53 protein-coding genes (1 of these 53 only partly in view) are annotated in these 55,566 nt (G+C 71.7%); 20 read left to right on the top strand and 33 right to left on the bottom strand.

Annotated elements, in window-relative coordinates; all coding sequences use genetic code 11:
• The 5 genes in view from ACYSUO_RS30535 to ACYSUO_RS30515 are tightly spaced (at most 21 nt apart) and all read left to right on the top strand, a layout consistent with a single transcriptional unit that may run on beyond the window.
• Nucleotides 1–3,492 carry the 3' portion of a nitrate reductase subunit alpha gene (locus ACYSUO_RS30535; RefSeq protein WP_461779442.1) on the top strand. 195 nt of this gene lie to the left of the window's left edge, so only the last 3,492 of its 3,687 coding nucleotides appear in the window; its start codon lies beyond the left edge, outside the window; the stop codon is at nt 3,490–3,492.
• A gap of 3 nt (nt 3,493–3,495) precedes the next feature.
• On the top strand, nt 3,496–5,121 hold the full coding sequence (narH, locus tag ACYSUO_RS30530; RefSeq protein WP_461779441.1) for a nitrate reductase subunit beta: 1,626 nt from the start codon (nt 3,496–3,498) through the stop codon (nt 5,119–5,121).
• Nucleotides 5,118–5,705 carry a nitrate reductase molybdenum cofactor assembly chaperone gene (gene narJ, locus ACYSUO_RS30525; protein WP_327660716.1) on the top strand — a complete coding sequence of 196 codons (588 nt, stop codon included), beginning with the start codon at nt 5,118–5,120 and terminating at the stop codon, nt 5,703–5,705. The genes narH and narJ overlap by 4 nt, the downstream gene beginning before the upstream one ends.
• Nucleotides 5,702–6,424, top strand: coding sequence for a respiratory nitrate reductase subunit gamma (narI, locus tag ACYSUO_RS30520; protein ID WP_461779440.1), 723 nt, complete (start codon nt 5,702–5,704; stop codon nt 6,422–6,424). The genes narJ and narI overlap by 4 nt, the downstream gene beginning before the upstream one ends.
• A 21-nt stretch (nt 6,425–6,445) precedes the next feature.
• Complete coding sequence (locus ACYSUO_RS30515) at nt 6,446–7,309, top strand: helix-turn-helix domain-containing protein (protein WP_461779439.1); 864 nt, start codon at nt 6,446–6,448, stop codon at nt 7,307–7,309.
• A 35-nt stretch (nt 7,310–7,344) separates the two neighbouring features.
• Here the strand turns inward: ACYSUO_RS30515 and dnaK are convergent, their stop codons facing one another.
• Both dnaK and ACYSUO_RS30505 read right to left on the bottom strand, forming a co-directional pair.
• Complete coding sequence (gene dnaK / locus ACYSUO_RS30510) at nt 7,345–9,228, bottom strand: molecular chaperone DnaK (RefSeq protein ID WP_461779438.1); 1,884 nt, start codon at nt 9,226–9,228, stop codon at nt 7,345–7,347.
• A gap of 91 nt (nt 9,229–9,319) precedes the next feature.
• Nucleotides 9,320–9,748, bottom strand: coding sequence for an OsmC family protein (locus ACYSUO_RS30505; RefSeq protein ID WP_399239590.1), 429 nt, complete (start codon nt 9,746–9,748; stop codon nt 9,320–9,322).
• 158 nt (nt 9,749–9,906) lie between these two features.
• Here ACYSUO_RS30505 and ACYSUO_RS30500 point away from each other — a divergent pair, with 158 nt between their 5' ends.
• Nucleotides 9,907–11,535 carry a DUF6345 domain-containing protein gene (locus tag ACYSUO_RS30500; protein ID WP_461779437.1) on the top strand — a complete coding sequence of 543 codons (1,629 nt, stop codon included), beginning with the start codon at nt 9,907–9,909 and terminating at the stop codon, nt 11,533–11,535.
• A gap of 8 nt (nt 11,536–11,543) precedes the next feature.
• On the opposite strand, the gene ACYSUO_RS30495 is transcribed toward ACYSUO_RS30500, so the two are convergent.
• From ACYSUO_RS30495 to ACYSUO_RS30485, 3 genes are all read right to left on the bottom strand, one after another.
• The gene (locus ACYSUO_RS30495) at nt 11,544–12,929 is read right to left on the bottom strand and encodes an amino acid permease (protein WP_461779436.1); all 1,386 of its coding nucleotides are present in this window, start codon (nt 12,927–12,929) and stop codon (nt 11,544–11,546) included.
• Nucleotides 12,930–13,019: 90 nt separating this feature from the next.
• Complete coding sequence (locus tag ACYSUO_RS30490; RefSeq protein ID WP_461779483.1) at nt 13,020–15,107, bottom strand: alkaline phosphatase family protein; 2,088 nt, start codon at nt 15,105–15,107, stop codon at nt 13,020–13,022.
• Nucleotides 15,108–15,369: 262 nt separating this feature from the next.
• A complete protein-coding gene (locus ACYSUO_RS30485; RefSeq protein WP_426899142.1) occupies nt 15,370–15,795 on the bottom strand; it encodes a hypothetical protein in 426 nt (141 codons plus the stop codon).
• Nucleotides 15,796–15,884: 89 nt separating this feature from the next.
• Between ACYSUO_RS30485 and ACYSUO_RS30480 the strand changes: the two genes are divergently transcribed.
• Complete coding sequence (locus ACYSUO_RS30480) at nt 15,885–16,658, top strand: MBL fold metallo-hydrolase (RefSeq protein WP_461779435.1); 774 nt, start codon at nt 15,885–15,887, stop codon at nt 16,656–16,658.
• A 67-nt stretch (nt 16,659–16,725) separates the two neighbouring features.
• A complete protein-coding gene (locus ACYSUO_RS30475) occupies nt 16,726–17,355 on the top strand; it encodes a DedA family protein (RefSeq protein WP_461779434.1) in 630 nt (209 codons plus the stop codon).
• On the opposite strand, the gene ACYSUO_RS30470 is transcribed toward ACYSUO_RS30475, so the two are convergent.
• The 3 genes from ACYSUO_RS30470 to ACYSUO_RS30460 form a co-directional block, all read right to left on the bottom strand.
• A complete protein-coding gene (locus ACYSUO_RS30470; protein ID WP_461779433.1) occupies nt 17,335–18,390 on the bottom strand; it encodes an MBL fold metallo-hydrolase in 1,056 nt (351 codons plus the stop codon). The two genes, ACYSUO_RS30475 and ACYSUO_RS30470, sit on opposite strands and share 21 nt — an antisense overlap.
• Nucleotides 18,387–19,685 carry an aminotransferase class I/II-fold pyridoxal phosphate-dependent enzyme gene (locus ACYSUO_RS30465; protein ID WP_461779432.1) on the bottom strand — a complete coding sequence of 433 codons (1,299 nt, stop codon included), beginning with the start codon at nt 19,683–19,685 and terminating at the stop codon, nt 18,387–18,389. The genes ACYSUO_RS30470 and ACYSUO_RS30465 overlap by 4 nt, the downstream gene beginning before the upstream one ends.
• A gap of 273 nt (nt 19,686–19,958) precedes the next feature.
• On the bottom strand, nt 19,959–20,723 hold the full coding sequence (locus ACYSUO_RS30460) for an ANTAR domain-containing response regulator (RefSeq protein ID WP_461779431.1): 765 nt from the start codon (nt 20,721–20,723) through the stop codon (nt 19,959–19,961).
• Between the two features lie 74 nt (nt 20,724–20,797).
• Here ACYSUO_RS30460 and ACYSUO_RS30455 point away from each other — a divergent pair, with 74 nt between their 5' ends.
• A complete protein-coding gene (locus tag ACYSUO_RS30455; protein WP_461779430.1) occupies nt 20,798–21,922 on the top strand; it encodes a PAS domain-containing protein in 1,125 nt (374 codons plus the stop codon).
• A 22-nt stretch (nt 21,923–21,944) separates the two neighbouring features.
• Here the strand turns inward: ACYSUO_RS30455 and ACYSUO_RS30450 are convergent, their stop codons facing one another.
• Both ACYSUO_RS30450 and ACYSUO_RS30445 read right to left on the bottom strand, forming a co-directional pair.
• The gene (locus ACYSUO_RS30450; protein WP_461779429.1) at nt 21,945–22,763 is read right to left on the bottom strand and encodes an RNA polymerase sigma factor SigF; all 819 of its coding nucleotides are present in this window, start codon (nt 22,761–22,763) and stop codon (nt 21,945–21,947) included.
• A gap of 213 nt (nt 22,764–22,976) precedes the next feature.
• The gene (locus ACYSUO_RS30445) at nt 22,977–23,153 is read right to left on the bottom strand and encodes a hypothetical protein (protein WP_461779428.1); all 177 of its coding nucleotides are present in this window, start codon (nt 23,151–23,153) and stop codon (nt 22,977–22,979) included.
• Between the two features lie 91 nt (nt 23,154–23,244).
• On the opposite strand from ACYSUO_RS30445, the gene ACYSUO_RS30440 reads away from it, so the two are divergent.
• The 4 genes from ACYSUO_RS30440 (at nt 23,245) to ACYSUO_RS30425 (ending at nt 25,878) form a co-directional block, all read left to right on the top strand.
• Nucleotides 23,245–23,625, top strand: coding sequence for a DUF2795 domain-containing protein (locus tag ACYSUO_RS30440; RefSeq protein WP_461779427.1), 381 nt, complete (start codon nt 23,245–23,247; stop codon nt 23,623–23,625).
• A gap of 67 nt (nt 23,626–23,692) precedes the next feature.
• Nucleotides 23,693–24,133, top strand: a complete 441-nt coding sequence (locus ACYSUO_RS30435; protein WP_461779426.1) for a CBS domain-containing protein — start codon at nt 23,693–23,695, stop codon at nt 24,131–24,133.
• Nucleotides 24,134–24,185: 52 nt separating this feature from the next.
• On the top strand, nt 24,186–24,728 hold the full coding sequence (locus tag ACYSUO_RS30430; protein ID WP_461779425.1) for a type 1 glutamine amidotransferase domain-containing protein: 543 nt from the start codon (nt 24,186–24,188) through the stop codon (nt 24,726–24,728).
• A gap of 52 nt (nt 24,729–24,780) precedes the next feature.
• Nucleotides 24,781–25,878: a baeRF2 domain-containing protein gene (locus ACYSUO_RS30425; RefSeq protein ID WP_461779424.1), complete on the top strand. Its 1,098-nt coding sequence runs from the start codon at nt 24,781–24,783 to the stop codon at nt 25,876–25,878.
• Between the two features lie 136 nt (nt 25,879–26,014).
• Here ACYSUO_RS30425 and ACYSUO_RS30420 read toward each other — a convergent pair whose 3' ends face one another.
• Nucleotides 26,015–27,637, bottom strand: coding sequence for an ABC-F family ATP-binding cassette domain-containing protein (locus ACYSUO_RS30420; protein WP_461779423.1), 1,623 nt, complete (start codon nt 27,635–27,637; stop codon nt 26,015–26,017).
• Between the two features lie 93 nt (nt 27,638–27,730).
• Between ACYSUO_RS30420 and ACYSUO_RS30415 the strand changes: the two genes are divergently transcribed.
• Together ACYSUO_RS30415 and ACYSUO_RS30410 are read left to right on the top strand one after the other, a co-directional pair.
• Nucleotides 27,731–29,260, top strand: coding sequence for a phosphatase PAP2 family protein (locus ACYSUO_RS30415; RefSeq protein WP_461779422.1), 1,530 nt, complete (start codon nt 27,731–27,733; stop codon nt 29,258–29,260).
• Nucleotides 29,261–29,391: 131 nt separating this feature from the next.
• The gene (locus ACYSUO_RS30410; protein WP_461779421.1) at nt 29,392–30,213 is read left to right on the top strand and encodes a class I SAM-dependent methyltransferase; all 822 of its coding nucleotides are present in this window, start codon (nt 29,392–29,394) and stop codon (nt 30,211–30,213) included.
• Nucleotides 30,214–30,243: 30 nt separating this feature from the next.
• Here ACYSUO_RS30410 and ACYSUO_RS30405 read toward each other — a convergent pair whose 3' ends face one another.
• The 14 genes from ACYSUO_RS30405 to ACYSUO_RS30340 form a co-directional block, all read right to left on the bottom strand.
• A complete protein-coding gene (locus ACYSUO_RS30405; RefSeq protein WP_461779420.1) occupies nt 30,244–30,525 on the bottom strand; it encodes a gas vesicle protein K in 282 nt (93 codons plus the stop codon).
• Nucleotides 30,518–30,715: a gas vesicle protein gene (locus ACYSUO_RS30400; RefSeq protein ID WP_327672422.1), complete on the bottom strand. Its 198-nt coding sequence runs from the start codon at nt 30,713–30,715 to the stop codon at nt 30,518–30,520. Before ACYSUO_RS30400 ends, ACYSUO_RS30405 begins: the two co-directional genes overlap by 8 nt.
• Nucleotides 30,712–31,497: a GvpL/GvpF family gas vesicle protein gene (locus ACYSUO_RS30395; RefSeq protein WP_461779419.1), complete on the bottom strand. Its 786-nt coding sequence runs from the start codon at nt 31,495–31,497 to the stop codon at nt 30,712–30,714. The genes ACYSUO_RS30400 and ACYSUO_RS30395 overlap by 4 nt, the downstream gene beginning before the upstream one ends.
• The gene (locus tag ACYSUO_RS30390; protein WP_461779418.1) at nt 31,494–31,964 is read right to left on the bottom strand and encodes a gas vesicle protein; all 471 of its coding nucleotides are present in this window, start codon (nt 31,962–31,964) and stop codon (nt 31,494–31,496) included. The genes ACYSUO_RS30395 and ACYSUO_RS30390 overlap by 4 nt, the downstream gene beginning before the upstream one ends.
• The gene (locus ACYSUO_RS30385; protein WP_461779417.1) at nt 31,961–33,112 is read right to left on the bottom strand and encodes an SRPBCC family protein; all 1,152 of its coding nucleotides are present in this window, start codon (nt 33,110–33,112) and stop codon (nt 31,961–31,963) included. Before ACYSUO_RS30385 ends, ACYSUO_RS30390 begins: the two co-directional genes overlap by 4 nt.
• Nucleotides 33,105–33,929, bottom strand: a complete 825-nt coding sequence (locus tag ACYSUO_RS30380; protein WP_461779416.1) for a DNA primase — start codon at nt 33,927–33,929, stop codon at nt 33,105–33,107. The genes ACYSUO_RS30385 and ACYSUO_RS30380 overlap by 8 nt, the downstream gene beginning before the upstream one ends.
• Complete coding sequence (locus ACYSUO_RS30375) at nt 33,926–34,150, bottom strand: gas vesicle protein GvpG (RefSeq protein WP_461779415.1); 225 nt, start codon at nt 34,148–34,150, stop codon at nt 33,926–33,928. Before ACYSUO_RS30375 ends, ACYSUO_RS30380 begins: the two co-directional genes overlap by 4 nt.
• A gap of 4 nt (nt 34,151–34,154) precedes the next feature.
• Nucleotides 34,155–34,904 carry a GvpL/GvpF family gas vesicle protein gene (locus ACYSUO_RS30370; RefSeq protein ID WP_461779414.1) on the bottom strand — a complete coding sequence of 250 codons (750 nt, stop codon included), beginning with the start codon at nt 34,902–34,904 and terminating at the stop codon, nt 34,155–34,157.
• Nucleotides 34,901–35,335, bottom strand: a complete 435-nt coding sequence (locus ACYSUO_RS30365) for a gas vesicle structural protein GvpA (RefSeq protein WP_461779413.1) — start codon at nt 35,333–35,335, stop codon at nt 34,901–34,903. The genes ACYSUO_RS30370 and ACYSUO_RS30365 overlap by 4 nt, the downstream gene beginning before the upstream one ends.
• Before the next feature lie 73 nt (nt 35,336–35,408).
• The gene (locus ACYSUO_RS30360; protein WP_461779412.1) at nt 35,409–35,750 is read right to left on the bottom strand and encodes a gas vesicle protein GvpO; all 342 of its coding nucleotides are present in this window, start codon (nt 35,748–35,750) and stop codon (nt 35,409–35,411) included.
• 44 nt (nt 35,751–35,794) lie between these two features.
• Nucleotides 35,795–36,688: a non-homologous end-joining DNA ligase gene (gene ligD, locus ACYSUO_RS30355; protein ID WP_461779411.1), complete on the bottom strand. Its 894-nt coding sequence runs from the start codon at nt 36,686–36,688 to the stop codon at nt 35,795–35,797.
• A 162-nt stretch (nt 36,689–36,850) separates the two neighbouring features.
• The gene (locus ACYSUO_RS30350) at nt 36,851–38,710 is read right to left on the bottom strand and encodes a transketolase (RefSeq protein ID WP_461779410.1); all 1,860 of its coding nucleotides are present in this window, start codon (nt 38,708–38,710) and stop codon (nt 36,851–36,853) included.
• Nucleotides 38,707–40,095, bottom strand: coding sequence for an NAD(P)/FAD-dependent oxidoreductase (locus ACYSUO_RS30345; protein WP_461779409.1), 1,389 nt, complete (start codon nt 40,093–40,095; stop codon nt 38,707–38,709). The genes ACYSUO_RS30350 and ACYSUO_RS30345 overlap by 4 nt, the downstream gene beginning before the upstream one ends.
• 5 nt (nt 40,096–40,100) lie before the next feature.
• A complete protein-coding gene (locus tag ACYSUO_RS30340) occupies nt 40,101–40,457 on the bottom strand; it encodes a phage holin family protein (protein WP_461779408.1) in 357 nt (118 codons plus the stop codon).
• Nucleotides 40,458–40,559: 102 nt separating this feature from the next.
• Between ACYSUO_RS30340 and ACYSUO_RS30335 the strand changes: the two genes are divergently transcribed.
• The 4 genes from ACYSUO_RS30335 to ACYSUO_RS30320 all read left to right on the top strand — a co-directional run bounded on the left by ACYSUO_RS30335 (nt 40,560) and on the right by ACYSUO_RS30320 (nt 44,535).
• Nucleotides 40,560–40,943, top strand: coding sequence for a VOC family protein (locus tag ACYSUO_RS30335; RefSeq protein ID WP_461779407.1), 384 nt, complete (start codon nt 40,560–40,562; stop codon nt 40,941–40,943).
• Nucleotides 40,944–40,998: 55 nt separating this feature from the next.
• Nucleotides 40,999–41,691, top strand: coding sequence for a GntR family transcriptional regulator (locus ACYSUO_RS30330; RefSeq protein WP_403720195.1), 693 nt, complete (start codon nt 40,999–41,001; stop codon nt 41,689–41,691).
• Nucleotides 41,692–41,831: 140 nt separating this feature from the next.
• Nucleotides 41,832–43,112, top strand: coding sequence for an amidohydrolase family protein (locus ACYSUO_RS30325; protein WP_461779406.1), 1,281 nt, complete (start codon nt 41,832–41,834; stop codon nt 43,110–43,112).
• A 115-nt stretch (nt 43,113–43,227) separates the two neighbouring features.
• On the top strand, nt 43,228–44,535 hold the full coding sequence (locus ACYSUO_RS30320) for an amidohydrolase (RefSeq protein ID WP_461779405.1): 1,308 nt from the start codon (nt 43,228–43,230) through the stop codon (nt 44,533–44,535).
• A gap of 58 nt (nt 44,536–44,593) precedes the next feature.
• Here ACYSUO_RS30320 and ACYSUO_RS30315 read toward each other — a convergent pair whose 3' ends face one another.
• On the bottom strand, nt 44,594–46,573 hold the full coding sequence (locus ACYSUO_RS30315; RefSeq protein ID WP_461779404.1) for a DUF5107 domain-containing protein: 1,980 nt from the start codon (nt 46,571–46,573) through the stop codon (nt 44,594–44,596).
• A gap of 316 nt (nt 46,574–46,889) precedes the next feature.
• Here ACYSUO_RS30315 and ACYSUO_RS30310 point away from each other — a divergent pair, with 316 nt between their 5' ends.
• On the top strand, nt 46,890–47,231 hold the full coding sequence (locus tag ACYSUO_RS30310; protein WP_461779403.1) for a DUF6204 family protein: 342 nt from the start codon (nt 46,890–46,892) through the stop codon (nt 47,229–47,231).
• On the opposite strand, the gene ACYSUO_RS30305 is transcribed toward ACYSUO_RS30310, so the two are convergent.
• From ACYSUO_RS30305 to ACYSUO_RS30275, 7 genes are all read right to left on the bottom strand, one after another.
• Nucleotides 47,209–47,781: a GNAT family N-acetyltransferase gene (locus ACYSUO_RS30305; protein ID WP_461779402.1), complete on the bottom strand. Its 573-nt coding sequence runs from the start codon at nt 47,779–47,781 to the stop codon at nt 47,209–47,211. The genes ACYSUO_RS30310 and ACYSUO_RS30305 overlap by 23 nt on opposite strands.
• Nucleotides 47,782–47,857: 76 nt before the next feature.
• Nucleotides 47,858–48,100, bottom strand: a complete 243-nt coding sequence (locus ACYSUO_RS30300) for a LapA family protein (RefSeq protein ID WP_461779401.1) — start codon at nt 48,098–48,100, stop codon at nt 47,858–47,860.
• 117 nt (nt 48,101–48,217) lie between these two features.
• A complete protein-coding gene (locus ACYSUO_RS30295; RefSeq protein WP_461779400.1) occupies nt 48,218–49,993 on the bottom strand; it encodes a CocE/NonD family hydrolase in 1,776 nt (591 codons plus the stop codon).
• Between the two features lie 320 nt (nt 49,994–50,313).
• Nucleotides 50,314–51,234: a S66 peptidase family protein gene (locus ACYSUO_RS30290; protein ID WP_461779399.1), complete on the bottom strand. Its 921-nt coding sequence runs from the start codon at nt 51,232–51,234 to the stop codon at nt 50,314–50,316.
• Nucleotides 51,231–53,273 carry a prolyl oligopeptidase family serine peptidase gene (locus ACYSUO_RS30285; RefSeq protein ID WP_461779482.1) on the bottom strand — a complete coding sequence of 681 codons (2,043 nt, stop codon included), beginning with the start codon at nt 53,271–53,273 and terminating at the stop codon, nt 51,231–51,233. Before ACYSUO_RS30285 ends, ACYSUO_RS30290 begins: the two co-directional genes overlap by 4 nt.
• Before the next feature lie 107 nt (nt 53,274–53,380).
• Nucleotides 53,381–54,739: a M20/M25/M40 family metallo-hydrolase gene (locus ACYSUO_RS30280; RefSeq protein ID WP_461779398.1), complete on the bottom strand. Its 1,359-nt coding sequence runs from the start codon at nt 54,737–54,739 to the stop codon at nt 53,381–53,383.
• Nucleotides 54,732–55,565, bottom strand: a complete 834-nt coding sequence (locus ACYSUO_RS30275) for a M55 family metallopeptidase (protein WP_327672406.1) — start codon at nt 55,563–55,565, stop codon at nt 54,732–54,734. The genes ACYSUO_RS30280 and ACYSUO_RS30275 overlap by 8 nt, the downstream gene beginning before the upstream one ends.
• Nucleotide 55,566 lies beyond the last annotated feature (1 nt).

Here is a 55,566-nt window from a genome sequence, read left to right as displayed (position 1 = left end):
GGCTCGTGCCGGTGGAAGGTGTACGTCAAGGACGGCATCATCACCTGGGAGACCCAGCAGACGGACTACCCGAGCGTGGGCGCCGACCGTCCGGAGTACGAGCCACGCGGCTGCCCACGCGGCGCCGCGTTCTCCTGGTACACGTACTCGCCGACCCGTGTGCGCTACCCGTACATCCGGGGCGTGCTCGTGGAGATGTACCGGGAGGCGAAGGCGCGGCTGCACGACCCGGTGCTCGCGTGGGCCGACATCCAGGCCGATCCCGAGCGGCGCCGGAGGTACCAGCAGGCCCGCGGCAAGGGCGGCCTGGTGCGTGCCACCTGGGACGAGGCCGTCGAGATCGTCGCCGCGGCGCACGTGCACACCATCAAGACGTACGGGCCCGACCGGATCGCCGGCTTCTCCCCCATTCCCGCCATGTCGATGGTGTCGCACGCGGCGGGCGCCCGGTTCCACTCGCTGATCGGCGCCCCGATGCTGTCGTTCTACGACTGGTACGCCGACCTGCCGGTGGCCTCGCCGCAGGTGTTCGGCGACCAGACCGACGTCCCCGAGTCGGGTGACTGGTGGGACGCCGCGTACCTCATGATGTGGGGCTCCAATGTGCCGGTGACGCGGACGCCCGACGCGCACTGGATGGCGGAGGCGCGCTATCGCGGCCAGAAGGTCGTGGTCGTCGCGCCCGACTACGCGGACAACGCCAAGTTCGCCGACGAGTGGCTGCACCCGCACCCCGGGACCGACGGCGCGCTCGCGCTCTCCATGGGGCATGTGATCCTCAAGGAGTTCTTCGTCGACCGGCAGACGCCGTTCTTCACGGACTACGTCAAGAAGTTCACCGACCTGCCGTTCCTGGTGACGCTGGAGGAGCGGGACGGCGCGTACGTGCCGTCGAAGTTCCTGCGCGCCACCGACCTCGGGCAGGGCGGCGAGGGCGCCGAGTGGAAGACCGCCGTGCTCGACGAGGCGACGGGCCAACCGGTCGTCCCGAACGGCTCCCTCGGCTTTCGCTGGACCGAGTCCGGCAAGGGCAAGTGGAACCTCGAACTCGGCAATATCCAGCCGAAGTTGAGCCTGCACGGCTCCGACATCGCCGGTGGCGTGGAGGTGCTGCTCCCCCGCTTCGACACCGACGGCGGCACGCACGGCCAGGGCCGCGGCGAGGTCGTGCGGCGCGGTGTGCCGGCGACCCGGCTCGGCGGGCAGGGCGGCCCGCTCGTGACGACCGTGTTCGACCTGCTGCTCGCGCAGTACGGCGTCGGGCGCGACGGCCTCCCGGGCCAGTGGCCCACTTCGTACGACGACGCGGACACGCCCGGCACCCCGGCCTGGCAGGAGATGCACACCTCCGTTCCGGCCGCCAAGTGCGTCAAGATTGCACGGGAGTTCGCGAACACCGCCGAGAAGTCGCGCGGGCGCTGCATGATCCTGATGGGCGCCGGCACGAATCACTGGTTCCACTCCGAGACCACCTACCGGGGCTTTCTTTCGCTGCTGCAACTCACTGGCTGTCAGGGCAGGAACGGCGGCGGTTGGGCGCATTACGTCGGTCAGGAGAAGTGCCGTCCGGTGACCGGCTGGGCCTCGCTGGCCTCCGCCAACGACTGGTCGAGGCCGCCGCGGCAGATGATCGGTACCGGGTTCTTCTTCCTCAACACCGACCAGTGGCGCTACGACAGGTTCAGCGCCGACGTGCTCGCGTCCCCGCTCGGCAAGGGCGCCTTCGAGGGCATGACGGGCGCCGATGTGCTGTCCCTGTCGGCGCGTTCGGGCTGGATGCCGTCGTATCCGACGTTCGACCGCAGCTCGCTCGCGCTCGGTGAGCAGTCCGTGGAGGACACGGTCTCCGAACTCAAGTCTGGCTCGCTGAAGTTCGCGTGCGAGGACCCGGACGCGCCGGAGAACTGGCCGCGCGTGATGACCCTGTGGCGGGCGAACCTGCTGGGCTCCTCCGCGAAGGGCGCCGAGTACTTCACCAAGCACCTGCTGGGCACGCACTCCTCGCTGCGCGCCGAGGAGGCCTCCCCCGAGGAGCGCCCCTCGACGGTGACCTGGCGCGACGAGGCCCCCGAGGGCAAGATCGACCTGCTGACCTCCCTCGACTTCCGGCAGACGTCCTCGACGCTCCTGTCCGACGTCGTGCTGCCCGCCGCCACCTGGTACGAGAAGCACGACATCGCCTCCACGGACATGCACCCCTACGTGCACTCCTTCACGCCCGCCGTCGACCCGCCGTGGCAGGCGCGCAGCGACTTCGACACGTTCAAGGCGCTGGCCCACAAGCTCAGCGAGCTGTCCGCCCAACACCTCGGCGTACGCAAGGACTTGGTGGCGACGCCGCTCCAGCACGACACTCCGGGTGAGATCGCGCAGCCCGGCGGCGTCGTCCTGGACTGGCGCAAGGGCGAGTGCGAGCCGGTGCCGGGCAAGACGATGCCGAACCTCACGGTGGTCGAGCGGGACTACACGGCGATCGGCGCCAAGTTCACCGCGCTCGGCCCGCTCGTCGAGCAACTGGGCCTTCCCGCCAAGGGAATCGCCCTCAAGCCCGACCAGGAGGTCACGGAGCTGCGCGAGCGCAACGGCGCCGTGCGCGGCGGCCCCGCCGACGGCCGCCCCTCCCTCGACACGGCGGTCAAGGCGGCGAACACCATCCTCGCCCTGTCCGGCACCACCAACGGCCGCCTCGCCACGCAGGGCTTCCACACGCTGGAAGCCCGTACGGGCCAGGAGATGGCGCACCTCTCCGCCGAGCACGAGGGCAAGCGCATCACCTACGCGGACACGCAGGCCGCGCCCGTCCCCGTCATCACCTCCCCCGAGTGGTCGGGCAGCGAGTCCGGCGGGCGCCGCTACACGGCATTCACCCTCAACACCGAGCACCTCAAGCCGTGGCACACCCTCACCGGTCGCCAGCACTTCTTCATCGACCACGACTGGATGCACGAGCTGGGCGAGGCGATGCCCGTCTACCGGCCACCGCTCGACATGAACCGGCTGTTCGGCGAGCCACGACTCGGTCCCGACGGCGAAAAGGAAGTGACGGTCCGTTACCTCACCCCGCACAACAAGTGGTCGATCCACTCCGAGTACCAGGACAACCTGTTCATGCTGGCGCTGTCCCGCGGCGGCCAGTCCATCTGGATGTCCCCGCAGGACGCCGACTCCATCGGCGTCAAGGACAACGACTGGATCGAGGCCGTGAACCGCAACGGCGTCGTCGTCGCCCGCGCGATCGTCTCCCACCGCATGCCGGCCGGCACGGTCTACATGCACCACGCGCAGGAACGCACCGTCAACGTGCCCAAGGCGGAGACGAGCGGAAAGCGCGGCGGCATCCACAACTCGCTCACCCGACTGATCCTCAAACCGTCCCATCTCATCGGCGGCTACGCCCAGTTGAGCTGGGCGTTCAACTACCTCGGCCCGACGGGCAACCAGCGCGACGAGGTGACGGTCATCCGCCGCCGCTCGCAGAAGGTGGAGTACTGACGCATGCGCATCATGGCTCAGGTCGCAATGGTCATGAACCTCGACAAGTGCATCGGCTGCCACACCTGCTCGGTCACCTGCAAGCAGGCGTGGACCAACCGCAACGGCATGGAGTACGTCTGGTTCAACAACGTCGAGACCCGCCCCGGGCAGGGCTATCCGCGCCGCTACGAGGACCAGGAGAAGTGGCGCGGCGGCTGGGAGCTCAACAAGAAGGGCGCCCTGAAGCTGAAGGGCGGCGGCCGGTTCAAGAAGCTCCTCGGCATCTTCTCCAACCCGAAGCTGCCGGAGATCAAGGACTACTACGAGCCCTGGACGTACGACTACAAGAACCTGACCAACGCACCGCTCGGCGACGACTATCCCGTCGCGGAGCCGCGCTCCCTGATCAGCGGCAAGCCGATGAAGATCGAGTGGTCCTCCAACTGGGACGACAACCTCGGCGGCGCCGCCCAGTACGGCGATCTCGACCCGATGGTGGAGAAGACCCGCGAACAGGCCGCGGAGAAGGTCAAGTTCCAGTTCGAGCAGACCTTCATGTTCTACCTGCCGCGGATCTGCGAGCACTGCCTCAACCCGTCGTGCGTCTCGTCCTGCCCGTCCGGCGCGATGTACAAGCGGGTCGAGGACGGCATCGTCCTCGTCGACCAGGACTCGTGCCGCGGCTGGCGGATGTGTGTCACCGGCTGCCCGTACAAGAAGGTGTACTTCAACCACCGCACCGGCAAGGCCGAGAAGTGCACGCTCTGCTATCCGCGTCTCGAGGTGGGTCTGCCGACGGTGTGCTCGGAGACCTGCGTGGGCCGGCTCCGCTATCTCGGCGTGATGCTCTACGACGCCGACAAGGTGACGGAGGCCGCCTCCTCGAAGAACGAACACGACCTGTACGAGGAGCAGTTGGGCATCTTCCTCGACCCCGAGGACCCCGCCGTGCAGCGGGCCGCCGAGGAGGCGGGCATCCCGTACGACTGGATGGAGGCCGCGCGGCGCTCCCCCGTGCACGCGCTCATCAGCAAGTACAAGGTGGCGCTGCCGCTGCACCCGGAGTACCGGACGATGCCGATGGTCTGGTACATCCCGCCGCTGTCCCCCGTCGTCGACGCGCTGACCGAGACCGGGCACGACGGCGAGGACCACTCGAACCTGTTCGGCGCGATCGACACGCTGCGCATCCCGCTCGAATACCTGGCGGAGATCTTCACTGCGGGCGACACCAAGCCCGTACGCGCCTCTCTGGAGAAGCTGGCCGCGATGCGCTCGCACATGCGGGCCATCAACCTCGGTGACCTGCCCGACAGTTCGATCGCCGAGTCCATCGGCATGGAGCCGCACGAGATCGAGGAGATGTACCGGCTGCTCGCCATCGCCAAGTACGAGGACCGGTACGTGATCCCGACCGCGGCGGTCGGCGACGCGCAGCGCCTCGAGGAGTCCGCGCTGCCGGCGGACACCTGCTCGCTCGACCACGAGGGCGGGCCCGGCATGGGCGGCGAGGGTCCCTTCGGCGGCGACTCCGGGACGACCGTCGCCGACGGCCGCAAGCTGCTGCCCGTCGTCTCCGTCGAGAACTTCCAGCTCAGCAAGGAACGGCAAACCGCAGACCGCACAGACGAGGTGGAGATGCCATGACCGACCGGACCTCCCTGCTCCTCCAGGCGTCCGCGCTCTGTCTCACGTACCCGGACGAGGAGTTCTACCAGCGGCTTCCGCTGATCCGCGCGGCCGCCCCGCCGCTCGCCCCCTTCGTCGAGCACGCCGAGGCCACGCCGATGCAGGATCTGGCGGCCCACTACGTCCAGGTCTTCGACTTCAAGAACCGGCACAGCCTGTATCTGACGTGGTGGCGCGACGGCGACACCCGCAGGCGCGGCATGTCCCTGGTGCGGATGAAGGAGGTCTACCGGGAGCACGGCATGGAGTTCACCGGCGAGGAACTCCCGGACTTCCTGCCCGCCGTCCTCGAATTCTCCGCGCAGGAGGGCACGTTCCTCCTTGAGGAGAACCGTGCGGGTCTCGAACTGCTGCGGTTCGCCCTCACCGACCACGGCACGCCGTACGCAACTGTCCTCAACGCGGTGTGCGCCGCCCTGCCCGGGCCCTCCCCCAAGGACCGGGCCGAGGCGCAGGCGCTCGCCCGGTCGGGTCCGCCCCAGGAGGACGTCGGCCTCGAACCCTTCGCACTTCCCCTCCTCGAGAAGGAGCACGCGCGGTGAACACAGCGCTCTTCGGTGTCCTGCCCTACGTGGCGTTCGTCCTGCTGATCGCCGGCACCATCTGGCGCTACCGCTACGACAAGTTCGGCTGGACGACGCGCTCGTCGCAGGTCTACGAGTCGAAGCTGCTCAACATCGCGTCGCCGATGTTCCACTACGGCATCCTCTTCGTGCTCGTGGGCCACATCGTCGGCCTGTTCATCCCGGAGTCGTGGACCGAGAAGGTCGGCGTCAGCGAGCACACGTACCACATGTTCTCGCTGATCGGCGGCACCTTCGCGGGCGTCATCACGGTGCTCGGGATCGCGATGCTGGTCTACCGGCGCCGCACCAAGGCCCCGGTGCTGCTGGCCACGACGCGCAACGACAAGACCATGTACGTGTTCCTGCTCGCCGCGATCATCCTCGGCATGGTCGCCAAGCTCACGCACTCCGGCGGCAACGGCTACGACTACCGGCAGACCATCGCACCGTGGTCGCGCAGCCTGTTCACGCTGAGCCCCGATGTGGCGCTCATGGACGGGGTGCCTACGCTGTATCAGATCCACGCAGTAGTGGGCATGCTACTGATTGCGCTGGTACCGTTCACCCGGCTCGTGCATATGTTCAGCGCGCCGGTGCAGTACCTGTTCCGCCCGTACGTCGTTTACCGCAGCCGCGACCCGCAGCGCCTCGGCGCCCGGCCGGAGCGTCGGGGGTGGGAGCGCACCGGCTCCTAGCTCCTGGGGGGACGTACCAAGGTGAGTGAACGTCGGCCCGCGCCCACCGTGGGCCAGGTCGTCCTCGGTCGCCGCCTGCGTGATCTGCGCGAGGCCCGCGGACTCAAGCGCGAGGAGGCGGCCAAGCCGCTGCGTGTGGCGAGCGCGACGATCCGCAGGATGGAGACCGCGGAGGTCGCGCTCAAGATCCCCTACGTGCAGATGCTGTTGGAGCTGTACGAGGTGCCGGAGCGCGAGATCGAGGCCTTCGTGGCACTCGCCGAGGACGCGAACCTGCCGGGCTGGTGGCAGCGGTTCCACGATGTGCTCCCCGACTGGTTCAGCCTGTACGTCAGCCTGGAGGGCGCGGCCTCGATGATCCGCGCCTACGAACCGCACTTCGTGCCCGGCCTGTTGCAGACGGAGGCGTACGCGCGGGCCGTCTTCGACGCCGGCACGGTGGGCCGCTCCCGGCCCGAGGAGGTCGACCGGCACATCGACCTGCGCATGGCCCGCCAGTCGCTGCTCGACCGGGAGGACTCGCCGCACCTGTGGGTCGTCATGGACGAGACGGTGCTGGCGCGCCCGCCCGGCGGCCCCGAGGTGCTGCGCGGCCAGCTGGACCGGCTCCTCGAGGCGGTGCAACGCCCCAACGTGACGCTACAGATAGCCGAGTTCGCGTCGGGGCCGCACCCCGGTACGTTCGGCCCGTTCACGCTGTTCCGGTTCCCGGTCAGGGAGCTGCCGGACATGGTCTACAGCGAGTACGTGACCGGGGCCCTGTACCTGGACTCCCGGGACGAGGTCGGCATGCACCTGGAGGTGCTCGACCACCTCGTGGCACAGGCGGCCGGGGCCGAGCGGACGGTGGAGATCCTGGAGCGGGCGCGGGAAGCCCTCGGATGACCGGCAGGCGGTGACCGGCCAGGGCTTGCAGCGACCTACTGGGGCTTGTCGTCGTCCACGATCTCGGCGTCGACCACGTCTTCGGGGGCGTCCTTCTCCTGGTCCTGGGGCGGCTGCTCGCCCGACGGCGGCGCGTCCTCCCGGGCCGACGAGGCCGCCTGGTACATCGCCTGCCCCATCCGCTGGCTGACCTCGCCGAGCTTGCGCACCCCCTCGCGCAGCTCCTGCGTCGACGGCTCCTTGGACTCCAGTACGGTCTTCAACTCCCGTACGGAATCCTCCACTTCGGTCCGTGTCGCGGCGGGGATGCGCCCCTCGCTCTCGTCGTTCTCGCGCAGGAAGCGCTCCGTCTGGTAGACGAGCTGCTCCGCCTCGTTGCGGACCTCGGCCGCCTCGCGGCGCGTGCGGTCCTCCTCGGCGTGCGCCTCGGCCTCCCGCATCATCCGGTCGATCTCGTCCTTGGGCAGCGCCGAGCCGCCGGTCACCGTCATCTTCTGCTCGCGCCCCGTGGCGAGGTCCTTGGCACCGACGTGCATGATCCCGTTGGCGTCGATGTCGAAGGTGACCTCGATCTGCGGCACGCCGCGCGGCGCCGGCGGGAGTCCTGTGAGGTCGAAGACGCCCAGCTTCTTGTTGTAGGCGGCGATCTCCCGCTCGCCCTGGAAGACCTGGATGCCGACGGAGGGCTGGTTGTCGGCGGCGGTCGTGAAGCTCTCCGAACGGCGGGTGGGAATGGTGGTGTTGCGCTCGATGAGCTTGGTCATCACCCCGCCCTTGGTCTCGATGCCGAGCGACAGCGGGGTGACGTCGAGCAGCAGCACGTCCTTCACGTCACCGCGGATGACACCCGCCTGGTAGGTGGCGCCGACGGCGACGACCTCGTCCGGGTTGACGCCCTTGTGCGGGTCCTTCCCGGTGAGTTCCTTGACGAGGTCGGTGACGGCGGGCATGCGCGTGGAGCCGCCGACCAGGATCACGTGGTCGATGTCCTTCAGCTCGACGCCCGCGTCCTTGACGGCCTGGTGGAAGGGTTTCTTGCAGCGGTCGAGCAAGTCCCCTGTCAGTTCCTGGAGTTGAGCGCGCGTCAGCTTTTCGTCGAGGTGCAGGGGGCCGGCGGCGGAGGCGGTGACGTAGGGCAGGTTGATGGTCGTCTCGCTGGACGAGGACAGCTCGATCTTGGCCTTCTCCGCGCCCTCGCGCAGCCGCTGCACGGCCATCTTGTCGTCGGCGAGGTCGATGCCGTGGGCGTTCTTGAACTGCCGCGCGAGGTGGTCGACGATCCGCTGGTCCCAGTCGTCGCCACCGAGTTGGGTGTCGCCGTTGGTGGCCTTGACCTCGATGACACCCTCGCCCATCTCCAGGAGCGAGACGTCGAAGGTGCCACCGCCCAGGTCGAAGACGAGGACCGTCTGCTCGTCGCCCTTGTCGAGCCCGTACGCCAGCGCGGCGGCGGTCGGCTCGTTGACGATGCGCAGCACCTTCAGTCCAGCGATCTCGCCGGCCTCCTTCGTGGCCTGGCGCTGCGCGTCGTCGAAGTAGGCGGGCACGGTGACGACGGCGTCGGTGACGTCCTCGCCGAGGTACGACTCGGCGTCGCGCTTGAGCTTCTGCAGGACGCGGGCGGAGAGCTCCTGCGCGCTGTAGCGGTGACCGTCGATGTCACCGGAGTCGGGGAAACGCCAACTCCCGTCGCCCATATGCCGTTTGACGGAGCGCGCGGTGCGCTCGACGTTCGTCACGGCCTGCCGCTTGGCGACCTCGCCGACGAGCACCTCGGCGCTCGACGACCTGGCGAAGGCGACGATCGAGGGCGTGGTGCGCGCGCCCTCCGCGTTGGCGATGACGGTGGGCTCACCGCCCTCGAGCACGGCAACCACCGAGTTCGTCGTACCGAGATCGATACCTACCGCACGCCCCATGACGCGTCCCCATTCCATGCGAAGGCCCGCTCACGTCCGGATCCAGCACAGGGCGTGAGCGGGCCTACGTCAAGAGCGCGGACGCCTAGGACTAACCGCCCAGCTTGGCGGTCAGCGTGATCGTCGTGCCGGTGAGGGCCTGGCTCACGGGGCAGTTCTTCTTGGCGTCCTCGGCGGCCGCCTGGAAGCCCTGCTCGTCGAGGCCCGCCACGGTGCCCTCGACGGTGAGGTGGATGCCGGTGATGCCCTCGCCCGGCTGGAACGTCACGTCCGCGGAGGTGACCAGCTTGGTGGGCGGGGTGCCCGCGCCGGTCAGGCCGTTGGACAGCGCCATGGAGAAGCAGGAGGAGTGCGCGGCCGCGATCAGCTCCTCCGGGCTGGTCTTGCCGTTCGCCTCCTCCGCGCGGGACGGCCAGGACACCGGCTGCTGACCGATGCCGGACGAGTCGAAGGTGACGGTGCCGTTGCCCTCGAACAGGTTGCCTTCCCACACGGTGTGTGCGGAGCGCGTGGTTGCCACGGTGGTTCCTTTCCGTTTCCGGATGCTTCGGACTCCTATCCGACCACATCCGACGCGCCCGTGGCACGCCACCATGGCCGGAAAGCGAACTGGGCAAGTCGGCACGATGGTGACAGTTTGGGGCCTCCCGCTCAGGGGGCTTCGCAGGGGGTCAGACCATGCGCATGATCTACGCGGACCAAGGTCCGTCACCACTGGAGACCGGGAAACCGGGCGCGACCGACAGGGATTCGACGTTCGGCTGGTGGGGTGCGTTCAGCATCCAGAAGTTCGTCAACCAGAACCCGCTCTCGCACACGCACGAGGACGCGACCGGCTGGCTCGCGTACTTGCAGCAGTTCTACGACCGCAACTTCTGGTTCGCCGACGCGGGCGCCCAGGTGTGGGCGTACGAGGAGACGTACGACAACTGGCAGGACCGGTACGGCGTGGATGCCGTCGTCGCGGTGTACCACTCGGGGCACGGCGGCATGGACGGCAACGGAGTGTTCTTCGCGCCGCTCGGCGCCAAGTGGGACAACCGCTCGGACGCGATCTCCAACCGGATGGCGTTCGGCAACGAGAAGGCCAACTACGTGTTCTGGTCGACGTGCAGCTCGCTGCGCGTCCTCGACGGGCACTCCCCCGTCCGTACGTGGGCGGGGCCCAACCTCGGCTCCCGGATGATCTTCGGGTTCGAGACCGTCAGCATCGACAGCGGCGACTACGGCAAGAAGTTCTGGGAGAAGTGGCGCGCCGGTCAGACGTTCTGCGACGCGTGGCTCAACGCGAGCTGGGACATCTACCACGGTCAGGCGCCCTCGGTGTGCGCCACCGGTGCGACCCAGGCGGAGGCGCAGAACCGGTTGAACTCGGAGCGCAACTTCTACCGGGAGCACGTTTCGGACAACTGGTACGTGTGGCGCTGGTACTACGCGCGCCAGGGCCTGCGCGACCCGCTGACGCAGGCGCCGGAAACCCCGCAGATCGTGCAGCTCGCGCCGCGCGACCCGAGCGACGAACTCGCCAGGATGGGCCGCCTCGCACACTTCCCGGCGGCGGCGCTGCAAGAGGTGCAGGTCGAGCGGCAGGGCGTGCTCAGCGCGAGCTCGGGCGACCGGTTCGTGTCGACGGCGCCGCAGGCGGTGCGCTGGGTGAAGCTCGCCGAGGCCAACCACCGCAACACGCGGCAGCTGCCGACCGAGCGCGCGGTCGAGATCGCGCAACGGTTCGCGAACGAGCACGCGGAGGGCGTCGAGCTGGTCGTGGACAGCGTGCACGACCTGATGCAGAACAGCGGCCAGAAGGACGGCTCGCAGATCGGTGAGCCGGTGTCGCTGCAGACGCACGTCACGTTCCGGCAGGCCTTCGACGGCGTACCGGTGATCACGCCGGGCCGCGGCGAGTTCCGGGTCGCGCTCGACAACGACGGCACGGTCGTCCAGGCCACCCTGTCGACGCGCACGCCCACCGGCGACACCCGCACGCCCGCCTCCGCGGTCGCGCCGCCGTCGGGCAAGGGTCAGCAGGCGCTCGCCTCGCCCGGGTCGCGCGACCCGCGGCAGGCGCTGGAGGAGGCGCAGCAGCGGCGCATCGCCCATCTCACCGCGATGGCCGCCGACAGCGAACGGTCGGCGGCCGACATCGAGGCGCAGCTGGAGATCACGGACGTACCCGGGTCCCTCGAGGTCGGTTACGAGATCGAGGGCAACGAGGCGTACCCGGCTGCCCGCAAGCTGATCGAGATCGGCTCGCGGGACAGCATGTTCAAGACCCAGCGGTGGGTGGTGGCACCTATCGCGAGGTGACAGACACGTCAGTTGGTGGCGGTCCGCCTCTTGCGGGCCGCCATCCACGCGTAGACGAGGACGCCCACGAACAGGAAGATGACGCCCTGGTAGACGGCCGCGTAGCCGGCGCCGCCGACCAGCCACATCGAGAAGCCGAACGCGGCGAGCGCGAGCGTCATGTCGCGCGCGAGGCGGCCCTTGCTCACCCGGTGGCCCTGGCCCGACAGCAGGAAGTAGATCTGCGCGCCGGTGGCGAGGAGGTACGGGACCGTCGCCGTGAACGTGGTGATGAGCACGAGGCTCTCGAAGACGCCTTCGGACCCGGCCGTGTAGTTGTAGATGGTCAGGAGCGAGGCGAGCGCGACGCCGACGAGCACGCCGAACGTCGGGACGCCGCGCTTCTTGCGGGCGAACGCGGCCGGGAACAGGCCGTCCTTCGCGGGGGCGTACGGCGCCTGCGCGGAGAGCAGCGTCCAGCCGTTGAGCGCGCCGAGGATCGAGACGACCGCGGCGATCGCGACCGCCGTGCCGCCCCACGTACCGCCGAACATCACGTTGACGGAGTCGGTCATCGGCGCGGTGGAGTCCACCAGCTTGTCGTGGGCGACGGTGCCGAAGACGGAGACCGTGCACAGCAGGTACACGAGCGCGGCGAGCGCGGTGCCGAGGACGGTGGCCCGGCCGACGTTGCGCTCCGGGTCGCGGACCTCGCCCGCGCTCATGGAGGCGGACTCGACGCCCAGGTAGCTGAAGAGCAGGATCGCGGCGGACGCCGAGATCGCGCCGACCGGGGAGTCCCCGCCCACCTGGAACGGGCCGAGGTTGTCGGCGTCGAAGAAGAACAGGCCGCCGACCGCGACGAGCACCAGCGGCGCGAACTTCAGGATGGTGGAGACCAGCTGGACGGCGCCGACGTAGCGGGTGCCGGCGAGGTTGGCGAGCGCGGGCAGCCACTGGCAGGCGAGCGCCGCGACGATCGTCCAGAACGTCGACCCGTGGATCGGCAGGAGCACGTCGAGGTAGCCGACGGCCGCGACGGCGAGCGCCGCGTTCGACACCCACGAGGTGATCCAGTAGCTCCACGCGGCGAGGAACCCGGCGAAGTCGCCGAAGGCCTCACGGGCGTACACGTAGGGGCCGCCGGTCTGCGGATGCCGCTTCGCGAGCCGCCCGAAGACGAGCGCGAGGGCGATGGCGCCGACCGTCAGGACGCCGAAGGCGACCAGCGAGATCGTGCCGTACGGGGCCACGGAGGCGGGCAGCAGGAAGATGCCGCCGCCGATGATGTTGCCCATGACGAGGGCCGTCGCGATGGGAAGACCGAACCTGCGGGCGTGCTTGCTGCTCTGGTTCTGGTCCTCGTCCGCTGCCGGAGCCGTCTCGGGAGCGGGGGCAGTCCCGGTGTCGAGCATGGGGGGAAGTGCCTCTCGATTGTGCTGGGCCACCGCGGGATCGCCGGATGGCGGGGCCCATGGTCCGGTGGGCTCCCGCCGCGCTCCAAATCAGGCGGAATTGTCCTGCGGCTCGGGGGGCGTGGCCGCAAATGATGCACCGCCGGGCTCGCGCTGGAGGGAATTCTCCACGGGCCGCCGAAGGGGCTTCGTCGCAGGTGGGTCCAGGGACAGCGGCGTGACCAGCATCGGGATCTGCGGTCCGTGACCTTCGGTGAGCCAGCGGCGCAGCACCTGGTGCACCTGCTCGGCGCCGACCAGGGACTCGCCCTCCGGCACCGGCTCTGACAGCTCCGCGGGCGACAGCAGGAACGGCCGGCTCTGGGCGCCGCCGAGCCCGCCGTGCGAGCCGATCTGCTCCTCGAAGGCGAGGACCTCGCCGTCCACCGGGTCGTACATGGAGTTGACCATGATGTCGGCGGTGTGCGGGAAGGAGTCGGTGCGGCGCACGGCGTCGGCGGCGCCCGGACCGAAGTCGGCGAGCGGCCCCTCGCCGTCGGCCAGCTCGGCCAGCGGCACCTCCGCGCCCCGCGCCCCCAGCACGACGGCGCCGTGCTCCTCGCTGCGTACGAGGAGGAAGCCGATGCCGGGATGGTTGGCGAGGGTCGCCAGCAGGGCGGGGTTGCGGGCGTCGATCTCCTCGCGGGTCATGCGGTGCGGGACGTCGGGGAACGAGACGAGGCCGAGGTTGCCGGAGGCCAGCACGATCGGTTCGCTGCGCTTTCCCTTGCCCGCGCCCTCCTCGACGGGCCGGTGCAGCGCGGCCCGCACGGCGGCGCGGGCCTCGGCGCCGCTGCGGGTGCGCCCCGCCTTGCGCGGCACGGGCAGCCCGCAGCCGGCGCGCACGAGGTCCTGGAGGGTCAGCCCGTAGCGGCCGCGGAAGGTCTCGCCGGGGCTCTGCCCGTGGTCGGAGAGGACGACGATGCGGTACGGGCGCGGCGCGTGCTCGGCGACCTTGACGAGCAGCGCGAGCGAGCGGTCGAGGCGTTCGAGCACCTGCTGCGCGTCGCGGCCGAACGGGCCCGAGTGGTGTGCCACCTCGTCGTAGGCCACGAGGTCGGCGTAGACGGCGCTGCGGCCGGCGAGCATGTCGCCGATGACGGCCGCGACGACGACGTCCCGCTCGACGACGGTCGCGAAGGCGCGGATGAACGGGTACAGGCCACCGCGCCCGATCCGCGGCCGCACCTTGCACATGCGGGCCCGCGTGGACTGTCCGATCTCGCGGCCGACCTCGGCGAAGAACGACAGCGCGGTGCGGACGGCGTTCGCCGGGTCGGAGAAGTAGGCGAAGTAGCCGGCCCGCGAGCGGTTCTCCTTGCCGCGCCTGGCGGCCACGGACAGCACGAGCGCGACCTGTTCCGCGCCGCCGCTGAACAGGTTGCCGCGGCTGGCGCCGTCGACGGTGAGCAGGCCGCCGTCACCGGTGTGCGCGACGGCGCGGCGCTGGAGTTCGGCGGCGCTGGTGGGCCGGTTGGACACCTGGGTCTCGCCGGTGTCCTTCTCGTACCAGCGGAAGGCCGGGACGTCGTAATTGGAGCCGTGCAGGATGCCGAGCTGGCTGGCGCCGGTCTGGCTCGACCAGTCGGTGCGCCACGGGGTGAGGCGGTGGCCGCCGTCGCGCAGCCATCCGTTGACCGTCGGCATCACGTCGTCGCGCGCGGCGCGGCGCAGCACCTCGTGGCCGACGCCGTCGAGCTGGATGAAGACGGTGCCGGGGGTGGGCGGGCAGGCGGTGTCGGCGTCGGAGCCCCTGCGGCGCCTGCGGTCGGCGAGCCGGTACAGGCGCCTGCGGTACGCGTCGTCGTCCCGGACGGCCAGGGCACCACCGGCCGCCGACGCCACGGCCGACATGACCGCGGCCACGACGACCGCGGTCTCGGGTCCCGCCTCGCCCCTGCCGTCGGGGATGAGGTGCAGCGCGATGAGCAGCAGGGCGCCGTTGAGGAAGAACACGACGAGGCCGAGGACGAGGGCGGGGACGAGCAGCAGGGCGCGTACGAGGATCGGCCAGACGAGGGCCGAGAGGAGGGCGAAGGCGGCGGCGCCGAGGGCGGCGGTGACGGCTACGCGGGTCATGCTGTCGCCGTCGTCGGACGTCAGCTTGAAGTCGGGGAGCAGTCCGGCGAGGACCATCATGGTGACCGTGCAGGCCGCCCAGACGGCGACCGAGCGCCAGGCGGTGCTTCCGGCCCGCCTCCACCATCGGCCTCCGGCCACGTTACGGCTCCCCTCATTTGGTCACGTGGGGTCAGGGTTTCACACCTTTTGGGGTCACCCGTGGTTACGGCCTCGGGGCTCCGCCCCGGACCCCGCGCCTCAAACGCCGGCGGGGCTGGAAAAGATCGAGGCTCTGCCCCGTACCCCGCGGGCTCTCGTCCATGAGGGGGGCTGAATGTGGCTAGCAGCCGTCGTAACCCGCCGTCGGCATCGACAAGCGGCGGTGGACGCGGGCCTTCATTTGCGCGTCGTAGGCCGGCTCCGCAAGACCCGCCGTCTCCAGGCGGACGCCGCGCCGCTCGCACTCCGCCGAGAACGCGTCGACCGACCGCAGCGCCGCCCGCAGCACCCGCTCGCAGGGCGCGACGAACACGTCGACGAGGCCCGCGTCGACATCCGCCCACAGCACCTCGTGGTCAGGGCGGACCCCGTGCACCAGGAGTTCGCGGGTGATCACGTACCCACGTTCGGCGGCCCAGCGCGCGCACATGGCGTGCTGGCTGCGCGAGTCCACCAGGAAGGGGTCGGCGTCCAGCTCCTCGAGCGGGATCAGGCTGGCGATCGCCGCGACCCGCACCGCTTCGCCGCTCCCGTCGGATGCCCCCATGCGTCCCCCCTCACCACAGCTTTCGGCCCCGACCCTACTCCTGCACGTAGGCTCAAGGGAGTCGCCCGAAGGAGCACAAGGAGGAGCGCGTGCCGGTGGAGATCACCTGGTGGGGTCATGCCACCTGCACCGTCGAGGACGCCGGCACGCGCGTCCTCACGGATCCCCTCTTCGCCCGGCGCCTCGCACATCTGCGCCGCCGGCGCGGCGCGCCCCCGCCGCCGCGCGCGGCGGAGGCGGACGTCGTCCTGGTCTCCCACCTGCACGCCGACCACCTGCACGTGCCCTCGCTCGCCCGGCTCGCGCCCGGTACCCGGGTGCTCGTGCCGAAGGGCGCCCCGCGCGCCGTGCCCGCGCTGCGCAAGCTCCGCACGCTGAAGATCATCGAGGTGGAGGCGGGCGCGCGCGTGGAGGTCGGAAACGTGGCGATAGAAGCGGTCCGCGCCGAGCACGACGGGCGCAGGCTCCCGGTCGGGCCGCACACGGCCCCCGCGCTCGGCTACGTCGTGAACGGCGAGGCCCGTACGTACTTCGCGGGCGACACCGGGCTCTTCGACGGCATGGCCGAGGCCGTGGGCGAGGTCGATGTGGCGCTGCTGCCGGTGGGCGGCTGGGGCCCCTACCTCGGCTCCGGCCACCTCGACGCCGGGCGGGCCGCCGAGGCGCTCGCCCGGATCGCGCCGCGCAGCGCGGTGCCCGTGCACTACGGGACGTACTGGCCGATCGGCATGGACGCGGTGCGGCCGCACGAGTTCCACGCGCCGGGCGACGAGTTCGTCCGGCAGGCGGCGCTGCGCGCGCCCGGCGTGGCGGTGCACCGGCTCGACCAGGGCGAGAGCGTACGTCCCGAGGTGGCCGGATGAGACGGCCCGCAAGCCTTCGCCCCGGATCCCGTCGGCCCAGATCCCTTCGGTCGGGAGCGCGCCGGTGATGCTCTTCGCAGCGACCCAGGTGCCGCCCGAGACGACCCAACAGGCCGTCGGCTACCCCACGTTGTTCCTGCTCGTCTTCCTCGGGGCGCTCGTCCCCGTCATTCCGACCGGCGCGCTCGTGAGTTCCGCGGCGGTCGTCGCGTTCCACCACAGCTCGCCGCTCTCGCTGCTGCTCGTCTTCGCGGCGGCGGCGCTCGCCGCGTTCCTGGGCGACATCGCCCTGTACTGGCTGGGGCGGCGCGGCATGCACTCGAAGAACGGGTCGAAGTGGCTGGAGGCGATCCGTTCGCGGGCGCCCGAGGAGCGGCTCGCGCAGGCGCAGGACAAGCTCGCGGACCACGGCGTGATGGTGCTCGTGCTGTCGCGGCTCGTGCCCGCGGGGCGGATCCCCGTGATGCTGGCCTGTCTGCTGGCGAAGATGCCGCTGCGGCAGTTCGCCCGCGGCGATGCCCCCGCCTGCCTCGCGTGGGCGGTGACGTACCAGGTCATCGGCATCCTCGGTGGTTCCCTGTTCCCGGAGCCGTGGCAGGGCGTCGTCGCGGCGATCGCGCTGACCGTGCTGATCAGCGCGGTGCCGAGCGTCTGGCGCAAGGTGCGGGGCCGGGAGTCAGGCAGTCAGCACGCGTGAGCCGCCCACCGGCACGTCCCACAGGGCCGTGCGCGGCAGGCCCGCCTTGTCCCAGGCGGCGCGCAGCCGGTGCAGCGGTTCGAGGACCGGCTCCGCCGACAGCAGGAACGTCGCCCAGTGCATCGGCGCCATCCGGCGCGCGCCCACGTCCTGCACCGCCCGCACCGCGTCCTCCGGGTCGCAGTGCACGTCCTTGAGCCACCAGCGCGGGTCGTACGCGCCGATGGGCAGCAGGGCGAGGTCGATGCCCGGGTAGCGGCGGCCGATCTGCGAGAACCAGTGGCCGTAGCCGGTGTCGCCCGCGAAGTAGATCCGCTGCCCCTCGGCGTCGGTGAGCACCCAGCCGCCCCACAGGGTGCGGCAGGTGTCGACGAGGCTGCGCTTGGACCAGTGGTGGGCCGGCACGAAGTCGAAGCGGACGCCCTTCAGCTCCACCGCCTCCCACCAGTCCAGCTCCGTGACCCGCGTGAAGCCGCGCCGCGTGAACCAGCGGGCGAGCCCCGCGGGGACGAGGACCGGGGTGTCGCGCGGGAGTCTTTTTACGGTCGGCCAGTCCAGGTGGTCGTAGTGGTTGTGGCTGATGACGACGGCGTCCACGCGGGGCAGCGCGCTCCAGGCGACGCCGGCGGGGGTGACCCTGGCCGGGGTGCCGAGGATCTTGCGGGACCAGACGGGGTCGGTGAGGACCGTGAGGCCGCCGATGCGGACGATCCAGCTGGCGTGCCCGACCCAGGTGACGGCGGCCGTACGGGCGTCGACCTGCGGCAGCGGGCCGGGCGCGAAGGGCAGGTTCGGGATGTCGGCAAGGCTCTCGGCGGGCGGCCGGAGCGCGCCCTCGCGGGCGAATCTGGCGAAGGCGCGCAGGCCCGGCAGCGGTGCGGTCAGCCGGTGGGCGAAGGATTTGGGCCAGCGGCGCGGTACGTCCTGCGCCGCGGTGTCTCCCCCGCCGAGCGGCCGCGGCCGGACGAGGGGCGGAGGGGCCGCGGCGGCATCGACCCGCTGCATGGCCGACGGTGCTTCGGACGCCTGCGTCATCGCTCGGTCTCCCATCCTTCGCCTGCCGGTTCCCCGCCGATGGCGCGGAGCGTCGACTCCACCATGGTCAACAGCCTTGCGACGTGCGGCAATTCCAAGGGCTCCGGTGAGGTGAGGGACGCGCTGCGTTCCTCGGGGGTTGACCCGAGCAGCGGTCCCGTCGACAGCCGGGCCCGCAGCGCGCCCTGTTCGTCGCCGAAGCGGTGGCCGCCGGGGACCGGCATGCCGAGCCGCTCGCCGAGGAAGTCCTCCAGGTCCTGGGAGTCGCTGACGTCGAGCGCGGCGAGCCGGGGGCGCAGCTCCTCCAGGTCCATGTAGAGGTGCCGGCCGGCCCGCGGGGGTCTGGCGAGGCCGCCCGCGCCGAGCACGGCGCGGTGCAGGGCACCGGCGACCTGCGCGTGCAGCGCGGCACCGACGCGGCGCCGCTCGGTGATCTCCTCGGTCTCGTTCAGGACGTACGTGGCCGCGGCGGCGACCGGCGCCGCGAGCAGCGCCCCCGTGGCGGTGAGGAAGTCGAGGACGCGGGCGCGCAGCCGGGCGCCGCGCTCGGTGGCGGGGAACCGGGCGCAGGCCGCGGGCAGCGAGGGCGGCAGGAACGCGCCGGTGAGGTCGCTGAGGACGGTGACGTCGAGCGGGTACATCTCGGCGGGGCTGAACAGGACGGAGTCCGCGCCCGGGTGCAGGGTGTCCCGCCACGTCTCGTCGCTGACCACGTGCAGCCCCTCGGCCGCGGCCGCCTCCACGGCCTCGTGCAGCACCTCGGGCGGCGGCACGGTCGCCGTCGGGTCGTCGGCCACGGACAGCACGAGCAGCCGCGGGTCGCCGCCCTCGGCTCTGACCCGGCGGACGGTCTCCAGGAAGGCCGTCGAGTCGGGGACGCCGCCGCACTCGGCGGGCGTCGGCACGTGGTAGACGGCGCGGCCCAGGAGCCTGGCCTGCGGCACCCACCAGGCCGAACAGGGGCGCGGCACCAGCATGTCGCCGCCGAGCGCGGCGGTGAGGGCGAGCAGCAGCGGGGCCGCGCCGGGCGCCGCGCCGAGCTGCTCGCGTTCGGTGTCGAGGCCGCGGCGCCGCCAGTAGCCGCAGGCCGCCTCCAGCAGGGCGGGCGGCCCGCCCGGCGGCTCCGAGGCCGGGCGCCCCGCGGCGCTCGCGGCGACGGCGGCCAGTTCGGGCAGCACCGGGAGGCCGGGCTCGGGCAGCGGCGGTCCGTACCGCACGGGCCCACGGCCTTCGGGGGCCCGGGCCCCCGCGGCGCCGGGGCCTGAAGTCCTGGCCGTGGGTTCCGATGGCCGCATGCTGCCTCCGTGCCGTCCGGTCGCTGTGCGGGTGGGGGTCGCGCTGTACGGGGCGGCCGCCGTGGGCAGGCGGGCCACCGGGTCCGAGCAGCCGGGAGACCGGAGCCGGGTCCTGCCTCCAGCGTCACACCTGACCGGGTGTCCGCGCGCGGCGTGGCCCACGTGTCGGCCTCCTGCCCCTGTACGTACCCGTGTGGGCACCGGGGCAGGCGGGGCGGGAGGAGGTGGCTGGGCCGGTCGGGTGACTGTCGCTGCCCGGAGCGTGGCGGACGGTCAGTCCGCCACGGCGGTGAACTCGCGCTCCAGGCCGCGTCCGCGCCGTTCGACGACGGCGGAGGCGACGTCCGCCAGTTTCCGGTTGGTGGTCTGCGAGATTCGGCGCAGCACGGTGAACGCGTCGTCCGGTGCGCAATCCAGCACATGCATGACGATGCCGCAGGCCTGGTCCACGACGGGCCGTGTGCGCAGCGCCGAGCCCAGCTGGTCGACCTCGGTGAGCGCCGCCTCGTAGGAGCGGTCGCGCAGCAGGCAGTCGGCGGCCAGATCGCCGAGGGCACGGACCGGCCCGTGCGACGCGGCCTCCAGGGAGCCGGCCCGGAAGCTGTACAGGCTGAGCGTGACCGTGAGGTCGCCGCTGCGGAAGGGAATGGTGATGCTGGAGCGCACCCCGGAGTCCAGGGCGAGCGCACGGTAGTCGGGCCAGCGCCGGTCGTTCAGCAGGTCACTGGCGTCGACCGGGTCCCCGCCCTCCTCGGCCGCCGGTATGGGCCCGTCGCCGTAGCGGTCCTGCACGGAGACGAGCGCGGCGAGATCGGGGTGGGTCACCGCGGTCGGCCGGTCGTCGGTGCCGTCGCTCGCGGTGGCGACGGCGCCGCAGCACTCCGCGGTGCACCGGAGCGCCCCCTCGGCGAACTCGGAGAGCCGCCGGGCGGAAAGCCCCGATTCCGCTGTCCCCGCGGCGCGTTGGCCCAGCGCCACCGGATACCTTCCGACGTGGGCCGCGTCGTCGTCCTGATCGGCCGGCACGTACTGTCGCATCGGGTTCACGCCTCCTTGTCGGTCGGCTTCCCGTACCGGGCTCCCGAAAACGCGGGACGGGATACGTTCTCAGCATGGCGCAGACGGAGGAATTCGATGAAGAGCTGGCGGACTTCGTGCGCCGTGTGGCGGAGTTGAAAGCAGCACGCGCGGTGTCGACGGCGGAACTGCCCGCCGTCCTCGACGCGGCACTCTTCGAACTCGACCACGTAGCAGGGAAGTTGTTGCCGCACCCCCAGCAAGGTGGGGCCACGGGCCCGGGTATGGGCCGCAACGCGGCGGCCGAGCGGCACGAGCAGCAGCTGCTGCGCGCCGTCTTCCAGCGCCTTCCGCTGCCGGTGGCGCTCGTGGACCGCGAAGCGGTCGTGCGCCGCCTCAACTTCGCGGCGACGACCTTCACGGGCGTACGCGCCGGATACGCGACGGGCCGCCCGATGACCGGGTTCCTTGCGCACGCCGACCGGGCCGCGTTCCGCTCGCAGGTCGCCGCGGTGGCCCGGGGCGAGGGGGACCGCGGGCTGACCGTGCATCTGCAGCAGAACCCGCAGGCCCCCGTCCGCACGGTCCTCACGGGCCTGCGCCCGGGCAACGAGCGGCGCACCACGGTCCTCGCGGTGCTGCAGCCCGCGGACGCCGGCCTCGGGCCCACGTCGGCCCGGCCCGCCGCGCCGGTCCCCGACCTCGCGGAGACGACCCGGCACGCCGCGCTCACCGACCTGCTCGACGCGATGGCACGGGAGCTGCTCGGTGGCCCGGTGGGCGACCCGGCCGAACTCCTGCGGCGCGCCGCCCACGTGCTGCACGGCCGGTTCGCCGACTGGGTGGTGGCCGACAAGGGGGCCGCGCACCTGGAGCGTATAGAGGTGCTCGGCGCGGACGACGAGGCCGTCCGGGACATCGCCGCGCAGGACCCGGCCGCGGGACCGCTCGTCGTCGAGGCGGCGCGCGGCGGCGCCCCGACGCTGCTCGTGCGCCCGGAGGACCTGAGAGCCCTGGGCGACGACGCGTCGGGGGCGCCGGTGCTCGTCCGTGCCGATGTCACCTCGCTTCTGTGTGTGCCGCTGATACCCGCGCCCGGCGAACCGGTCCAGGGTGTGCTCACCCTGTTCCGGTCCGCGGGCCGCCTCGCCTTCTCCATGGCGGAGGCGAAGACGCTCGACATGATGGCCCGTCACATCGCCCTGGCGATGCGGAAATAGGGCCACCGGCCGAGGCTCGGAACTAGGCGGCGTCCGTCAGGACCTGGTCCCGCAGGCGGTCGCAGCAGCGGCTGATCAGCCGGGACACGTGCATCTGCGAGATGCCGAGCCGCTCGGCGATCCGGCTCTGTGTCATGTCGCCGAAGAACCGCATGTACAGGATCTCCCGCTCGCGCTCCGGCAGCGCCGCGATCCGCGGCTTGACGGCCTCGCGGTCGACGACGATGTCGAGCGCCGGATCCGCGTCGCCGAGCGCGTCGGACAGCGAGTATCCGTCCTCGCTGCCGGGCAGCTCCGCGTCGAGGGACAGCGCGGTGAAGCTCTCCAGCGCCTCCAGGCCGGTACGGGCCTCGTCCTCGGTCATGTTGGCGTGCTCGGCGATCTCCGTCAGGGTCGGGGCGCGCCCCGAGATGGTCGCGGAGAGTTCTTGCTGTGCGAACCGGACCCTGTTGCGCAGGTCCTGGACGCGGCGTGGCACATGCAGCGTCCACATGTGGTCGCGGAAATGCCGCTTGATCTCGCCGGTCACGGTGGGCACGGCATAGCTCTCGAAGGCGTTGCCGAGCTCCGGGTCGTATCGGTCCACGGCCTTCACCAGGCCGAGAGCGGCAACCTGCCGCAGATCCTCGTAGGCCTCGCCGCGATTACGGAAACGCCCCGCGAGCCGGTCGGCCATCGGTAGCCAGGCCTCGACGACCTCCTGGCGCAGTTCATCGCGCTCGGGACCGTCGGGCATGTTGGACAGCTTGGCGAAAGCCTCGGCGGTGTCGGGGGCGTCGTCGTGCGGGTGGCGTCCACCGGGCTTCACCGGGTTCTGGGGTGAGCTGGTACGCGTGCGCATCTGGTCGCAACTCCCTGAAAGGTGCCTTGGGTTCAGTGGTCACCGTGGGAGTCGCGCCCGCACAGACTGTCGGACACACCCGGGGCGATCCTGCGGATCGACCGGATACGACGCGGTCGTATCCCTCCCACGGACGTGCCTCCTGTCCGAAGCACTGTTATTCGCCTGCCCTTGGGTCATCGCCGCAAACACAGCGACCTTTCCAGCGTGCCCTCAACGGGCCGGGCCCGCATGTTCGCGCGGGTCCGCCTCCTCGCGCCGGGGCAGCAGCCACTCCTCGTAGCGTCCGAGGACGAGTACGAACCCCAGCATGCCCGCGGGAATCAGGACCGTCAGCAGCTCCATGGCCTGTCCTTCCAGCCGGTCGCCCGAGAGGAAACGACCGCTCACGGGTCTCCCCGCCCCGCGCGGCCAAACCACCAGGTGTCACCGCGAAGCGGTCGGGTACGCGGTGGGCACCGCCGAGTCACTGGAGGGAACGATGCAACGCGGCAGCGACCGGCTGAGCGCCCACCGCGACGACGAAATGAAGCACGAACTGCAGGGTCTGCTCCGCTCCGGGCACCCCACGCGGGTCGAGGAGTGGAACGACCCCGAGCCCGCGGCGGAGGACGACCCGGAGGTGGCGGGCGGACCCGTGGAACCGGGTCCAGGACCTGGCCGCCTGGACGCCGTCCGGCTCGAACTGGGGCGGCTCCTCGGCCGCACCTCGTTTCCGGCCACGCCCGGGGCGCTCGCGGAAGCGCTGCGCGAGCGGTCCGCCCCCGACCGGCTCGTCGAGCCGGTGGCGGCGCTGCCTGCGAAGACCGTGTTCCATACGGCCTCGGACCTGGCCAAAGCCCTTACAAATGACGGGGGTTAGCCCCGGGTCGGTCGGGTACGCGGGCCGGAATCACGGTGCACCCGAAGATGCAGAGAGGCCGAATTCGATGGCCGATGTAGTACGGGAAGTCATGACACCCGGCGTGGTCGCGGTACGCCCCGACGCCTCGTTGGTCGAGGCCGCCCAGCTGATGCGGGCGCAGGACATCGGGGATGTGCTGGTGGCGGACGAGGCGCAGGTCGTGGGCGTGCTCACGGACCGCGACATCGCGCTGCGGGCCGTCGCCGACGGGGCCGATCCGCTCACTGTGAGCGCCGAGGCGGTGTGCACTCCGCATCCGGTGGCGATCGGCCCGGACGACGAGGTGTCCACCGCGGTGGCGCTGATGCGCGAGTACGCCGTGCGCCGCCTGCCGGTGGTGCAGGACGGGCAGGCCGTCGGGATGGTCAGCCTGGGCGATCTGGCGCTGACCCAGGACCCGGCGTCCGCGCTCGCCGACATCAGCGGCGCCGACCCGGACGGCTGGGCGCGCGACAAACCGACCTGAGCCCTCCTTGAGAGCACCGAAAAGACCTACGCAGCAAGGGAGTTGACCGACGATGCGGATCGCGTTCCTCGTGGCGCCCGAAGGGGCCGAACAGGTTGAACTGACCGATCCCTGGCAGGCGGTGCGGGACGCGGGCGGCGAACCCGTGCTCGTATCGACCAAGCAGGGTGAGATCCAGGCCTTCGACCACCTCGACAAGGCGGACAAGTTCCCCGTCGACAAGACGGTGGCGTCCCTCGCGTCGTCGGCGGACGGCTTCGACGCGCTGGTACTGCCCGGCGGCGTGGCCAACCCGGACCAGCTGCGCACGGACCCCGAGGCGGTCGCGTTCGTACGGGACTTCTTCGACCGGGGCCTGCCGGTCGCGGCGATCTGCCACGCGGCGTGGACGCTGGTCGAGGCCGACGTGGTGCGCGACCGCACCCTGACCTCGTACCCGAGCCTCGCCACCGACATCCGCAACGCGGGCGGCACCTGGGTCGACGAGCAGGTGAAGGTCTGCACGGCCGGACCGAACGTGCTGGTCACCAGCCGTCGCCCGGACGACCTCAAGGCCTTCGACGCGGCGCTGCTGAAGCAGGTCAGCGGAACCTGAGGCGCGCGCCCCGCCCCCACCCGTACCCACGCACGACTTTCGGGAGGCAGCCATGGACCTGGCGTTCCTCAATCCCCTCTGCAACCGTCCCGGCCCCTGGGCATCCGTGTACGTCGACACGTCACGGCACAGCGAATCCACCCCCGACGAGCGGTCGTTGGAGGCGCTCGGGGTGCAGCGCGCGCTCGCCGCGGCCGGCGCGGACGAGGCGACGTGTCACGCGATGCGGGCCGCGGTCGAGGACCTGCGGCACTCGCGCGAACCGGTCGGCCGGGCCTTCTTCGGACGTGACGGCGAGGTCGTCCTCGACCCGCCGCTGAGCACGCCGCCGGGGCAGACGTCGGCGCACTGGGCGGCGCTGCCGCACACGACGCCGCTGCTCGATCTCGCGGGCGAGGACCCGCTGTGCCTCGTCGCGTACGTCGACAGGACCGGCGCCGACTTCGAACTGCGCTCCGCGCGCGGGGAGTCGCAGGCGGGCAAGGTGACCGGGCAGCAGTGGCCGGTGCACCGCACGTCGTCCGGTGACCCGTCGGAGCGGCACTTCCAGCTGCGCGTGGAGAACACCTGGGAGCACAACGCCGCTGAGATCGCCGGGGAGTTGGCGCACCGGCAGGCCGAGACCCGGGCCGACCTCGTCGTCCTGGTCGGCGACGACCGGGAGTGCGTCGCCGTACGGGACCGGCTCCCCGCCGAACTGGGCGACTCGGTCGTCCGCGCCCGGCACGGGGCGGAGAGCCGGCTCCTCGACAGCGAGCTGGAACAGGCCAGGGCCGAGCAGGTGGCGCGGCGCGCCGCGCACGACCTGGCGCTGTTCGCCGAGGCGCGCGGTCAGGGCGAAGCGGCGGCGGAGGGCGTGCCCGCGTTGGTGGACGCGGCGCGTGAGCACCGGATCGCGGAGCTTCTGATCCGTTCGGACGGGCCCGACGCGCACCGTGAGGTGTGGGTGGGCGACAGCCCGGACCAGCTGGGCGTGCGGCGCGCGGACGCGGAGGCGCTCGGCGGGGGTGACGTGGTGTCGGCACGGGCCGACGACGCGCTCATGAGGTGCGCTGCCGCGAGCGGGGCGGCTGCGTTGTCCGTCTCCGGAGCGGACCCCTCTGCGGGACCGGCGGGTGGCCTGGGCGCGCTCCTGCGTTGGTCCCAGTAGCCGTTGCACTCCCGGGGCGGAGCCCCGGACCCCGCGAGTCTCGTCCAAGAGCGGGGCCAATTTTAGCCCCGCCGGCGATTGAGGCGCGGGGTCCGGGGCAGAGCCCCGCGGCCGCAACCACCGGTGGGCGCAACAGCTACCGGGTCCGCTCCACTCGGCGTTCGTCCCAGACCGGGTCCTGGGTCTCCCGGACCTGGCCGTCCGAGCCGAAGACCAGGTAGCGGTCGAAGGCGCGGGCGAACCAGCGGTCGTGGGTGACCGCGAGGACCGTGCCGTCGAAGGATTCGAGGCCCTCCTGGAGGGCCTCGGCCGACTCCAGGTCGAGGTTGTCCGTGGGCTCGTCCAGCAACAGCGCGGTCGCGCCCTCGAGCTCGAGCAGCAGGATCTGGAAGCGGGCCTGCTGGCCACCCGAAAGACGCTCGAACTTCTGCTCCGCCTGCGCCGTCAGCTCGTAGCGACGGAGCAGGGACATCGCCGCCCCCTTGTCCTTGGCGTGGTCGCGCCACAGGATGTCGAGGAGCGGCCGCCCCTGGAGCTCGGGGTGGGCGTGGGTCTGGGCGAAGTGGCCGGGCACGACCCGCGCGCCGAGCTTCCACGCGCCGGTGTGGCCCACGGAGTCGTCGCCCGCGAGCAGCCGCAGGAAGTGCGACTTCCCCGAGCCGTTCGAGCCGAGGACCGCGACCCGCTCGCCGTAGAAGACCTCCAGCGAGAAGGGCTTCATGAGGCCGGTCAGCTCAAGGTTCTCGCAGGTCACCGCCCGGATGCCGGTGCGGCCGCCCTTCAGGCGCATCGTGATGTCCTGCTCGCGCGGCGGCTCCGGCGGCGGGCCCGCCTCCTCGAACTTGCGCAGCCGCGTCTGCGCCGCCGCGTAACGGGACGCCATTTCGTGGCTGACGGAAGCCGCCTGCCGCAGGTTGACCACCAGCTTCTTCAGCTGCGCGTGCTTCTCGTCCCAGCGGCGGCGCAGCTCCTCGAAGCGCGCGAATCGCTCGCGGCGCGCCTCGTGGTACGTGGCGAAGCCACCACCGTGCACCCACGCGTCGGCCCCGCCGGGGCTCGGCTCGACGCTGACGATCTTCTCCGCTGAGCGGGCGAGCAGCTCGCGGTCGTGGGAGACGAACAGGACCGTCTTGCGGGTCTCGCGGAGCTTCTCCTCCAGCCAGCGCTTGCCGGGGACGTCCAGATAGTTGTCCGGCTCGTCGAGGAGGAGGACCTCGTCCGTGCCGCGCAGCAGCGCCTCCAGGACGAGACGCTTCTGTTCGCCGCCCGAGAGGGTGCTCACCTCGCGGAACTGGGCCTTGTCGTACGGCACGCCCAGCGCCGCCGTCGTGCACATGTCCCAGAGGGTCTCCGCCTCGTAGCCCTGCGCCTCGGCCCAGTCGGAGAGGGCCTGCGCGTAGCTCATCTGCGCGGCCTCGTCGTCGACGGTCATGATCAGGTGCTCGGCCTCGTCGACCGCCTTCGCCGCCTCCCGGATGCGCGGCGAGGACACCGATACGAGCAGGTCGCGGACGGTCGTCTCGTCACGGACCGACCCCACGAACTGGCGCATCACACCGAGCCCGCCGCCGACGGTGACCGAGCCGCCGTGCGGCCGCAGCTCGCCGGAGATCAGTCGCAGGAGGGTCGTCTTGCCCGCTCCGTTCGGCCCGACGAGCGCGACGACCGCGCCCTCGCCGACCCGGAACGAGACATCGCCCAGCAGCGCCCTCCCGTCGGGGAGGTAGTACTCAAGATGTGCCGCTTCCAGATGTCCCATGATCCCGCATTCTGGACGCCCGTGCGGGTGACGGGCAAACGAATTGGCCGGAGCGCACCGGATGCGGACCCCTCGCCGGGGTACCAGTCACCCATGTCGCCCCTGAAGCCACTGAATTCGCTGAAGCCGTTCTCCTCGGGTCCGCTCCTCGATTCGACGCCGCCCGCGCCCCCGTCGCTGCGCGCCCGGCTCGCCGCACTCGATCTGCGCGTCTTCGAGTTCGCCGCGGGAGCGCACTGGCCGGGCGCCGAGCGGATCCTGCCGCGCCTGAGCAAGTCCGCGAACCATGGTGTGCTGTGGTTCGCGGTGGGCGGGGCCCTCGCGGCGACCGGATCGCCGCGCGCCCGCCGGGCCGCCGTCCGCGGAATGGCCTCTCTCGCGCTCGCCTCGGCCACCATCAACACCCTCGGGAAGCGCTCGGTGCGCCGGGCGCGGCCGGATCTCGACCCGGTGCCGCTGGTGCGCCGGCTGAAGCGGCAGCCGTTCACGACCTCGTTCCCGTCCGGGCACTCGGCCTCCGCGGCGGCCTTCGCGACGGGTGTGGCCCTGGAGTCCCGTGGTCTGGGCGCGCTCGTCGCCCCCGTGGCCTTCTCGGTGGCGGCCTCCCGGATCTACACCGGCGCCCACTTCCCCGCGGACGTCCTCGCGGGCGCGGCCCTCGGCGCGGGTGCGGCCTTCGCCGTACGCGGCCTGGTGCCGACGCGCGACCAGATGCCGGCGCCGGGCCGGCCGCTGGTGGACGACGTGCCGGCGCTGCCGGGCGGCGAGGGTCTGGTGATGGTCGTGAACACCGGGGCGGGCACCCCGGAGCGTGTGCGGGCCCTGCGGGACGCGCTGCCCCTCGCCGAGTACATCGAGTGCGCAGGCGACGAACTCGAGCAACAGCTGGACAAGGCGGCGCCGCGCGCCCGCGCGCTCGGCATCTCGGGCGGCGACGGCTCCGTGAACACGGCCGCGCGCGTCGCGCTCCGGCACGATCTGCCGCTCGCGGTGCTGCCCGGCGGCACCCTCAACCACTTCGCGTACGACCTCGGCATCGAGGACACCGGCGATCTGGCGGGCGCCGTCGAGGGCGGCCACGCGGTCGCCGTGGACGTGGGCCGCTTCTCGTCCGGGAACGGCTCCGGGATCTTCCTCAACACCCTCAGCCTGGGCGCCTATCCGGAGCTGGTGCGGGAGCGGGAGCGCTGGTCCGGGCGGGTCGGCGGGCGGCTCGCGGACGTCGTGGCGGCCATGTACGTACTGCGCCGCGACCATCCGCTGAGCGTCGAACTGCACGGCAGGAAGAGGCCGTTGTGGCTGCTGTTCGCCGGGAACTGCACGTACCGGCGGATGGGCCTCACCGCGGGCCGGCGCGCGAACCTGGCCGACGGCCTGCTCGACGTGCGCACGGTGGACGGCGGCCGGCTGCCCGGCGTACGGCTGCTCGCCGCGGCCCTGTCGGGGCCGCTGTCCCGCTCGCCGTTCCACACGGCGACCCGCCTGACGCGTCTGCGTGTGGACGGCGTGGCACCCGGCACCCCGCTCGCCTTCGACGGTGAAGTCACCGAGTGCGGTGGGGAGTTGTGGGTGGACAAGGAGCACGAGGGGCTGCGCGTGTACCGGCCGCACTCGCTGCTCTGACCCGATCCCGAAGTCACCAGTAGTCCACCATTCAAGACGGATATCTCACAATGCGGCTGACGAGCGTACGGTGATCGAACCGCCGGGGGCAGGCGTCCCCGGCAGTCCGCCGTACGCGAAGGGACCGAGTCATGCCGCAGGAGACCGCCGTATACACCCACGGACACCACGAGTCCGTGCTCCGCTCGCACACCTGGCGCACCGCCGCCAACTCGGCGGCCTACCTGCTCGACTCGCTCAAGCCGCACATGAAGATCCTGGACATCGGCTGCGGCCCCGGCACCATCACCGCCGACCTGGCCGAACTGGTCCCCGACGGCCATGTCACCGGCGCCGACCACGCCGAGGGCATCCTGGACCAGGCGCGCGCCACGGCCGCCGAACGGGGCCTGACCAACGTCGACTTCACGACGGCCGACGTGCACGCGCTCGACTGGCCGGACGACACGTTCTGCGTCGTGCACGCGCACCAGGTGCTCCAGCACGTGGGCGACCCGGTGCAGGCGCTGCGCGAGATGCGCCGCGTGACGAAGCCGGGCGGGATCATCGCCGTACGCGAGTCCGACTACGCGGCGTTCTCCTGGTTCCCGCGGCTGCCCGCCATGGACGACTGGCTGGACCTGTACGAGCGGGTCACGCGCGCCAACGGCGGCGAGCCGGACGCCGGGCGCTTCCTCAAGTCATGGGCCCTGAAGGCCGGTTTCGCGCAGGAGGACCTCACGTGCTCCGCCGGCAACTGGTGCTACTCGACGCCCGAGGAGATCGCCTGGTGGAGCGGGCTGTGGGCGGACCGCACGCTGGCCTCCGCGTACGCCGAGCGGGCGACGGGCGGCGGGCACGCGACGCCGGAGCAGCTGACGGCCGTGTCGCAGGGGTGGCGCGAGTGGGGCACGCACGAGGACGCGTGGTTCGGCGTGCTGCACGGGGAGATCCTCTGCCGCAAGCCCCGCTGACGCCGCAAGTCCCGCTGCCGACAGGGTGGTTCAGCCGCGGGGCAGCAGCGGGCCCAGCGGTCCGAGGTCGATGTTCAGGTCCTCGGGCCGCAGCCCGTAGCGCTCCCGCAGCTGTTCCATGCGGTCCTCCAGGAGCATCAGGGTGAGACCGACCCGCTCCTCCTGGTCCTCCGTCAGGTCACCGAGGTCGAAGCGGCGGACCGCCTGCCGCTCCATGAGCTGGCGCAGCAGCTCGACGAGGGTGAGGACGAGCTTCATCAGGTCGCGCTCGACCGTGTCGGGTTCGAGTTCGATGCGGCGGCGTTCACTCACCGTTCATCACCTCCGGCCAGGGCGAGGGCACTTGCTCGTTCACCGAGCTGATCAGGGCGTTGAGGTCGATGCGCACCAGGTCGACGTCGGCGATGCGCAGGGTGACGTCGCCCGCGAGGACGACGCCGCCCGCGAGCAGCCGGTCGAGGAGGTCGACCAGGGCGATCTCGCGCCGTTCGACGACCGTCACGTCCGCCCCTCCTCGTCGTCGTCGGCCGTGAACGAGTAGCCCGCCCACGGCCCGGTCAGCTCGACCCGCAGATCCGGCTCGCGGTCCTTCGTCGCGTCGACGCGCTCCACGAACTCCTCCGCGTCCGAACGCTCCACGAGATACGCCGCGTTGAGCACGTTCCTGCCGCTGGCGCGGGAGAGTTCCGGGTTCTGCGGCGGGTGCACGCGGGTGTGCGCGGCGTGCCGGGACAGCTCGTCGTGCAGCTCCTGCGCGAAGCCTTCGGCGCGCCGCCAGGTGTCGTCGCGCGCGGTGCGCTCGGCGCGGCGGCGGCGCAGGTAGTCACGGCCGGAGGTGGCGGCGGGCGCGGGGGCCGGCGCGGCGGCCTCGGGTTCCTCGACGTACACCTTCACGCCCCACTCCACGCGCCCCGCGAGGCGGTCGAGGCCCGCGCGGAAGCGCTCCTCCTCCTGCTCCAGCATGAGGCGTACGCCGCTGTCGTCGTGGAAGACGGTGGCGAGGCGCATCGGGAGCGGGCTGGTGACCGTGGTGAGCGCGGCGATCACGTTCTGGTGGGCGCGGGCCGTCTCGGTGAGCCAGTCCAGGTCCTCCAGGTGGGCGCGGAGCGGCGCCTCGGCGAAGTCCCGCTCAGGTACGGAGCCGACGACCGCGACGAGGCCCTGGTGCTCCAGCTGCCGGGGCGGGGCGCCCGCCACTCCGGTGAGTTCGGCCTGGAGCGGGGCGTCGAGCGGGTCGCACACGGCGTACACGTAGCGCAGTTCGCTCGCTTCTTCGGTGGTCACGCAGACCCCCTCTCGTTGCGCCTCTCGGGACGCGTACGGCTCTCGGTACGCCGCTCGCCGCGACCCTCTCCGCGACTCTCGCCGCGACTCTCCCTGCGCCGCTCGCCGCGCCTCTCCTCGCGCCTTTCGTCACGCGTCTCGTCGCGTGCCTCGATCTGGGGGCTGCCCTCTTCGAGTTCGGCCAAGCGCTGCTTCAACTCGGCGTTCTCCTTTGCGAGTTCCTTGCGGCGGGCACCCGAGGAGAGGGCAGGGTCGTCCTCCCACCAGTCGATGCCCATCTCCTTGGCCTTGTCGACCGAGGCGACGATGAGACGCAGTTTGATGGTGAGCAGTTCGATGTCGAGCAGGTTGATGCGGATGTCTCCCGCGATCACGATGCCCTTGTCGAGGACACGCTCGAGGATGTCGGCGAGGTTGGCCCCGCCGCCACCCCCGAACGGTTCCGGATGTCGGGTCGCCGTCGTCATCGGCGGGCCCCGGCCCCTGCCCGCTGACGCTGCCGGGCCGGCTGCTCGGGCTCGTCATCGGGCTCGTCGTACTCCTCGACCTCGTCCTCCTCGGCCTCGAGCCTCTCGGGCTCGGAATCCTCGGGCTCGGAGTCCTCGGGCTCGCGCTCGGAGTCCTCGGGTTCGCGCTCGGCGTCCTCGTCGTCGTACTCCTCGGAGGCGTACTCATCGGAGCCGTACTCATCGCTCTGCTCGGAGCCTTCGGAGCCGGTGTCCTCGGAGTCGTACTCGTCCGAGGGCTTGCCGGCCTCCTGCTCCTCCTCCTGGGCGATCGCGTCCTCGTGGCTGAGGACGACCTCGCCGTCCTGGATCTCGCCGCGCCAGGAGTCGGTCGCCTCGCCGCGCATCGTCACGAACCGCGCGAAGTGCTTGAGGTCGAGGCGGGCCCGGCGGCCCTGGGCGCGCCAGATGTTGCCTGTCTTCTCGAACAGGCCCTTCGGGTAGTACTCGATGATCAGCAGCACCCGGGTGAGCCGGTCGGCCAGCGGGTGGAAGGAGACGACGCCCTTCGTGGTGCCCTTGGCGCCCTCCGACGTCCACTGGATCCGGTCGTCCGGCACCTGCTCGGTGGTGGTGGCCTTCCAACTCCGGTTGGACCAGAAGACCTTGAGCTGCCAGTCGGACGTGGTGTCGTCGGCGCGGTTGGCGTTCTTCACGCCCTTCGCGAACGTGCTGAACTCCTGGTACTGCGTCCACTGGTCGTACGCGGTGCGCAGATCGACGCCGACGTCGAGGAACTCCATGATGACGGTGGGCTTCTGGCCCGAGCCGCCCTTGCGCTTCCCCTTGCCACCGAGGCCCTTGAAGGCGTTCTTCACGTTGTCCTTCAGACGTCCGGCGCCGAGTTCCACGGCGCTGCGCACGGGGCCCTTGCCCTCGGCGAGCTTGCGGCCGCCGTCGAGCGCGAGCTTGGCGAAGCCGGGGCTGTTGCCCTGGGCGATGTCATTGAGCTTGACCGTCGTCGCGCCGAGCGAGCGGCCCGCGCCCATCAGCAGCCGCTGGGCCTGCGCGGCGAGGTACTCCTGGAGTTCGGACTTGAGGTGATCCGCGGCAGCGCTCTTGGCGAGGCCGCCGATCGCCCCGGTGCCGGCCTTGTTGTTGTCAGCCACGGCTCCGGCCTCCCTTCGCGGCGCCGGACGCGCTGCGCCCGGACTTGGCGGCGGTGGAGCGGGCGCCGCTCGTCGTCTTCGCGGCGGCGCTCTTCTTCTTGGCGGGCGCCTTGCCGGAGCCCCGCTCCGTGGCGGTCCGCTTCGCTCCGCCGGAATCGCCGGAGCCGCCGGACCGGGTGGAACTCCGTCGACGGCGGCCGTCACCACTGTCGTTCCGGTTCTCGTCCTCGGCCTCGTCTCGGTCCTTGCCCTCGTCGTACGAGGCTTCGTCTCGGTCCTTGTCCTCGTCGTAGGAGGCTTCGTCGCGGTCCTTGTCCTCGTCGTAGGAGGCTTCGTCACGGTCCTTGTCCTCGTCGTACGAGGACTCTTCCGGGTACGCGTCGTCGTACGACTCGTCGTCGGCCGCCTCGTCGTCCGCGGCGCGGGAGCCCGGCACGAACCCGGTGGCCTTCCGGCCGACGCCCCGCCCGGTGTCCCGCACGTCGTCCACGTCGGGGGCGACGCCCGAGATCTGGTCGCGCACACCCTGCGTACGGTTGTGCAGCCGTCCCGCGAGGCCCTCGATCTGACGCTCGACGAGCGCCCCCGAGGCCGCCTTGCCGACTCCGCGCAGATCCTCGCGGAGCTGGTCGCCGATCTCCTTGAACTGCGGGTTGTTCTCCAGCTGTGTGGTCACCATCTCGGCGAGCGCACGCGGGCTCAGGTTCAGCCGCTTGCCGGCGACCATCGTGCCGACGGCGATCGCCAGCTTCATCTTCTTCGTACGTCCCAAGACGTAACCGGCCCCTATCGCGAGGCCGAGCGCTGTTCGGTTCACGGTCCCTCCAGACGGTCGAGGAGCTCGTCCTCGACGCGGTCGAACGTTTCCTGGTCGATCTCGCCGGCCACCAACTGCTCTTCCAGGCGGGCGAGTTCGGCCCGTACGGCCGCCGGGTCGTAGTACTGCCGCTCGGCTTCGGCGAGCACCTGCTGCATGGCCCACAAGGACCCGCGCACCGGAGCGAGCGGCAACAGCAGCACCTCCGAGATCAGGCCCATGGACTCACTCCGCGGCGGCGGGCTCCGAAGGGCCCGGGTCGACGAAGCTGTACGGGGGCAGCGGTCCGTGGACCGTGATGTCGAGGTGGGAGTGGCTGCGCCGCACGTCCTCGACCGCGGCGAGGAAGTGCTCGGCCGCCTTCTTGTCGACGAGGAACGAGATGTTGGCCAGCCAGCCCGTGCTCTCGGGCCCCGTCGACATCGCGGCGGCCGCGGGTTCCAGCAGCCGCTGGAGCTCGACGGCGTCCTCGGCCTCGCGGGCCTGCACGGCGGACACGACCAGCTCGCCGAGCCGCAGCCGGTCCTCGTAACTGCCGCCGCCCGACTTCCTGTTGGCCTCGGTCAGGGAGCGCAGCTCGGGGTTGTCGACCATCACCTGGTGCAGCACGGCTTCCTCGTCGTGCTGTGCCTTGACGTTGTACTCGGCCTTGCCGTCGAGCGCCTGAAGCCGCTCCAGGTAGTGGTCGGCGCGCTCGGCGAGGACCGCCGTCACCGACTCCTCGTCGGGTGCGAGGGAGCCGAACCGCATCGGCAGCACCGGTCCCCCGGCGCCCGCCTCGGAGAGCACGCTCTGGTGGGCGAGCAGGTCGCGGCGCTTGGGCCGCAGATTGTCCGGGGACTCACTGACGATCGCGGCGAGCGGCCCCTCCTTCAAGACGCGCACTTCGCGGGCCGGCTCACCGATGCCGCCCATACCGGCGGGCAGCGAGGGGTGTTCGGTGCTCGCGATGCCGTAGATGTATATGCTGCTCACTCCTGCTCCTCCTTCCGGCGGCTCGTCGACGGCCTGCGACCGCTGGACCCGGAGCGCCTCGGCTCCGCCTGCCCCTCGTCGCGGGCCTGGTTGAAGGCGTCGGAGATGGTCTGCGCGGCGCCGGAGAGCGCGCCCTTGGACTTACCGCGCGCGCCGGACTCGGTGATCTCACCGACGAGGTCGGGCAGTCCGGGACTGCGCTTCGGCCCGGCCTCCAGGTCGAGCCTGTTGCAGGCCTCGGCGAAGCGGAGATAGGTGTCGACGCTGGCGATGACGACCCTGACGTCGATCTTCAGGATCTCGATGCCGACCAGCGAGACACGGACGAACGCGTCGATGACGATCCCGCGGTCCAGGACGAGTTCGAGTACGTCGTACAGGCCGCTGGTGCCACCACCGCCGCCTGACTGTTGTGCGGGGACAACGGTCATGAAGGCCGGTCCTCCCTGTCTGTGTAGTGCGCAGCGTGCAATTGCGCGATCGGTCGAGGCGGGGCGCTGCGGCCTACTGACCGTGTGCCGACTCGGAGCGTCCCCGCTCGTAGCGGCGGATGCGCCGGTAGCCGGTCAGGACGCCGTACGGGTCCAGGCTCACCTGGTAGCTCGCCAGCAGGCTCATGGTGTCGGGGACCCGGGCCATTTCCAGGACCTCGATCTCCAACTCCCAGCCGTCCTCGGTGCGTTCGAAGGACGACACCGTCTCGGCCGCCATCCCGGTGAGCTCCGCCAGCTGGGCGCGCGCCTCGCGCAGCACCTCCATGGGGCCCGGTGCGCCGTCCGCCTCGGTGGTCGTTTCGTCGCCGGGCTCACGCTCCGACGACGCTTGCGTCTTCTTTGTGTTTGTCATGGCAGCCTCGGTCACCGGGTCTCCACAACCTCCCGGAGCAAACCTCAACTGCCCTGCCGGGAACGGAGTTTGTTCCAGGCCGGGCCGAGCGAGCGGCCCCTGCCGAGCAGGCCCTCCCACGGGTCGGTGCGGGCCTGCTCGACCGCGTTCTCGATGGTCCAGTGCCGGGCGCCGACCGCGGGGGCGCCGAGCTGTCGCCATGTCAGGGGCGTCGCCACGGGGGCGCCCGGCCTGGCGCGCACCGAGTACGGCGCGACGGCCGTCTGGGCGTAGCCGTTGCGCAGTACGTCGACGAAGAGGCGGTCGCCGCGGTCCTTCTTGCGCGGGGCCGTGGTGAGCGCGTCGGGGTGTTCGTCGGCGAGTGCGTCGGCGACGTGCCGCGCGAAGTCCCGGACCTCGTCGAAGTCCTGGCTCCTGTCGAGGGGTACGACGACGTGCACGCCGCGGGAGCCGGTGGTCATGGGGGCGCTGGGCAGGCCCAGTTCGTCCAGCAGCGCGTGCAGTTGGCGGGCCGCCTCACGCACCGCCTCGAAGTCGTCCCCCTCCCCCGACGGGTCGAGGTCGAAGACCAGCCGGTCGGGGTGGTCGATGTCGTCGGCGCGGGACAGCCAGCGGTGCAGGGTGAGGGCGGCCTGGTCGACGAGGAAGATCAGGGTGGCCGTGTCGTCGCACACGGTGTGCGTGACCGTGCCGCCCTCCTTGGGCACCTCCGTGCGGTGGACCCAGTCCGGGTAGTGGTCCGGGGTGTCCTTCTGCATGAACCGCGGGCCATCGAGGCCGTCGGGGTGACGCTCGAGCATCAGGGGTCGGCCGCGCAGGTGCGGCAGCATGAACGGGGCGACGGCCCGGTAGTACTCGGCGAGATCCTTCTTGGTAATACCTTCCGGCAGCAACACCTTGTCGGGCCGCTGAACTTCCACGTCACGGTGGTCCGTCATCGGGAGCCTCCTGCTCTTTCAAGCCCCGCCGGCGATTGAGCAAATCCAGCCCCGCCGGCGTTTGAGGCGCGGGGTCCGGGGCGGAGCCCCGATCTTTCAAGCCCCGCCGGCGATTGAGGCGCGGGGTCCGGGGCAGAGCCCCCGCGACCGCAACCCCGGGGTTCATGACGTCACGGCATGCTCAACCAACAAGCCGACCGCCGCCACGATCCCCGCCGCATCGATCCCCGCCGCCGCCAACTCCTCCCCCGGCGTCGCAGACCCCGGCATCGTACGAACCCCCAACCGCGCCAACCGCGGAGCCGGCTCCGCATCCGAGAACGCCTCCGCCACCGCGTCCCCGATGCCACCCTGCTCCCGGTGGTCCTCCACCGTCAGCAGACACCCGGTGGCCCGCGCGGCCTCCCGCAGCGCCCGCCGGTCGACCGGCTTCACCGAGTACAGGTCGATCACGCGGACCGGAATGCCCGCCGCGGCCAGCTCGTCCGCCGCCTTCAGCGCCTCATGGACCGTGACGCCCGCCGCGACGACCGTCACCCGGTCGCTGTCCCCGGAGCGCAGCACCTTGCTGCCACCCACCGGGAACTCCTCGTGCGGCGGATAGATCACCGGCGCCGCACCCCGCGACGTACGCAGGTAGCGGATGCCGGTCAAGTCGGCCATGTTCGCGACGAGTTGAGCGGTCTGGTTGGCGTCACAGGGGTAGAGAACGGTCGTGTCGTGAATCGCACGGAACATCGCCAGGTCCTCGAGCCCCATCTGGGACGGCCCGTCCTGCCCGATCGCGACACCCGCGTGCGAGCCGACGAGGTTGATGTTCGCCCCACTGATGGACGCCATGCGGATGAAGTCGTGCGCGCGGGTGAGGAACGCCGCGAAGGTACCCGCGTACGGCAACCACCCACGCGCGCTCAACCCCACGCCCGTGGCGACGAGTTGCTGCTCCGCGATGTAGCACTCGCCGTACCGCTCGGGGTGCTCCTTCGCGAACATCTCCGTACGCGTGGAGTCGCCGACCTCGCCGTCGAGCGCGACGACGTCGCCGCGCGCGGAACCGAGGGCGGTGAGCGCCTGCCCGTAGGCGTCACGGGTGGCGACCTCGTCGCCGACGTCGAAGCGCGGCAGGTCGAGGCGTCCGCTGCGCACCGCGTGCAGGGTGCGCGCGGCGGGCGGCGCCTGCACCGACACGCGTACGCCACGGTCGCCGCCGAGCTCCTCGATGGCCTCCGCGGCGTCCGGCAGCGGCTTGCCGTGCGCGCCCTCGCGGTCCTCCACCGCCTCGACGCCCTTGCCCTTGAGGGTGCGGGCGAGGATCGCCGTGGGCCGGCCGATGGTCGACGCGGCCTCCGCGTACGCGCGGTCGATCTCCGTCACGTCGTGCCCGTCGATGACGATGGTGTGCCAGTCGAAGGCCTTGAAGCGGCGGGCGTAGGCATCGAGGTCGTGGCCGTGGCGGGTGGGTCCGCGCTGGCCGAGCCGGTTGACGTCGACGATCGCGGTGAGGTTGTCGAGCTGCTCGTACCCGGCGTACTCGGCGGCCTCCCACACCGAGCCCTCCGCCATCTCGCTGTCGCCGCACAGGACGTACACCTGGTAGCCGACCCGGTCGAGCCGCTTGCCCGTCCAGGCGATACCGGCCGCGACCGGGAGGCCCTGGCCGAGCGATCCGGTGGCCGTCTCGACCCACGGCAGGCTCCGCGGCGTCGGATGCCCTTCGAGCCGGCTGCCCTGCTTGCGGAAGGTGAGCAGCTCGGTGTCGTTGATCGCGCCGGCCGCCTTGTACGCCGAGTAGAGGAGCGGCGAGGCATGCCCCTTGGAGAGGACGAAGCGGTCGTTGCCGGGGTGGGCGGGGCGGTCGAAGTCGTAGCGGAAGTGCCGGCCGAGGAGGACGGCCATCAGGTCGGCGGCGGACATCGAAGAGGTGGGGTGCCCGGAGCCCGCGGCGTCGGCCGCGCGGACCGAGTCGACCCTCAACTGCTGCCCGAGGGCCTGGAGTTCGGCGTCGCTGTACGTGGTGGTCACGAGGCACCTCCTTGGTCGTGCTTGTCTCCCTGACCTGTCCGGGGGTGGTCGGACGGGCCGGTCTTTTGCTTGTCGCTGCTGTCGTCGGGTACGCGGGCCAGCTCCGGCGAGGCCGTGTCGAGCGGCACAGACCAGGACCGGACGAGGCCCAACTGGACTGCCTGGCGCGGCAGTACGGCGTCGAGCAGCCAGTCCGCGGCGACCCGCACCCGGTTCCCGGGCATCGCGGCCAGGTGGTAGCCGCGAGTGACGGCGCCCGCGAGCGGACCGGACAGCGGGACGCCGAGCGGGTTCGCCGCGGCCTGCACGCCACCGAGGTCGACGGTGAAGCCGAGGTCCTTGTGCCGGTACTCGCGGCGCTCCCCCTTGCCGAGGGACGCGGCGACGTTCAGACCCGCGACGCGCCCCTGCCGCCAGGCGTGCTGCGCGGTCATCGGCGTGTACTCACCCGGCTTCTCCAGGTCGGGCACCGCGGCCGCGTCGCCGCACGCGAACACCTCGGGGTGGCCCGGCACGTTCAGATACGGGTCGACGAGCAGCCGCCCGCGTTCGAGGGGCCGCCCGAGTTCGGCGACGAACGGATCGGGGCGAACGCCGACGCACCACACGAGCGTACGGGTGTCGACGAACTCGCCGTCGTCCAGCAGGACGCCGTCCTTCGTGGCCTCCTTCACGGAGGTCTTGGTCCGTATCTCCACGCCGCGCCGGCGCAGCACGCTGTCGGCGGTCCGCGAGAGGTGCTGATCGAGTTCCGGCAAGACGCGCGGCGCGATGTCGAGCAGCATCCAGCGCGGGCGGATGCCGTGGCGCAGCGGCTGCTTCTTCACCAGCGCGTCGGTCAACAGCTGTCCCTGCGCGGCGACTTCGGTGCCGGTGTAGCCGGCGCCGACCACGACGAAGGTGGAGCGGGCCCGGCACTCCTCCGGGCTGTCCGCGGCCGCGGCGAGCTCGATCTGCCGGGTCACGTGGTCCCGCAGGTACAGCGCCTCCGGCATGCCGCGGAAGCCGTGCGCGTGCTCGGCGACGCCCGGCACCGGCAGCAACTTGTTCACGCTGCCGACGGCCAGGACGAGGCGGTCGTACTCCAGCGTGCCGCGCCCGCCCTCCGGGTCGGTGTACGAGACGACGTGCTCGTCGAGGTCGACGCCGCCGGCCTCACCGAGCACGAGCCGCGCGTGCGGCAGCGTCCCGGACAGCGACACGGTCACCCGTCGCGGCTCGAGCGCGCCCGCGGCCACCTGCGGCAACAGGGGGAGGTAGAGAAAGTAGTCGGTGGGGTTGAGCAGGGTGACGTCGACCGTGTCGCGGGCCACCCGCGTCAGCATGCGGGCGGCCCGGTATCCGGCGAATCCGGCACCGACGACAACGACTCGGGATCGGCTCACGGTGCTCACTCTCCCGGCGTCGGCGGTGTGGTCGGCATCGGCGGCGCGGTGGGCGCCGCGGGCCGTCCGGGCCGTGCCGCGCCACGCAGCACGTACGCCGCGACGCCGAGCACCACGGCGACCACCAGGGCCGCACCCCAGTCCGGCATGCCGAGGGCAAGGACGAGCCCGAGGGCGAGCGCCACGGCCGCCCCCGCGTACAGCGCGGCGGCGCCGGCTCCCGCGTACAGGATCGCCCTGCGGCGCTGCGCCCGCACGCTCGCGGTGAACTCCTCGCGCAGCGTCTCCCGCACGGCGTGCATGACCCGTCCGGCCAGCTCGTCGGCCAGCTGCTCGTTGATGTGTTCGCCCATGCGTTCCATGCGCGCCGGGTACCCGTGCCCCGCGCCGAGTAACGACGGCCGTCGCGCCCGCTTCCGCGAAACGATCACGCGCGCCCGGCCCGTCCGACTAGGCTCCTCCCCATGGAAATCCTGGGAACCACGCTGCGCATCTGCGTCGAGGACCTGGAGGCGCTTGAGTCGACGGTCTCGTTCTACGAGAACCTCACGGGCAGCGAAGCACTGCGGTTCGAGCGCGGCGGGGTCTCCGTGGCCGCGGTCGGCTGCTTCCTGCTCATGAGCGGCCCCAAGGCGGAGATCGACGTGCTGCGCAAGGTCGCGGCGACGATCGCGGTCGCCGATGTCGAGCAGGCCGGCACCCTGCTCACCGCCTCCGGCGCCAAGGTCATCGCGGGCCCGGTGCCGAGCCCGGCGGGCCGCAATCTGATCGCGATGCACCCCGACGGCTCGGTCTTCGAGTACGTGGACCGTCAGGTCCAGCCCGAAGGATCCGCCGCACAGGCCTGACCGGCGGCGCGGCACGTATCCTCGCCCGGGGCACGACGGGCGAAGGACGGTGCACGTGGCGGGCAGCACGGCGGGGTCGGACGAGGGGCGTACGTCCCTGAGCGCACAGGCGCGGGAGGCGGTGCGGCAGCGCATCGTCGACCGCCGCTACCCGATGGGCGCGCGGCTCGTGGAGCGGGAGGTCGCCGAGGAACTGCGGATGTCCCGGGTCCCGGTGCGGGAGGCGCTGCGCGCGCTCGTCGCCGAGGGCCTGCTGGAACTGCTCCCGCGCAGTGGAGTGCGGGTGCGCCGCCTGGAGCGGACCGACGTGCGTCATCTGTACGAGGTGTGGGAGCCGCTCGCCGTACAGGCCTCGCGGCTCGCGGCGCGCGCGCTCACGGCACAGGACCCGCCTTCCCTGGAGCCGCTGCGCGCCTGCCTCGACCGGGCCGAGCGGGCGGCCGCGGCCGACGAGGGCACGCGCGAGGTGGCCGCGCACACCGAGTTCCACGAGGAGATCGTGGCGCTCGGCGGAAACCCGCTGCTCGCCCGCACGATGGAACAGCTCAGCTGGCAGCTGCAGCTGCTGTTCGGGCTGCGCGAGGAGCCCGCGCACATGCGGGCGCAGCACGCGGACATCTTCCGGCACATCGCGGCGGGCGACGAGGAGCTGGCGGCGGCGAGCTCGCTGCTGCACGTGAGGGACAGCCGGGCGGTCGCGCTGAGGTCGCTGTTCGGCGACACCACTTTGTATACCGAGGGTGAGTGAGTCTTCGGGGCGCTTGAGATTCCGTGCGGCACAAACAGGGAATTAAGCCGCATAGATAGAGGCGGCCTTGTCGTGCGCTCGGCGCTGGTATACAAAAAGGCGGGCCAGCTCATCCTCGTAGACCCCCGCCAGGAGCCCCCATGTGCGTCGAGCCCGCCGAGCCGCCGTCCAGCCGACTGACCCGCCGCGGCGTCCTCGCCGCGTCCGCCGTGCTCGCGGGCACCGCGACCGCACTCGGCTCCGGCGCGGCCACGGCATCCGCCGCACCCCGCCGCCCGGCCGCCGCGCCCCGCGCCGGTGACCTGGTCGTCGACGGCGGCACCCTGCTCGACCCGGCCACCGGCGAGGTCACCGAGGACGCGGTCGTCGTGATCCGCGACGGCGTGGTGCGCGCGGCCGGCGCCCGTGGCCGCGTCGACGTGCCCAAGGACGTGCCGCGTCTCGCCGCGCACGGCCGCTGGGTGCTGCCCGGACTCGTCGACGCGCACATCCACCTCAACACCGCGACCGAGGCCCTCGACGCGGTCCGCAAGGGCGCCACCAGCGCGCGCAGCGGCTCCACGAACTTCTACCAGGACATCGCCGTACGGGAGTTGGCCCGCCAGGCACCCGAACTGGCGCCCCGTCTGAAGGCCGCCGGCATCTTCGTCACGCCCGACCTCGGCGACACGGTCCTCGGCGACCCGGACCTCACCCCGCTGGCCCGCCTCAAGGACGGCGTGCGGTCCGCCGAGGCGCTGCGCCGCGTCGTCGAGGTGAACCTCAAGCGCGGCGCCGACGTCATCAAGACGCGGGTCAACGAGCGCGCGGGCCTTGCCGAGCAGGACCCGCTGGAGCAGGTCTACTCGCGCGAGCAGCTGTCCGAGATCGTCGCCGCCGCCAAGCGCGGCGGCAAGGGCGTGCTCTGCCACAGCTACAGCGAGAAGGGCTGCCACGACGCGGTGGTCGCGGGCATCCACTCCCTGGAGCACGGCGCGTTCGTCAGCGAGCGCACGCTGGCCGAGATGCGCCGCCGCGGCACGTTCTTCACCCCGACCCTCGGCGCCATCGCGGGCATGATCGGCTCCGACGACCCGGTCCTCGACGAGCGCGGCCGCACCTATCTGCCGCTGCTCAAGAAGGCGGCGCTGGCCGCGCACGAGATGGGTGTGCCGCTGGCCGCGGGCACGGACTCCTCCGGCGGCACCGTCGACCCGATCGGCGGCGAGGTCGAGCTGATGCACTCGGCGGGGCTGAGCGCACTCGACGCGATCCGTACGGCCACCACCGGCGCGGCGAAGTTGCTCGGCCTCGAGGGCACGGTGGGCCGCCTCGTGCGCGGCAGCGCGGGGGACGTGCTGCTGGTGGACGGCGATCCGCTGGCCGACGTGTCGGTGCTCAAGAGGCCGGTGGGTGTGGTGCGTTCGGGCATCGCGGTCTGAGCGGCGTACGCGGCCACTTTCCCTCGTGTGGTCACCTTCCCATCACCTGACCAGTCACCTTCCCCTCGCACAGTCACCTTCCCCTCGCATTCCCCCTCGAACGAAGGAGAACGGCATGACTCCTCCCCTGTCCCGGCGCGGTGTCCTCGCGGGTGCGGCCTCGATCGGCGGTGCGGCCCTCGGAGCGACGGCGACACCGGCGCAGGCGCAGGCGCAGGCGCAGGCCGCGGAGGCCCGTCGCCCCGCCCGGGCCGTGGTCTTCCGTGACGTCCGGCCCTTCGGCGCCCGGGAGTCCGTGGATCTGACGGTGGTCGACGGGAAGTTCACGGACGGGCCCGCCCCCGCCCACGCGAAGATCGTCGACGGTGGCGGACGGATCGCCCTGCCGTCGCTGGTGGACGCGCACATCCACCCCGACAAGACGACCTGGGGCAGCGACTGGATCTCACGCAAGCCGGCGGACGGCATCGCCGACTACTGCGAGCAGGACGTCGAGGTGTTCCGTACGCAGAAGCGGCCGGTCGGCGAGCGGGCGTACGGCCTGATGGCGCACGCCGTGACCCGCGGCACCCGCGCGATGCGGGCGCACGCGGACGTGGCGCCGGCCTACGGCCTTGCCGGCGTCGAGGGCATCGCGCAGGCGCGGGACCGGCTCGGGGACGCGCTCGACGTGCAGATCGTGGCGTTCCCGCAGCACGGCGTGGTGCGCACGCCGGGCACCGCGGAGCTGTTGAGGACGGCGGCGCGGGACGGGCTCGTCGACATGGTCGGCGGCATCGACCCGATCAGCTTCGACAACGCCATGGACGAGCAGCTCGACCTGCTCTTCGACCTCGCGGACCGCTACGGCGTCGGCGTCGACATCCACCTCCACGACCGCGACGAGAAGGGCACGAAGGTGCTGCGCGGCATCATCGAGCGCACGAGGTCGCTGTCGCTGCGGGGCAAGGTGACGGTGAGCCACGTCTTCTGCCTGCCGCTCTTGAAGGACGCCGAACTGGCCGCCATGGCCAGGGACTTGTCCGACCTTGACATCGCCCTGACCACGGTCGCGCCGAGTGCGGAGCTGGTGCTGCCCATCGCCAAGCTGAAGGAGCGCGGGGTGCGGGTCGGGCTCGGTTCGGACGGGGTGCGCGATTCCTGGAGCCCGTTCGGCAACGCGGACATGCTGCACCGGGCGCACCTCCTCGGCTGGGTCACCGATGTACGCCTCGACGAGGAGCTGGCCGCGTGCTTCACGGCGGGGGCGCATGGCGGTGCGGACGTCATGGGCCTGCCCCGGGTGGAGTTCAAGTCGGGTGACCCGGCAGACTTTGTGCTGGTGCGCGGCGAGTGCGTGCCGCAGGTCGTGGTGGACATGCCGCAGCGGGACGTGGTCGTTCACGGGGGTCATGTGGTGGCGCGCAACGGGGAGTTGGTGTAGCCACCCCGCGGCGCTGCGGAGCCCCGTGCCCACGCCACGGGGCTCCGCCGCCCACCGCTTACGACGACGTCGAATCCGGCCGCATGCGGAACTCATAGCGTGACGGCAACGGCTCCCCCGGCGGAGCCACCGCCGCCCATACCTCCCCAAGCGTCTCCGCCCCCTCACGAAGGTCCGCCACCTCGAACCCTTCGTCGAAGACGGCACGGGCCGCAGCCAAATCCCCCTCCGCGCACAGCAGTTGCGCCTCGATCAAACGGAACCGCCCCCGCCCCCGCGTCGCCGGATGCAGCCGGTCCCACACGCCCCGGGCCACCCCGACCCGCCCCACCGCAAGCAACGCCCCGATCGCCTCCCGCCCAAGGGCCCCGCACACCGCAAGCCACGACTCCCCATCATCACGCCGCTCCGCGCACAGGTCGTCGAACGCCTCCGCGTAGCGATCCGCGGCGCGCTCCACGTTGCCGTCCGCCGCGTCGGCCACCGCGAGGCAACGCAGGAACGGCCATTGCGAGGGCGCCAGTTCGAGCCCACGCTCCCAACTGCGCACCGCCTGCGCCCGATCGCCCGCGTGCCACTGCGCGATCCCCAGGTGGTACTCGGACTGCGGCCGGGCCGGCGCCGTCTCCAACATGTCCCGCCAGTGCGGGGCGACCAGGGTGGGCCCGGGCGGGCCGACCCGCCGCTGCTCCGGGAAGGCGCCCGACTCGAGCAGCTCGCGCCACGGCGCCTGCGCCTCACCGAGCGTCGACTCCTCGAACGGCGTCCCCGTCAACTTCAAGCCCGCACGCAGCACTTCGAGCGCACCCCACCCGGAACCGACCGCGAGCCGCTCCCCCGGCTCCGTGTCCGCGCAGGCCCGCCACGCCTCGTACGCGGCGTCGACGTCGGCACGCGGAAGCGCGTCCTCGAGGCGCCGCTCCACCTCGTCGACCGCGCGAGCCCAACTCCCCCTCGCGTGCACGGAATCGGCGTCCGCCGACAGCGGCCCGTACGCCTCGAGCCAGCTGAACTCCCCCTCCGACTCCAGGCGTACGTGCTCCAACTGCGTGCGCGCGAGCCCGGCCTGGATCTCCGAGTAACCACCCGTGCCGGGCTCGGTCAGCCACTCCTGCCAGCGCCGCCCACCCGCCCCCGCGCCCCACACGAACAGCTTCCGGCCGCGCAGCAGATCGGTCGACGTCTGCACCAGGCCCCGCCCGGCGTCGTCGAGCGCGGCGATCCAGCGGCGCCGCCCGTCCTCGACCTCGTAGAAGTAGTCGGCGGGGAACTCACTGTTGAGCGGGTACGTGCGGTCCACTCCCCCGTGCTCCGGCACAGGCACCCGGCTCAACGTCTGCTCGTACGCGAAGTACCAGGCCTCGTCGGCCGGCGCGAGCACCCGGTGCTCCTCGGGCACCGCGATGTTGGACCACCAGTAGGTGGGCGCGGGCTTCTCGTGCGGATTGCGGACGCGTACCCCTACGTACAGGAAGTCGGAGCCCTCGGGCAGCCACAGGTCGACCTGGAACGGGAGGTCGCGCAGCCGTTCCCACTCCCACAGGCGCAGCATGTCGCCGCCGTCGGGGGCAGTCACGCGCGCGGCGTGCAGCGGTGCGCAGGACAGGGCGGTGTGACCGGTCGCGCCGATGTTCCACTCGATGCCGCCGGAGAACCAGGCGCCGTTGAGCGCGAAGTCGGCGGGCTGGAACACCGGGTTGCGGTACAGGAGTTCGCGTTCGGTCGGCTTGTGGAAGAGGGATGCGATGCGGCCACCGAGGCCCGGCAGCACCGTCACCCGCAGCCGGTCGTTCTCGATCACGATCGTGTCCAGGTCGACCGGCTCCCGGTCGCGCCCGTACCCGTCACGGATCCGCTCGGGCAGCACGCTGCGCAGCGGCCGGTAGCCGACCTGCCGGGCCATGTCGAGCGGCATGTCCTCCTTGGCGCGCTCGTCGACCTCGTGCATCTCGTCGAGTGGCCGCAGCGGCGGCAGCGGATTGTCCGGGCCCAGGTGCACGCCCGGCAGGGTCAGTACCGCACGGCGGATCTCGGTCACGTGTGCCTCCCGTCGCCAGGGGACGCGGCCCGCCCCGATGACCATCGAACAGGGTCCCGCAGGAGCTGACCAGGGTGTCCTCCGGTCAGGATTACGCAAAGCCGGAAAGCCAGATCGCGGCGGAGCTGCCAGGAAGAGCCCGGGAAGGAGGGCCGGAGGGGCCGGGAAGGAGGGCCGGAGGGGCCGGGAAGGGGGCCGCGTCGGGCGCCCCGATATTCCGTGGGCATCCCGCCCTCCCCGACGTACGCTGGCTCTTTCCTGCCCTCACCGCGACCGGCCGGCAGGCAGTACGTACGCCCGAGGAGAACGCACCACCATGGCCGAGAGCCACACCTACCGAGTCATCGTCCGCGCCACCTTCGAGGATCTCACCGACCCGGCGCGGGAGCGGCTGCTCGCCGAGGTCGCCGAGCACGAGGGCATCGCCGGCATGAAGTTCGGCCCCGAGGGCTCGCTCGCGTACGACCGCACGCTCAAGCACTTCTCCATGCGCTACGTCGTCGAGTCCGACCCGGACGACGGCGAGGAGATGGCGGCGGCGCTCGCGGAGGAGAAGGCGGAGGCGTACCTGAAGGAGCGCGGCTACGGGCACGGGGCGCTGCGCTCGACGGTGACCGACATGGACACCATGAAGGTCAACCGGAAGTCGCGCCGCTAGTCCGTTTCGTCATCTCGGCCGTGAGCGCCCACCGTTCGTGGTCGCGCCAGGCGCCGTCGATGAAGAGGAAGTCCGGCGAGAGCCCCTCCAGGCGGAAACCGGCCCGGCGGGCCAGCGCGATCGACGCCGTGTTGCCGGGCTGCACATTGATCTCCAGACGGTGCAGCCCGAGCGGGCCGAACGCCTGCCGGACGACGAGATCGAGTCCCTCGGACATCAGGCCGCGCCCGGCCGCGTGCGCGAAGGCGCCGTAGCCGAGGGCGCCGCACCGGAAGGCGCCGAGCACCACGTTGTTGATGTTGATGAACCCGGCGAGGGCACCGCTCGCATCGCCGTCCCGCTCGTACACCAGGAACCCGTGCCGGGTCGGGTCCTCGATGAGGCGCCCCGCGTACTCCGTGTAGGCCGTGGCGTTGGTCGGCGGGAACAGCCAGGGCCTGTGCAGTTCGACGCTCTCGCGCGCGCGGGCCGTGAACTCGGCGACATCGGACGCGTCGAGGGAGTAGGGGCGGATGCCCACGCGGGCGCCCAAAGCGCGGAGTTCTGCCATCGGGCCAGCTTAAGAAGCGGTTGACCGGCCCCGATGCCGGGGTCGGCGATCACACCATCCCGCTTGCTCACGTCTGCTACTTACGTCTGCGCGACACGAAATAGCCCCCGCAGATCGCTCCGATGACCGCCGTGATCAGCAGCGCCAGGTACAGCGGCACGGTGACTTCGGGGATCAGCAGCCGGATCTTCACGTGCCGGGTGTTCTCGAAGATGAAGACCAGGCCGAGGACGGCCAGGACCAGCACGCCGATCCTGGCCGGGGTGAACGCGCCGGCGCCGCTGCCGCTCGAGGAGCTCTGACCGCCCTTGGGGCTCATCGGTGGACCCTTCCGTCGTTCCCCCGGAGGCCGGACGCCGCCTCCCCTGCCAAGGATGTCCGGGGAAGCGGGGCGAACGCACAGGTCAGGGGCCCGTACGGGTGACGGCCCCTGAGGCTACTGGGGCACCACGGGCAGCTGCACCGTCCCCGTGTCGTCCGGGGAGCTGGTGACGGTGACCGGCTTGATCCCCTTGTTGCCGCCGTACGCGTCGTCGCTCGCGGCGATCACGAACCGGATCCGGTGCCCCTTCTCGTAGCGGTGCACGATGCCCGGCAGGGAGACCGTGAAGGGGCGGGTGACGTCGGGCACGCGGACCGGGGCGACGAGCCGGTGCACCAGCGTCTTCGAGCCGTCGGGCGCCACGTCGTACAGCTTCGCGAAGAGCACCAGCTTGTCGGCGGCGTCGCCGGAGTTCTGCACGCGCTCCGTCTTCGGCGAGATCACCTTGAGCGTCGCCTTCGGGGCGCCGACGACATCGGTGGCGGCGGTCAGCGGTTCGGTGGTCCAGTCGAGGTGGGTGCCCTTTGTGTCGTACGGGGCCGGGTCGGACAGGCCGATGAGGCCGGCGAGCGAGGACTCGGAGTGGCTGGTCGGGACGAGCCAGTTCCGGTACTCGCGGCTGCCGCGGGCCACCTTCTTCCGGTTGTCGACGAGCTTTCCGTCGCCGGACAGGTACAGCGCGCGGTTCAGGGCGGGGACGCTCGACGCGGTCGCGTACGTCCCGTTCGGGTCGGTGATCCAGTCGCGGTAGTAGGCGAACGCGGGCCCGGTGTCGGTGCCGTCCTTCTTGTGCAGATACCGGTCGAACCAGGAGAGCACCCGTCGCCCTACATAGCTGGTCTCCAGGTTCCCCTCGGAGAGGTTGAGTTCACCGGCGGCCGGGTCGGTGAGGCCGCCGCTGTGGCCCCAGGACTGCCAGATCATCTTGGCGGGGGTGCCCTGGGCGGCGAGCGTGTCGTACGTCGCCCGGGCCTCGTTCAGGTTGAACAGCGAGTCGGCCTGCCCCTGCACGAGCAGCGTCGGCGCCTTCACCTGCTTCAGGTACGACACCGGGGACACGCTGCGGGCGTAGGAGAGGAGCCGCTGGGTCTCGGCGGCCGGGTAGCGGCCGGAGTTGAGGGTGCGGATCGTGTCGCAGGCGTCGTCGACGAAGTGCAGACAGCTGAGCTTGTTGATGCGGGAGGGGTCAAGGGACGGGGAGAGCAGCGGCTGGCCCTCGCCGATGAGGTAGAAGCCGTTCGTCCACTGCCATTTGAAGGCGCCGGGGACGTCGGCGGCCGCGGGGCCCTGCGCGTTCTGCGGGTCGAGGGAGTACGCGAGGTCGTTCCAGGTGATCAGTGGGACGAGCGCGTCGACGCGGTGGTCGACGGCGGCCGTGGCCATCTGGATGGCGCCGCCGTACGAGCCGCCGATCATGCCGACGCGCGGGTCGCCCTTCTTGTCTGCGGTCACGTAGTCGATCTTCGTGCCGTCGTCGGCGGCGCGGGTGCCCGCGAGGAGGTCGATGAGGGCGGAGGCGGCCTTGCCGTCGATGCGGGGGTCGTCGAGCGAGACCAGGCAGCCGGACTTGCCGAAGCCGAGGCCGGAGTAGGCGAGCGATACGTAGCCGCGCTGGGCGAAGGCCTTGGCGCTCGCATCGGTGGAGCCGTCGGCCTTGCTGCCGCCGAAGCCGTTCGTGGTGAGCACGGCGGGCGCGGGGTGCGCGGCGTCGACGCCTGCGGGGCGGTAGAGGTCGGCGTCGACGGTGCAGGTGCGGCCGCCGGCGTCGACGGTGAGCTTCAGGGGCGTGACCGTGACCTCGGGAGCGGGGGCCGCGGTGGCGGGTGCGGCCAGGATGGCTGCGGCGATGACGGACAGGGCGGCGGCGAGCGTGATGCGGGATCTGAGCACGGCGACCTCCACGGTGCGGGTGCCTTACCGGCGGGTAGCGGTGAGCGCGGAGCCATCGTGTGGCACGTGTCATCAAGGAGCAATGACCGTGCCGGGTGAATCTCCGCGTTTGGGCGGAGATTCCGTGAAGTGGGTGATCACGGTGGGGTGCGCCCCGGCCACGGGGCTCCGCCCCGGACCCCGCTGCTCAAGCGCCGCAGGGGCTTGATTTGGCACATCGGGTGGCCGCCACCGCCTTGGGCAATCTGCCGCCTTGGGCGGCAGGGTGGGCAAGGCGGCCCCCGGTGCCGCGCAACAGGTCCGAGGGCCTCAGCCACGGGTCAGGTCAACGCGGGCACGTCCAGCGTCAAGGTACCGGCGCCGGCGTCCAGTTCACCCGAAACCCCCAGCGGCAGCGTCAACGCCCCGTCGCAGTGGCCGAACCCGAACTCCTCCGCCACCGGAACCCCGAGCCCGCCCAACCGATCCGCGAGCAGCGCGCGCAGCGGGTCGCAGTCCGCCCAGGAACCGAGAAGGATCCCGGTCACACCGTCCAGCAGACCCCCACGCAGAAGTTGGGTGAGGTAGCGGTCGATCCGGTACGCCTCCTCGCCCACGTCCTCCAGACACAGCAACCCACCCCGCGCCGAGGCCCGCGCCCCCGCCGCACCGAGATCCGCCGCGAGCAACGAGAGACAGCCGCCCAGGGTGACCCCCCGCGCCGTACCGGGCACGAGCACACCCCGGGCCTCCCCCGCGGAGATCACCCGCACCGTCTCGGGCTCGAACAGCGTTGCCCGCAGATGCTCCTGCGCCCGCGCGTTCTTGAGGAAGTCGGCCGTGGCCACCATCGGCCCGTGCAACGTACTCACACCGAGCCGCACCGCGAACGCCTCGTGCAGCGCGGTGATGTCGCTGTAGCCGACGAACACCTTGGGCGGCACCGCCCGCATCGCGTCCCAGTCGAGGAGGTCGACCATCCGCTGCGCCCCGTAGCCGCCGCGGGCACAGAGGACGGCGTCCACGCCCGGGTCGCACCAGGCCCGCTGAAGATCGGCCGCCCGGTCGGCGTCCGTGCCGGCGAGGTAGTCGAACTCCTCGTGGGTGTCCAGGACATGAGGGGCCACGACCGGCTCCAGGTCCCAGCCGCGCAGAATGTCGAGGCCGGTCTGGAGCGCCTCCTCGGGCACCGGCCCGCTGGGCGCGACGACGGCGACCCGCGCGCCCGAAGCCAGCCGCCCCGGACGGCGCAGTGGCCTCACTTGGTCAGCTCAAGGGTGGGAACACCGGTCGCATGGAGCCCGAACGCCTGGGCGTACAGGGAGAGTTCCGACTCCAGGGCGCGGACCATCGTGTCCGCCCGGCGGAACCCGTGGCCCTCGCCCTCGAAGGCGATGTACGCGTGCGGCACCCGCCGCCCCTCGCTCTCCACCCGCTCCAGGAACCGCTCGCACTGGACCGGCGGGCAGATCACGTCGTCGAGGCCCTGGAGAAGCAGGAACGGGGCCGTCAGGCGGTCGGCGTGCTCGGCCGGTGAGCGCTCCGCGTAGCGCGCGGGCACCTCGGCGAGCGGGCCGACGAGCGACTCCAGGTACTGGGACTCGAAGTCGTGGGTCTCCCCCTCGGCCCAGCCGGCGAGGTCGAGGATGGGGTAGATGATCGTTCCGCAGGCGTAGACGTCCGTGCTGGTCAGGGATGCCGCGCTGGTCCAGCCTCCGGCGCTGCCGCCGCGGATGGCGAGCCGCTCGCGGTCGGCGGTGCCCTCCTCGGCGAGGGCGAGCGCGACGGCCGCGCAGTCCTCGACGTCGACCACGCCCCACTGCTCGCGCAGCCGGTTGCGGTACTCCCGCCCGTATCCGGTGGACCCGCCGTAGTTGACCTCCGCGACGCCGATGCCGCGCGACGTGAAGTAGGCGATCTCCAGGTCGAGTACGAGGGGTGCGTGGCTGGTGGGGCCGCCGTGCGCCCACACGACGTACGGCGGGAGCTCGTCGTCGGGGGCCACGTGGGTGGGGCTGTGCGGCGGGTAGATGTGGGCGTGGACGTCCCGCCCGTCGGGGCCGCTGAAGGTGCGGATCTGCGGTTCCGGGTAGTACGCGGGGTCGACCGGGTCGTCGTGCGCCGCGCCGATCACGCGCGTGTGCCCGGTGCCGGTGTCGAGCTCGACGACCTCGGGCGCGGTCCGCGGGCTCGCGGCGACGCCCACGACGCGGCTGCCGTGCACGGCGAGCGTGGACGACCACGCCGTCCAGGGCCCTGCCGTGTCGACGACCTCGCCGGTCTCCGGGTCGAGGATGCCGAGCGCGGTGGCTCCGACGCCGTGCACGACGGCGATGAGCCCGGCCTCGAGCGGCTTGAACCAGCTCAGGCCGAGCTTCCACATCGGCCCGCCGAACTCCTCGTCGCGGGCGCACAGCGGCCGTTCCCTGGTGAGCAGGCCCGGCAGGGCTCCGGGATCCGGCGGCCCACCCGGCGCGGGCGCCGACTGCACGTCGAGCCGGTACAGGTTCCACCAGCCGCTGCGGTCACTGGAGAACAGCAGCCCGCCGTCGAGCGCCCACTCGACCTGGCAGACGGACTCCTCGGCGCCGCCCGCCACGGTCCGCGCCGGGCCGAAGGAGCCGTCGCCGTCGACCTCCGCGAGCAGCAGTTCCGTACCGTCCCACGGCATCCGCGGGTGGTCCCAGGCGATCCACGCGGCGCGCCGCCCGTCGGGCGAGAGCCGCGCGGTCGTGACGAACCGGTGGGCGTCGTCGGTGAGTTCACGCACCGCGGCCCGGTCCTCGGCCGCCGAGCCGTCGAGCGGGACGGCCGCCACCAGGCGTCGCAGGTCGCCGGGGCCCTCGCCGGTGAACTCCTCCAGAACGCACCACACTTCGCCGCGCTCGACGTGCAGCTGCGGGTCGACCCAGCGCAGTCCGCCGCCGATGTCCGAGACGGGGGTGAGCGGACGCGGCCCGGCGCCGGGGGCGTCGGGTTCGTACGCGTACAGGCGCTGGTCGGCGAAGTTCACGAAGACCACGAGGGGGCCGCCCACGGGACGCTCGGCCCCGGTCCAGGGGCGGCCGCCGTACTCGATGACGCGGCTGCGCACGTTCCACGGCGCGGGCAGCACGGACTGCTCCGTGCCGTCGGCCAGACGGCGCACCAGGGCGCGGCGGCCCGCCTCGGTGGGCCGGGGCTCCGTCCACCAGGCCTCGGCGCCGACGAAGCCGACGTACTCGGGCTGCCCGTCGTGCGCCGCCGCCAGTGCGGCGTCGATCGGCGACGGCCAGGATCCGTACTCTCGGGTGTGCAGCATCTCGTCCCCGCCCCGCATTTGTCCGGTGGCCCCCATGTTCTTCGCGTCCGCCATCTTTTCCTAGTCCGTGTCCCTGCGGGTGTTTCTACTGATACGTGTGCGGGCGCTCAGGCCGTGCGCAGGAATCTGTCGAGTACGCGTACCCCGAAGTGCAGCGCCTCCACCGGAACCCGCTCGTCCACGCCGTGGAACAGCGCCTGGTAGTCGAAGCCCTCGGGCAGCTTGAGCGGGGCGAAGCCGTAGCCGGTGATGCCGAGCCGGGAGAACTGCTTGGCGTCCGTGCCGCCCGACATGCAGTACGGGACGACGTGCCCCTCGGGCGCGAACTCCTCGACGGCCGCCCGCATCTTGGCGTAGGCGGGCGAGTCGACCGGCGCCTGCAGCGCGACCTCGCGGTGGTGGTACTCCCAGTCGACGTCGGGCCCGGTGAGCCGGTCGAGGGTGGCCTTGAACTCGTCCTCGCCGCCCGGCAGATAGCGCCCGTCGATGTGCGCCGTGGCCTCCCCCGGAATCACGTTGATCTTGTACCCGGCGGACAGCATCGTCGGGTTGGCGCTGTTGCGGACCGTCGGCTCGACCAGGGAGGCGGCCGGGCCGAGCGCCGCGAGCAGCGCGTCCACGTCGAAGTCCGGCGCGTCCACATCGGCCCGGATGCCGTACAGCGCGGCCATCTCGGTCAGCGCGGCACGCACCGTCGGCGTGAGCCGCACCGGCCACTCGTGCTCGTCGATCCGGGCGACCGCGGCGGCGAGCCGGCCCACCGCGTTGGCCTTGTTGACCTTGGAGCCGTGGCCCGCCCTGCCGCGCGCGGTGAGCTTCAGCCAGCCGGTGCCGCGCTCCCCCGCCGCGATCGGGTACAGCTGCTTGCCGCTGCCGTCGTGGAAGGTGAAGGCGCCGGACTCGCTGATGCCTTCCGTACAGCCCTCGAAGAGGTCGGGGTGCTGGTCGGTGAGGAAGCCGGAACCGTCCTCGGCGCTGGCCTCCTCGTCGGCGGTGAAGGCGATGACGATGTCCCGCCGCGGCCGGAAGCCGACGCGCGCCCACTGGCGTACGGTCGCCAGGATCATCGCGTCCATGTTCTTCATGTCGACCGCGCCGCGGCCCCACACGACGCCGTCGCGCACCTCGCCGGAGAACGGGTCCATGCTCCAGTCGGCCGCCTCTGCGGGCACGACGTCCAGGTGACCGTGGACGAGCAGGGCGTCGGCGGTGGGGTCGGTGCCCTCGATGCGGGCGACGACGTTGCCGCGGCCCGCGGTCCGCTCCAGGATCGTCGGCTTCAGGCCCGCCTCGGAGAGTTTCTCGGCCGCGTACTCGGCGGCGGGCCGCTCCTGGCAGTCGCCCCCGCCGCGGTTCGTGGTGTCGATGCGGATCAGCTCGGAGGTGAACGCGACGACCTCGTCCAGCGCCTGCTGGTCCACGCCCCCCAGGGATGCGACACCGGTTGCCACAGTCTGCTCAGCCATACTGTTCCTCCACCGCGGCCGAGGCGATCGTGGTGACCGCCTTGAAGGTGCGGATGCCCTCGTACATGGTCTCGTGGGTGTACGCGATCCTGCGCTCGCCGATCTGCTGGACGCCCGGTACGACGGTCGAGGCCATGGCGAGGTGCTCGGCGTCGAACTCCACCTGGATCGTGAACGGCCCGCCCTGCACCGGCTCGTGGCGCACCGCTATCGACGCGGCGTCCTTGGCGGCGGCCCGGATGTCGGCTGCGGTCCGCGCGGGGGTGCGGCAGACGGCCGCGTACCGGGAGACGTGGTCCTTGACGGCGACCTTGCGGGCCTCGGGCGCGTATCCGAGCGCGTCGTCGCACGCGTGGTCGTCGCCGGTGACGAGGACGACGGGCACCCCGTACTCGGCCACCACATGCGCGTTGAGCAGGCCTTCGCTCGCCCGCACATCGTTGACCCAGACGCCCGTGATCTGGTTCGCCAGGTAGGTGTGCGCGAGCACACCCTCCATGCCGGCGCCCGCGTGGTAGCCGATGAACGCGATGGCGTCGACGTCGCCGTGCTGGACGCCCTCCACCATGGACAGCGACTTGTGCCGCCCGGTGAGCATCTGCACCCGCTCGTCGAGCTGTTCGAGGAGCAGATTGCGCATCGTCCAGTGCGCCTCGTTGATCAGCACCTCGTCGGCTCCGCCGTCGAAGAAGCCGAGCGCCGCCGCGTTCACATCCGACGTGAACATGGAACGGCAGCGCTCCCACTGCGGTGTGCCGGGGAGGACGTCCGCGGGCCACGTGACGCCCGTGGCACCCTCCATGTCGGCGCTGATGAGGATCTTCATG

Source organism: Streptomyces sp. UC4497 (assembly GCF_054871485.1).
This window is presented reverse-complemented; position numbering and strand designations above follow the sequence as displayed.

Coding starts and splice junctions, on each gene's coding strand:
- ACYSUO_RS30425 (WP_461779424.1), top strand. CDS start 24,781: ATGGACCTGGCGTTCCTCAATCCCCTCTGCAACCGTCCCGGCCCCTGG.
- ACYSUO_RS30415 (WP_461779422.1), top strand. CDS start 27,731: ATGTCGCCCCTGAAGCCACTGAATTCGCTGAAGCCGTTCTCCTCGGGT.
- ACYSUO_RS30435 (WP_461779426.1), top strand. CDS start 23,693: ATGGCCGATGTAGTACGGGAAGTCATGACACCCGGCGTGGTCGCGGTA.
- ACYSUO_RS30470 (WP_461779433.1), bottom strand. CDS start 18,390: ATGACGCAGGCGTCCGAAGCACCGTCGGCCATGCAGCGGGTCGATGCC.
- ACYSUO_RS30285 (WP_461779482.1), bottom strand. CDS start 53,273: ATGCTGCACACCCGAGAGTACGGATCCTGGCCGTCGCCGATCGACGCC.
- ACYSUO_RS30460 (WP_461779431.1), bottom strand. CDS start 20,723: ATGCGACAGTACGTGCCGGCCGATCAGGACGACGACGCGGCCCACGTC.
- ACYSUO_RS30360 (WP_461779412.1), bottom strand. CDS start 35,750: ATGACAAACACAAAGAAGACGCAAGCGTCGTCGGAGCGTGAGCCCGGC.
- ACYSUO_RS30420 (WP_461779423.1), bottom strand. CDS start 27,637: ATGGGACATCTGGAAGCGGCACATCTTGAGTACTACCTCCCCGACGGG.
- ACYSUO_RS30375 (WP_461779415.1), bottom strand. CDS start 34,150: ATGGGCCTGATCTCGGAGGTGCTGCTGTTGCCGCTCGCTCCGGTGCGC.
- ACYSUO_RS30325 (WP_461779406.1), top strand. CDS start 41,832: ATGTGCGTCGAGCCCGCCGAGCCGCCGTCCAGCCGACTGACCCGCCGC.
- ACYSUO_RS30440 (WP_461779427.1), top strand. CDS start 23,245: ATGCAACGCGGCAGCGACCGGCTGAGCGCCCACCGCGACGACGAAATG.
- ACYSUO_RS30485 (WP_426899142.1), bottom strand. CDS start 15,795: ATGGGGGCATCCGACGGGAGCGGCGAAGCGGTGCGGGTCGCGGCGATC.
- ACYSUO_RS30280 (WP_461779398.1), bottom strand. CDS start 54,739: ATGGCTGAGCAGACTGTGGCAACCGGTGTCGCATCCCTGGGGGGCGTG.
- ACYSUO_RS30365 (WP_461779413.1), bottom strand. CDS start 35,335: ATGACCGTTGTCCCCGCACAACAGTCAGGCGGCGGTGGTGGCACCAGC.
- ACYSUO_RS30465 (WP_461779432.1), bottom strand. CDS start 19,685: ATGCGGCCATCGGAACCCACGGCCAGGACTTCAGGCCCCGGCGCCGCG.
- ACYSUO_RS30335 (WP_461779407.1), top strand. CDS start 40,560: ATGGAAATCCTGGGAACCACGCTGCGCATCTGCGTCGAGGACCTGGAG.
- ACYSUO_RS30275 (WP_327672406.1), bottom strand. CDS start 55,565: ATGAAGATCCTCATCAGCGCCGACATGGAGGGTGCCACGGGCGTCACG.
- narJ (WP_327660716.1), top strand. CDS start 5,118: ATGACCGACCGGACCTCCCTGCTCCTCCAGGCGTCCGCGCTCTGTCTC.
- ACYSUO_RS30305 (WP_461779402.1), bottom strand. CDS start 47,781: ATGGCAGAACTCCGCGCTTTGGGCGCCCGCGTGGGCATCCGCCCCTAC.
- ACYSUO_RS30455 (WP_461779430.1), top strand. CDS start 20,798: ATGGCGCAGACGGAGGAATTCGATGAAGAGCTGGCGGACTTCGTGCGC.
- narH (WP_461779441.1), top strand. CDS start 3,496: ATGCGCATCATGGCTCAGGTCGCAATGGTCATGAACCTCGACAAGTGC.
- ACYSUO_RS30475 (WP_461779434.1), top strand. CDS start 16,726: ATGCTCTTCGCAGCGACCCAGGTGCCGCCCGAGACGACCCAACAGGCC.
- ACYSUO_RS30310 (WP_461779403.1), top strand. CDS start 46,890: ATGGCCGAGAGCCACACCTACCGAGTCATCGTCCGCGCCACCTTCGAG.
- ACYSUO_RS30495 (WP_461779436.1), bottom strand. CDS start 12,929: ATGCTCGACACCGGGACTGCCCCCGCTCCCGAGACGGCTCCGGCAGCG.
- ACYSUO_RS30500 (WP_461779437.1), top strand. CDS start 9,907: ATGCGCATGATCTACGCGGACCAAGGTCCGTCACCACTGGAGACCGGG.
- ACYSUO_RS30410 (WP_461779421.1), top strand. CDS start 29,392: ATGCCGCAGGAGACCGCCGTATACACCCACGGACACCACGAGTCCGTG.
- ligD (WP_461779411.1), bottom strand. CDS start 36,688: ATGACGGACCACCGTGACGTGGAAGTTCAGCGGCCCGACAAGGTGTTG.
- ACYSUO_RS30320 (WP_461779405.1), top strand. CDS start 43,228: ATGACTCCTCCCCTGTCCCGGCGCGGTGTCCTCGCGGGTGCGGCCTCG.
- dnaK (WP_461779438.1), bottom strand. CDS start 9,228: ATGGGGCGTGCGGTAGGTATCGATCTCGGTACGACGAACTCGGTGGTT.
- ACYSUO_RS30490 (WP_461779483.1), bottom strand. CDS start 15,107: ATGATGGTCCTCGCCGGACTGCTCCCCGACTTCAAGCTGACGTCCGAC.
- ACYSUO_RS30430 (WP_461779425.1), top strand. CDS start 24,186: ATGCGGATCGCGTTCCTCGTGGCGCCCGAAGGGGCCGAACAGGTTGAA.
- ACYSUO_RS30300 (WP_461779401.1), bottom strand. CDS start 48,100: ATGAGCCCCAAGGGCGGTCAGAGCTCCTCGAGCGGCAGCGGCGCCGGC.
- ACYSUO_RS30450 (WP_461779429.1), bottom strand. CDS start 22,763: ATGCGCACGCGTACCAGCTCACCCCAGAACCCGGTGAAGCCCGGTGGA.
- ACYSUO_RS30390 (WP_461779418.1), bottom strand. CDS start 31,964: ATGACGACGGCGACCCGACATCCGGAACCGTTCGGGGGTGGCGGCGGG.
- ACYSUO_RS30340 (WP_461779408.1), bottom strand. CDS start 40,457: ATGGAACGCATGGGCGAACACATCAACGAGCAGCTGGCCGACGAGCTG.